The organism is Kiritimatiellales bacterium (assembly GCA_041656295.1).
Lineage (GTDB): Bacteria > Verrucomicrobiota > Kiritimatiellia > Kiritimatiellales > Tichowtungiaceae > Tichowtungia.
In genome coordinates this window covers 57672-110743 of record JBBADV010000009.1, presented here as the reverse complement: position 1 = coordinate 110743, position 53072 = coordinate 57672, and the positions used below count along the sequence as shown (strand labels likewise).

Below are 53072 nucleotides of genomic sequence, written 5' to 3'. Positions count from 1 at the left end.
AAAATTTATTCGGTTTCCGGGTGTCTCTTGATCTTGCAGTCCCGCCGGCGTTGGTCGGCGGGCAGCCGATGCCGGCCGGTACGGGCTATGGTGTAATCAGCACGGAAGATGGGCAGGCCACCGGAACAGCCAATGTTTTCGGAAACGGGCCGTATGACCTGTTTGTCGGCCTGCGTAATCTGTATCCGTTCGAACGGTTTAATCAAAACAATGTCCCGGTGTACGGCGCGCGCCGGACGATCACGTCGCCGAATGCCAATGGGTATGTTTTTGAAAATTCCACCGGTGATATTTTTGCCTTGGTCTATTCGGGCGAAATGATTTATTTGCGAAAATTTAATAAAACAACATTAAGCTTTGTTGCATTCTCGCAGTCTGCAGCTGCCGGTTTTTCCGGCGGTGGCAATGTTACTGGTTACATTGGTACAAATGGAAAAGTTCATGTCTATTATACTCGTGCAAATACGGAAACGTATGAACCGAATCCGAATTCTCATAAAGTGGACTACCGGCCGTTCACCGGCGCCGGTTTCTGGACCGGCGGTTTTGGTTATGACCAGCTTTATTACATTCGCTTTTCTTCAACTAATTTAGCGAATAGAGAAGTTCACCAGCGCGTTGGTACCGGAGCCGAAGGCTATGATTATCTTTTTAGCTGTCCGGGACAAACGATGGCGTCATACGGCACCGGGACATTGTCGAACGTTTTAATCGGCGCGAATAAACTGGGCGTATTTCGACGCTTCCAGCATAATTCTGCCGGATTGCCGAACGGTGTTTCATTCGCACTGGATAGCGCTGAAGAACCGGTTTTTCTGCGTCATCCGGTGGTGAATCCCAACCCGGCTTCAATCCGGAATCCGGTGAACGGACTTTCGGATTTGATTGTTTCCGACAGCTCGCGCTACTGGCATTATCAATTAAAACGGCTGGAAAACGGCAGTCCGGTATACGGCACGCGTTCACCGGTGCTGTGTGCTTCCGGAAATATAATTTGCGGTGCATTGCCGGTCATTTCACCCGGTGATATTGATGGCGACGGACGGATCGACTTTATCGCCGGTAACGATGCCGGCGAACTGCTGTTTATCCGTAACATCGGTTACGCCGGTGCGCCGGCGTTTGCCAATCCGGTCGCAATTTCTGTTAACGGCCGGCCGTTTCATGAGCGCGCCGGCTATTCCGGTTCGATCCAAGGACCCGGCGAAGCAAGCTGGGGGTATACCTGTCCGACACTCTTCGACTGGAACGGCGACGGTAAACTTGATATTGTGATGAACACCATCCGAGGCAATCTGATGGTGCTGCTGCAAATTGACGGCGCCGCAAATCCGCCGCAGTTTTCCGAAGCAAAACCGTTGTTTTGCGACAGTCTGGATCTGCATCTAAGCTGGCGGACTCAACCCGGGGTTACCACCTGGGGCGGAACAACCGTTCCATGCATTATCGCCAACGATGAAAACAACGAATTCCGCTGTTTTTACCGGATCGATAATCAAAACGTAATGCGCGGCGATGTTCTAAAACTGAACAACGGCACCGCGATTCGCGCGCACGATCAACGCTACAGTGGACAATGGGGACGTTCAAAACTTGTTCCGGTGGACTGGAATCGCGACGGGGTAATCGATTTAATTGTAGGTACAGGACGCGCTCAGTCTATTCCGGGCATCGGCGGAATTCCCGATGGCAGCCTCACGGGTGATGACCGGCAGTCGGCCGTATTGTTCCTGCGCAACACCGGCAGTAACAGCAGCCCAAAATTTGCATGGCCGGCGCGGATTACCTATAACGGTGAACCGATCCGGCTCGGAACACACAGCTGTTCACCGGCGGCAGTAGATCTTGACTCGGGGAATTTTGATCTGATTGTTGGCGAAGAACGCGGCGCTCTGATTTATTATGATCGCGCCGGTCTGGGATATTAGAGTGATTCCGTTTTACTTTACCGCATCCGAAATTGCGGTTATCGTCCGCGACTGCAATTTAGGGATTCGATATTTTGAAGGCGCGTCCGGTGGGCGTGCAACGATGAGTGGGCAAATTAAAATGAAAAATTTTATTCGGTTATATCCGCGATATCCGTGATTAACCGACAGCAATCGCTTCAATTTCGATAAGAACATCTTTCGGAAGCTGCGAAACTTCCACGGTGGAACGCGCCGGTGAATGATGTTTGTTGAAGTATTCGGCATAGATTTTGTTCATTGCCGGAAAGTCATTCATATCTGTAAGAAAGACAGTGGTTTTTACAACGCTGGAAAAATTTTCACCGGCAGCCATAAGAACAGCATTCAGATTCGCCAGTACCTGTTTGGTTTGTGCTTCAATGCCGTCGGGAATAGTATTGTCTGCCGGATTCACCGGAATCTGTCCGGAGCAGAAAATTAAATTTCCGGCGCGTACGGCTTGTGAGTAGGGGCCGATCGGCGCCGGCGCGGTTTCAGTGAGAAGTATCTCTTTTTTCATGCTGCTATCATCTTTATGTTGATGGTGCTTGTACCGGAGTTTTTCTCTAAAAGTGTTATACATCCAGAATTAATTCACTGTCGAGCATGGTTTTATTTTCAAAAATAAATCGACCGGTGAAAAATTGTCCGGCGAGGAGATATGGATACCAGACCGGATCGTCGGCCCACATGTTGTGCCACGGCAGGTCATTCACCGCAAACCACACAGGAACGGCTTCGTCGGTTTCAGTCGGCGTACCGGAAAATTCTTCGGCACGGAACACTTCGCCGTGAATGGAGTGTCCGCTGGTAAATTGAAACATCAGGGTTCCGGCGTGCACTGGATGATGCGGCGTGATGCAAAGTTCTTCCTGCGTTTCGCGGATCGCACATTCAAGCGGTGTTTCACCGGCCTCAATGCGTCCGCCGGGTGCATTATAATATCCGGCGCCGAAGCCGCGTTTTTTATGAATCAGCAGTATTTGTTCACGCTGAATAATAAACATCAGCGTCGCTTTTTCTTTCGGATTCCATCGGTTCCAGTCAACGTCAGAAACTTTTTTCATATTTAAACCTGTTGGGGTTCACAATTCAGTGTTCAGAGTTTTTATGGTTTTAATATAAGTCGAATTTACCGAGAATGCCGGCGAGTCCGCCGTTATTGAGTTCTTTTTTCCATTCGGGTTTAAGTCCGACTTTTTTCAAAAGCTGCCGGTCGCCGGCATAAATATACGCGGTGCATCCGGTACAGCGCTGTTTGAGGAAGTCACCGAACTCTTTCATTAACATTTCGGCGGACTCGCGATCGCCCAGCCGCACACCGTAGGGTGGATTGACAACAATGATCGAGTTCTCAATTTTTGGAATGTCCTGAAAGCGTTTTTCTTCAACGCGATAATTTCCGGCGCAGCCCGGAATATTATTCAGATTCGTTTTGGTTGCGCTTACGGCGGTGCGGTTCATATCGCTGCCGGCAATTTTTCCGGCGGGCAGGGGGCGCAGTTGTTTACCGGCGCCGGTTTTTATTTTTTTCCAGACGTCCGCTTGAAAATCCGGCAGCAGTTCAAAGCCGAATTTTCGGCGCAGATATCCCGACGGGATTCTGCAATGATGCATCGCGGCTTCACACAGCAGTGTTCCGGCGCCGCACATTGGATCAATCAGCGGGCGTTCGCCGTCCCAGCCGGAAAGCCGGATGATGGCAGCAGCCAGAGTTTCCTGCATCGGCGCTTCAACGCTTCTGGTACGATAGCCGCGCTTATGCAGCGAGCCGCCGGAAAGTTCAATGCTCAGCGTGGCACGGTTATTGCGAACAAAAAGATGAATGCCCAGATCCGGCGATTGTACATCAACCGACGGACGCTCACCGGTTTTCTGCCGGAAATAATCACAGACGGCGTCTTTTACTTTCAGCGCAGCGTATTGCGAATGGTTGAGTGCCGGTGTATTAGAGGTTGATGCGTTTACGGCGAATGTATTGCGCGGTGAGATGAATTTATTCCATTCAATTTTCAATGCGGTTTGGTACAGATACCGATCGCTGTGGCAGTCAAATGTAACCAGCGGTGCCAATACGCGAACGATGAGTCGCGAGGTATAAATGATGCGGTATAAATTTTCTGCTGACGCTTCAAAATGAATTCCTCGAAACGCCGGTTTAACGTCTTTTGCGCCGAGTTCTCTCAATTCCGCTTCAGTGATCTCTTCAAATCCGGCGGCAATCTGAGCGAAGTATTGATTTCTCTGTTGATATTGAAACATCCGTTGAGGATACCACGGAAAACACAGATTACACTGAAATTATATATCCGTTTACATCCGTGCTATCCGCGGTTAAATTGAACAACAAAATGAACAAACGATACAAAATTACGGTGGCTTACGACGGCACGAATTATTCCGGCTGGCAGGTTCAGCCTGGAAAAACCACGATTCAGGGCGAAGTCGAACGCGCGATTGGACAGCTGACCGGTAAACGTCTCCGTATTCATCATTCCGGCCGCACCGACGCCGGTGTACATGCAAAAGGACAGGTTGTACATTTTGATCTGAACAAGCCGGTGGACACCGGACGTTTTATGAACGGACTGAATGCGCAGCTTCCGCCGGATATCCGGATTATGGAAATGGAGCGCGTTTCGCCGGATTTTAATGCGCGCTACGATGCTGCCAGCAAAGAGTACCGTTATTTCATCTGGAACGGACAGGCTGTGCCGCCGAAGTTGCGGCTTTACCGTTTACACGAGCGTCGAAAATTAAATATCGGCGCCATGCGAACAGCGGCGCAGCAGCTCATAGGCAAACACGACTTTGCCGCATTCACAGCTAATCCGCGCCGTGAAATTGAAGGCACTGTGAAAACGGTTCGCGAAATTGAAATCCGGCGGACACGGGAAGGTGATTTAATGATTCGCGTAACCGGCGCAGGATTTCTGTATAAAATGGTACGCAGCATCGTGGGATTTTTATTGCGCGTTGGAATCGGTGAATTGCAACCCAACGATGCCGAACGGTTTCTCACCGCCGGAAAACGTACCAACGAAATCCCTACCGTCAAAGCGCTCGGACTCTTTTTGTGGAGAGTTGATTATTAGAGTGTAGCCATGGCTGCGACAATGTAAAAAACGTGTTGAATCAGTGGTTCTACAGCAATGTACAATTTATAAATTCATTACGGATCTTCGATTCGAATCACGGTCGCAATAAAAATTAAAATCATCGAATGCTATGTGGAGGCTGGATTTTCCGGTCAATCGTTTTTAAAGAGAGCGAGATAAAAAAAAGCCGCTTTCGAATGAAAGCGGCTTTTCTGTGATAACTGAACAACTGAATTATTTATTGTCCATTGCATTAACAACCAGACCGTCACCATACACCAGGCTTTCAATGGAAATGCCGAAGAAAGTATTATAGTATGTGAGTCCGTGGTTTCTACCACTGGCTGGTGTCCGCAGGGAGCCGCAACCCGTGAGGGAAAAAAGCAGAGCACTAACAGCAGCAATCATTACGATTTTTTTCATGGAACCTCCTATTACAGGGAGTTGGTTAATCTCTCCCCGATTTATATAAGTATCTTATAAAACATTTAATATATTCTTCAATTGAATTTTTATTTGATTTATCGCGTGTGTTTCTTGCATTTTCAGGTACTATTCGTTAGATTTATTTTTTATTTTAATTAAGAAAAACATCATGTCAAAAATTGAAATTATGCCGTCGATTCTGGCTGCGGATATAGGCAACCTTGAAGCTGCCGTGCGGATGTGTGAAACATGCGGTGCCGATCAGATTCATGTTGATGTAATGGATGGCGTTTTTGTACCGAATATCAGCATGGGGCCTGCGATAGTTGAAATGGCTGACCGTGTAACGGATCTGCCGCTGGATGTCCATTTGATGCTGCTTCGCCCGCAGAATTATGTAGATGCGTTTATTAAAGCCGGTGCAGACTCGTTGATGATTCATATCGAAGCAGAATGCGATGCTGAAACAACACTGAAAAAAATCCGCGATCTCGGATGCAAAAGTGGACTCACTCTGAGCCCGGACACACAGGTTGATGCAGTACTGCCATTTCTTGAAAAAGGATTAGTGGATGAGGTGCTGGTAATGTCGGTCCATCCCGGATTCGGCGGGCAGAGTTATATCGCAGCGGTGGAAAATAAAGTTGCGGATGTCCGCCGGCGTTTTCCTGAAATTCTGATTTCGATTGACGGCGGTATTGATCTTAACACTGTTAAGCCGGCAGCGGCACACGGTGCTAATCTGTTTGTGGCAGGGACATCGCTGTTTAAAGCGCCGGATATGAAAGCGGCCATTTTACAAATGCGCACGAATGCAGAGAACGTCTATTGTTCCGCGATCTAAAATACATTATGGCTAATCTTTCACATATTCGTAATTTTTCGATTATCGCTCACATCGACCATGGCAAATCGACACTGGCCGACCGCATCCTGCAACTCACCGGTGCAATTGAGGAGCGTAAAATGAAAGAGCAGGTGCTTGATGCAATGGATCTGGAGCGCGAGCGCGGGATCACCATTAAAGCGCATCCGGTGTCGATGCCGTATAAAGCGCAAGACGGGAAAACCTATCTGTTTAATCTAATCGACACACCCGGACATGTTGACTTTTCATATGAAGTGTCACGCAGTCTGCAGGCGTGTGAAGGTGCAATTCTTGTTGTCGATGCGGCACAGGGCGTTGAAGCGCAGACGGTGTCAAACGCATTTCTGGCCGCGGATCAGCATCTGACAATCGTGCCGGTGCTAAATAAGATCGAGCTGCCGAATGCACGGCCGAAAGAGGTTGCACAGCAGATTGAGGATCTGTTGGCGATTGATGTGAGCGAGTGCATTGCTGTCAGCGCCAAAACCGGCGAGGGGATTGAAAACGTTTTAGAGGCAATTGTTGCCCGAATTCCGGCGCCAAAGCCACCGGCGGATCATTCAACGCGCGGTCTGGTATTCGATTCAAAGTATGATGCATTTCGTGGCGTAGTCGTTTACCTGCGTCTGTTCAGCGGAAGCCTGAAGCCCGGTGAAAAAGTCCATATGATGGGAACAGGGCAGGAGTACGAAATTAAAGAAGTCGGCGTATTCACGCCCGATCCGGAAATTCGTAAAGAACTGGTCGAGGGCAGCGTTGGTTATGTGATTGCCAATATTAAGGATTCCGCGGAAATTCAAATCGGCGATACCATGACATCAGCGAAATATCCGGCAGATAAAGCACTGCCGGGTTTCAAGGAGATTCATCCGATGGTCTTCGCCGGAATTTATCCAATCGAAACCAGCGATTATGAAAAGCTCGGTAAGAGTTTGGATAAACTGCGGTTGAATGATGCGGCGTTGACCTATCAGGCGGAGTCATCTGTCGCGCTCGGATTCGGATTCCGGTGCGGTTTTCTCGGACTGCTTCACATGGAAATTGTGCAGGAACGTTTGCGGCGCGAATTTGATTTAGACATCATTGCGTCATATCCGAATGTCATCTACCGCATTCTTTTGAAAGATAGCGAGTTGCTGGAAATTGATAATCCGACACTGTTGCCGGATCCGGCGTTGATTGAAAACATGGAAGAGCCGTTCATTAAAGCAACCATTATTACGCCGACATCCTGCATGGGCGATATGATGCAGCTTGTGATGGAAAAACGCGGCGACATCACACATACCGACTCAATCGATTCACAACGCGTGATGCTGACATGTGATCTGCCGCTGAATGAAGTTTTGGTTGATTTTTATGACCGGCTGAAAAGCATCAGCCGCGGTTATGCATCGATGGACTATGAATATTCCGATTACCGGATGTCCGATCTTGTCAAAATGGACATCATGATTCACAGCGAACCGGTTGATGCATTTTCAAGTATCGTACATCGCTCAAAGGCAATTTCGCGCGGACGGCAAATGTGTGAATCGTTGAAAGATGTCATTCCGCGTCAGGCGTTTCCGGTGGCGATCCAGGCGGCGCTCGGTGGAAAAATTATCGCACGCGAAACGATTAAAGCGTACCGCAAAGATGTGACGGCTAAATGTTACGGCGGCGATATTTCACGCAAACGCAAACTGCTCGAACGGCAGAAAGAGGGCAAGAAAAAACTGAAGAGTATTGGTAAAGTCAGCATCCCGCAGGAAGCGTTTATTGCCGTACTAAAAACAAAACAGGAATGAGTCCGATGAATTTTTTTAAAGTCCGCAAAGCGCGTAAAGCATTGAAAGAAATCCTGCATTACTGCCGGCATCAGCGCAACATGCACGAAGATAGTCTCGCGCCGGAAAAAATTGCGGCACTGAAAATTCTTGAAACTACAGGGAAAAAAGCACGCAGGGAAGGGGATATCAGCAAAATGAGTGCTGCCGGCGATGCCATTGTAGTCGCATGCGGCAAAATAATACCGTCGAAAAAACATAAAAAAATCCGCGAGAACGTTGAAGTGCTTTTCGTTGCCATTGCCGCCGCGATGGGAATTCGCGCCTACTTTTTTCAACCGTTTAAAATTCCGACCGGCTCCATGCAGCCGACGCTTTACGGAATCACATTAAAAAATGAACCGACAATCAAAGCATCCAATCCTGTCGTGCGCATTGCTAACTTTGTGCTGTTCGGTGAACGCGTAAAAACAGTGACCGTCAAGGCATACGGACGGATTCAGCTTGAGCAGGATATGTACGGAAATTACCGTTATTATGGACAAACCAGCGATACATCCGGCAATAACACCTTCATTTATATCGGCGGTATAAAACACAAAATTCCTAATAGCATGATGGAAATGGTGAATGAGCAGGCGCGCATTGGAAAAGTTTTTCGCGCTGGCGATGTCATCGCGAGTAAAGTCATGAAAAGCGGCGATTATATTCTCGTCAATCGCATGAAATATAATTTTATACGGCCGAGGCGAGGGGACATTGCTGTGTTTGACACGCGTGAACTGACATATCCCCAGGTTCGCAAAGACGCCTATTACATTAAGCGCCTTGTCGGCATGCCGGGAGAAACACTCAATATTCTTCCGAAATATCTTTATGTGAACGGTGAAAAACTGAACGATCCTAAATTTGAAAAAATTTTCAATGCGCCGAATTATAACGGATATCAACTGGCGATGTCAGCGCCGCAACGGCCACCGTTATTGCGTCCAGAGGATTCGATTATGCTGAAGAGCGATGAATATTTATTTTTTGGCGACAACACTGACAACAGTTTAGACGGACGATATTTCGGCGCTGTAAACCGGCGTCAAGTCATGGGTCCGGCGTTCTTTGTTTGCTGGCCGTTAGATCGTGCCGGATTTGCTGAAACCGACCACTAGATGTTTAGTCCCACAGTGTGCTGGAGTGATGTATAACGAGCTCCGGAGGGCTGAATTATGGGACAGATAGTACACGGATGCGCCCGTACGACTGAGGCGGTGCGTCGAACGATACAACATCGTCAAGAGAGCCTGAATGTTCTGGCGCGCCGGCACGGTATTAACCCGAAAACCGTAGCGAAGTGGCGACAGCGCACAACACAGTACAGGATGCCCCGATGGGGCCCGGGCATCCTCGGTCAACGGTGCTGAGCAAGAGGAAGAAGCCGCTTGCGTCGCTTTTCGGCAACACACGCTGCTTCCTCTCGATGATTGTCTTTACAGCCTGCAGACCGCCATACCTCATTTAACACGCTCCTCTCTGCATCGTTGCTACCAACGCCATGGGATTAGCCGGCTGCCGGATACCAAAGATCCTCAGAGCAAACGGAAATTCAAAACCTGTCCGATCGGGTTTTTCCATATCGACATCGCTGAGGTCCGCACGGAAGAAGGCAGGTTATATATGTTTGCTGCCATTGACCGCACGTCAAAATTTACTGTTGTTCAGCTTCACGAAAAGGCAGCCCGGCGAATTGCCGCCGACTTTCTTCAAGAGCTCATCCGGGCCGTTCCTTATACTATCCACACCGTATTAACGGATAACGGAACCCGGTTTACCTCGCCGGGTAACCGACGTATCAAGCAGGCAATGGATTGCGGGAGTCTTTTTCGCGCACATGCCTTTGAACCGGCTTGCGCCCGAAACAATGTAGATCACCGGCTGACCCAACCCAACCATCCCTGGACAAACGGACAGGTTGAGCGGATGAACCGGACGTTGAAAGGGGCGACGGTGAAGCGTTATCACTATGGAGCCCATGATCAGCTGAAAGAACACATACAGACCTTTTTGATGGCCTATAATTTCGCCAAACGGCTCAAAGCATTATGGTCTTACGCCATACGAATATATCTGTAAAATCCGGACTTCTGCTCCGGATCGCTTTAAGTTTGATCCGTTCCACCACACTGTGGGACTAAACATCTAATAATGCTGGTTGCATATATCCTATCGTTTCTTATAACAATTGGTCAAAATTTATCTTTATCTAAATTTAACGTCGCATAATATATCTTATGTCTAATTATAGCCGGGAACCGCCACAATATACAGTGTTTTGTGGGTTTCCTGTGGATAAGTGACCGCTTGTATAGAGTTATCCACAGCACCTCAATTTATACAGAATCTAAACAGGAAAATAGGGTTTCCGGTGAGGTCGCGCATGATTTTATGACTTTTTTTACTTCATTGCCGCGCCGCCGGAAACCGGTAAATTTTTAATCGTCCGGACGAACAATTTCAGTCCGCGGCGGGATCCATATTCTGCCGGTTTCCAGCCATACATCTTTGCCGATATAGACCATGGCGTTATCCAGCCAGGCGCCTTCGGGCGGTGCCCGGTAAACGGCACGCGGATTATAAACCGCTATCGATTTGCTTTTTTAAGTCCTGCACCCGCCGCTGAGCAGCAGCAACGCCGTCAGGATTATCAGGATGTTCTTTGATTTTTGCATTGTCCGCTTTCCGTTTATCGCGCCGGTCAAGCAGCAGCCCGGCGATGCCGATCACCGTCGCAACCAGGACTCCGGCAAACCAGTCCATTATTCCGCCTTGGATTCGTCGAGTGCTTCGCGCATTTTAGCCATGAGCGGCAGCAGCAGCTGGTCGTCGATTTCGTTTTTTGTTTTGCGGACGTGTTTTTCCACGGCGGCAATGGCGAAATAAAACGCCGAGCGCACGTGTGCCGGTTTGAGCCGCGCAAAGAGTGAATCAATGACAGTCAGCAGTATTTTTTTCATACGGTTTACTCCTTGTGAATTTTGGTATTGGTGATGTGTTCGTTGACCCGTTCCTCAAGCCGGCGGTGCGTGGTCCAGAAGTCGCGCATATCCGAGCGAATGCCGGAAAGCAGATAAACGCCGATAGTGCCGAAACCGGTAAAAAGAAGGCCGAACAGTGATAAAATCGCTTCCACGCTCATTAACTGACTGCCTTTCTCACTTGCTTCGGCAGGGCTTTGAGTCGCGGCAAAAAGAGCCAGACGGCGCCGGCGGCAGCGGCAATCAGAATGATGCGCCCTGCTCCGTTCATACCGTTAAACCAGCTTTTCAGTTTTTCCCAGCGCAGAACACGCGCCATGGTATCGACACCGGCGTTAAAGTCATACCCGGACGCAACCAGTCCCAGCTGTTTACGCGCTTCGGGCGTCAGTTTTGAGTATTCGTCCCATGAGAGGCCGAATTGTGCAGCATAGGCGTCGCGCACGGTAATGACCTGCGCTTCGGTTAAATTGCCGAGCACTTTCGTGCCGTATTTCTCAAGTGCAATCTCTTCAATGGATCTCACAGCTCAACTCCAAACCGCCGGAAATATTCCACGACGGCATTGATCATCTCTTCGGCTTTGTCCGGGTCGGTTTTTGCGGTTTCGCGAATAAGTTGAATTTGACGAAATAAATAATTTTCCGGCGCGGTGCGATGCCGCGTCAACCGGTGCAGTTTATACGCCTCAAAAAATGCGTTCCGGTTTAACGCCGTTGCCAGGTGGCAGAGTTGCGCGGGTGTCAGTTTTTTCAAAGCCACTTCAACCGCATCTATCTGCTGATACAGCACTCGCATGAACTCCAGCCGCTGGACGGTTAACTCCATCACAGAAAGTTCAATGCCGGGCAGGATTTCAGTACCCCCCTGCCCGCCGGCAACCGCCGCAATCAATGCACATATAGCGGCGAGACGCTTCATTATTGCGCTTTCAGTTTGAGCAGTTCGCCTTTGATTTTGGAAAGGGCTGTCTGCGTGTGTTCCTTCAACTCCACATTTTTTAAAACCAGTTCATAGAACGAAATACACCCGTCAATGGTTTCAGACGCGGGGTCGAATCTGTGGAGCGAGAGAATGCCGCCGCGCTGGCTCGAATAAAATTCCCGTAACAGATCATTGCACGCTTTGCCTTTGCGATGAGCGACAATTAAACACGGAAGGCGCAGTGACGAATCCTCAATTGATTCAGCAAACGCAATCCGTTCATTTGCCGGCAGCATCACGGTTGCCGTTCTGTACACCGGTAAAACTTTTTCCGGAAACTCATCCGCCAGTGCCAGCACAGCCTGCTGATCGCCGGTATTTTTGGCCGCCTCTAAACGCGCGGCGAACTCATCTGAAAACCCGGCCGCTGCCACCAGCGCCGCCAACACTAATACTATCATTTTCTTCATTCTTTTTTCTCCTGTTGTTACCATTCCCCTGCTTTAGGGATTTTATCTACCCATTCAACCCGGACATCAAAAAATACCGGTTCACCGCTGACGGGATCCCGGTAAAAGTCGATGCCGTTGGAAAGCAGACACATCCATTTGATATTTGGATTGCCCTGCTTCATCCACCCGCCCTTGCCTTTAATCGAAGGATAAACTTCAATGGCGCCGGCGGAATTGTTTGACGCCTCCTGGATAGAGCCGCCAAGAATTATATTTGTGACAGTAACCGTATTCGTCACGGTTTCCATTGCCGGAATCGGCAATAGATATTCATTTTTAAAATTCGCGAATGATTGAAGCGGATACCTGATATTGTCGATTGAAATACCAAGCTCCCATGCCTGCCCTGTCAGATTTTCGTAATAATAATATTTCCCGAAATATGTCCATGATTTATAAAGCGGAATTCCGTTCGATACATACGAGGGGTGAACTATCGAATGAAATTCAATCAATGACGCATTCCCGGCGTAAAAATGTCCGGCATCCGGCAAGTCCCCGCCGGAAAGAATATCCGTGTAATTCGTAAAAACAACTGTGTCGGGACAACGTGAAGTTGAAATAATACCGTTCCAATCCGTATGCACAAGCCAGCTTGCATTCGTGGTGATATTTGTAACGGCTTCACGGTATAATAAATTGCGCTGCGTATTGCCCGGCCAGGGCTTCGAACTGTCCTGATAAAACACGGCAGCGTCTAAATCTTCCACAGGTGAGGAAATCGTGCCGGCGGATACATAAACATAAAGAACAGCGTGCCCGTTAACGTTATACAGGCCGGAACTCTGACTGACCGCCTTTAACACAAAATCACAGTATTTCAGATTTTTATAGGGATTTTCCAGCGGCACGGAATTGGTCACAAACACCGTATTGGTATGTGTGACAATCTCACTCACCGGCGTGATCGCGCCGATGACGCTGTACTCATTGGTAACGCCGCCGCTCTCTACCGGGATTTGAATTACTGTTTCCGTGTAAGTCGTATTGGTGACTGTGTAAATCGATGTATTGGTGGTAATGACATTCGTCTGCCCGATACAGGCCGGCGGCTCTATGTACGGAATGACAATGCGCGGCTGTCTTGCGCCTAATGAGGCCGGCGCACTGGACTGCGCCCCTGCCCCGGCGGCCAGTGCTGAAAAAATTAAAATGACATACCGGAATTTCATCAGGTGAATTTTAAAACATTGTTCATTGAAATTAAGCCGTCGCCGTCGGCCGCCTGAAAACAGATAGCGCCCCAGCAGTTAATGACACAGGAAGAACCGACCGGCAGCGGTGAGCCGCGCATCTGTGCGGCATTGACGTTTTCATCTCCGTACCACACGTCGTAATCGCCGATATTGGTGATAATGCGCTCTTTAATAAATTGATTCGCTTCAAGGATCAGCAGGTTGTTTTGCGGCACGGTGCGCGTCGGCGGCGTCATAATTTTCGGCGCGGAAAGGTCAACCTGCATCCAGCCCTGTACAACGGTGCGGGTATCGTCTACTGAGCCGAGCGATAAAAGATATTCGATCGTAATCGTTTCCGTACTCGATGGATTCGTAAACGAAATGACTTTAAACACCGCCGGGATATGCGTCGTTCTATCCGGTGAAAGTTGAACCGTCGGAAAACCGATACCGGCTTTGCATTGCGCGGTCGCGCCGGTGTCGGCACGCACCGCAACGTCGGTTGACGGTGAGGTGTTCGATAAAATGGCAATGTATGAACCGGTAAACGGTATGTCGACTGTCTGCAAAGGTTTGAGCGTGAGCCTGCCGCTTTTCTGATTAATGCTGATCATTTGCCACGCCCTTTCAAAAGCCACCAAATCCCGAAAACAGCAGCAGCAGCTGCTGCAATCCGGGCCGGTGTAAATACTTTGCTCACGCCGCTCCATGCCGCCGATACTCCGGCCGTCCGGGCGTAAATCTCATTAGATTGATCGGCCAGCGCGGCGTTGGGATCGCGCCCGGCGGCAAACGCCATATAATTATTAGCGTTGAGCGAAACCATGTTCATGGCCTGACTTAACAGGCCTTGTGTATTGTCGCTCATATCCGTGACGTAAAAACTTGAACCGGACTCAAGTTTGATCCCGTCAATAATATCACCGCCCGCTTTCGTGCCGCTCACCAGATCGCCGCCAATTCCGCCGTAATCGGTGAGGGTCGAACCTAAACCCAGTTCATAATTGTTGCCGGTGACAACTTTCGCGTTGTCGGTCATCATCATATTATCTTCTTTGATAATCTGATTTCCGGCACCGGCGATTGAAATAATTTCGCTGGCGGATGGAGCGTTTATACTCGATGTCGTCGTCGATTTCTGACCAATGGATGCCATTATTTTAAAATCCGTTTTAACAGTTTGCGCGTCGGCGGAAATTTCCAAATCCCCAGCCCGATCGCCGCCGCTATTCCAACCGAAAGCCAGTTGGTTTTTTTGGCCGCATTAAATGTAAGTCCGCCGGACTCATAGCGCGTCACAATCCCGCTGTTCCCGCCCGCTGCAATCGCCGTATCAGACGCCATGGAACGGTTGTCCCAGGCATAAGATTTCGAGCTGCTTTTTGAACCGAAGGCCATATACGTTACCTTTTAAAAATCGCCACAATAAAAACGGCGGCTACGGCAATCGAAATAATTAAAACCGTATTGTTCTGTTTCCGGTTGAAATTCATTTCACCGTGACCGGCAATCGCACTGGACGAAGACGTCGCGGGAGCTGAACCCGACATTCCACCCATAAAGGCAGAGACAGCAGCGGCTGGAATGGCCATACCTATCTCCTTTTTTTAGGGATAAATAAAATCAGCGCTAATAATCCAACGCCGCCAATCGCCGCCGGAATCACCCACTTAGGAAACTCACCGCCGGTCGTTGTAATATTCACCACCGGCGCCGGTGTCTCTTTCGTGTCGGTTTTCGACTGCTTATTGATCTCGTTCAGGGCGGCCTGTTCGGCGATTTGAAGCGCGGACTTGCCGGCGTCACTGTCCAGCAAGCCGCCTACAAATCCGCTCGCTCCGCTCCAAAAGTCGGACAACAAGCTCATTACGCCACCCGCAGCAGTTCAAACCAGATTTTGGCACTGCCGGCGGTCGCGCCGCCTGCGGCGGTAAATTCCGGAATCAGTTTGAGTTCAGCCATCCCGCCCGGCAGGAAGTACAGCGGACTGTCTTCTTTCGCAAAGTCATAGACTGCAAAACCGGACTGCGGTTTGCGGCAGGCTTCAACCTGCATGCGCTCAAAGAGTTTGCGCGGAATGTCGCGGAACTGCCAGTCAGAGCCGTTCACGACCAGTGATGTCCTATCAGCGGTCAGTTTGGACGGTTCCTGAATGATCATTGTTTCATAGGCATAACGCCCGTCGACACACGGCAGGTTGGTGATTTCCACCACGCCGCCGGCGGCCGGTACCGGCGCGGTCACATGCGCAATGCGGTTGTGAACGCCGATTTTGGCTTTCAGGTTGTAATCAATGTCCGCATAGACATCAATACGGGTCAGATCAGCCACCGTGCTCTTAAACGTCATGCGCAGATTCATGTCCGATAAATCGGCGGTGCCGATATTGCGGATATTCGCCGCCGCTTCACCGCCGCGCTGTGCGGCAGACGGGTCATACGTGATGATTGAACCGGTATTCGTTATGCCGCGCTGCTGTGCATAGTACTGCTCGCGGAAATACAAAAACTCCGGCGTCACGTCGTTTAAAATCTGAAAACCGCCTTCGGTATGACTGGTCGCTTCCAGCGTCAGCTTTTCCACCGCATCCAGCACAACGGCTGTATCCGATACCGGTGTATCGGCGTCATACGGCATAAAATAGAAACTGCAATAGGTTCCACGGTGACCGGTGGGAATCGCTAAATCCTTCACCGCGCCGTCGTCGGCGTGAATACTGCCGATTTTTACAGGTTTACGGATCATTATGCATCCCCTTTCGGCTTAATGACCACATTGCGCGCTTTCTGATACAGCGGCCTGAGTTCGTTCGCGGCAAAAATGCCCACAATGACAAGCCCGATCGTTTTCAGGGCTTTCTGACTGACTATCTTCTTCATCCTGTTCCTTCCTTCTCCTTGTTTCCGGCACCGGTCGCACCGTGCGCCGGAAGCCTTGAAGATTTCTAGAACAAGTATGACACGGAAAAATGCGGTTCGTCATTTATGGTGAATTTTCTATACCGAAAAACAAAAAAACCCACTGTTTACAGTGGGTTGAGAACTAATTTTCTTGAATTTCTCTACGACATTTATTTAAAAAGATTTAAAATGATTCGTTTTTCAACTTTTTCTGCATTTTCATAATCTTTGTCTACGGCCAAAATTGTCCAGCCTTTTGATATAGATATTGAACAGTTCATAATATCAGCGATTGACATCTGGATACCGCTTGTTGTGAGTTTTCTAGATATTTCTATCGCCAGATCATACTCTTTACGAGTTGGAATAATGACGTACGGTGAAAGTTTGTTTCTAATTTTCAAAAATCTTCCAACATGTCCGGCTCGTATACCATATAAAATTTCCTGATATACATGTCCACACACCGCAACAGATTCTGTTCCAAATAAAAAATCCAAATACTCAAGTGCCTTTTTTGAATAAAGGTTATGGCTTCGTCCAAAATATTCAGACAAAAAATCCGTGTCAACCAGTGCTTTACTCATTTCATATCCACCGAATGTTTTAATGATGTAAATTCCTGCCGGATTTTTTCATATTTCAGATACTGAGTAATCGCCTTTTCAACTGCACCTTTTTCTGTTTTATTGCCGGTTTGTTTTTTGGCTTGTTTTATTAAGTTTTCACTAATCTGTACTGTGGTTGTCATAATCACCTCCATTTTTTTGATACAATATAACGGATTTTCCGTCGAATCAATCTTTGAGCATGGCGAACTGAACACCCGATAATTCCGGCAACCAGCGTCGGCGACATTTCACCGGCCTTTTTTGCGTCACACATTGCCAACGCCGCCCACAGCCGCTCAAACCGCATTTGATATATTCCGCAATGTTCACGTTTCGCCATTTTAAACGCTTTTAAAATTTCCGTTTGCATCGGTATGCCACGCCCAGCCGGTGAACGGCGGATTTAAACCGCGCTTGCCGATATACTGTCCGGGCTTCAAATCGGCGACATATTTAAATTCAGGGCCGTAGCTTCGGCCGGCCCACTCCACCGCCGACGGTTCCTGCAGCAAAAAGCAAAAAACATTCTGGCAGTTCGCGCGCACCGTCGGCGCCATTTGAGTCGGGAATTGACTTTGCACCCACATTTCCACGCCGTGCGCCCGTGAAGCGTTCGGAATGAATTGCAGCCCGCCCCTGCCTTTCCAACCCCAGTCCCACGCTTCATCAATGACGCACATCGTATTGACGAAACCTTTTTCCGGCGCTTTCAGTTCTTTCACTTTTTCAATAAACCGTTCCTGATACATCGTTTTAAAATCGGCCGGAAAATCATCATACTCTGATTGTTTATTACACAGCAGATAAACTTTCATTCCCGCCGCCATCCATTGACGCGCCTGTGAAGCGGTTAAAACGCCCTTGCCGGTGCCGGTCGCGCCAATGACCAGCGTATGACCGCGAAACTTAATCATTGCCGCCCCCGCTCTCTTCACTGGAATGTTCACGGTTTTTAAAAAACGGCAGTTTTCTGCCCACATACTTCATGGCATTATTACGAATCACTTTCGCGCCGGCGTCAAAACGCGCTTTGCACGCCGGTTCACGCTGGGCGATTTCATAGGCAATCCGTCCGAGCCCCAGCGATAAAGCAACGCCCGGCGGAAGATCAATCTCTTTACCGGTACGGCGTTCGTAGTCGGTAATGAGTTCTGCCACTTGCGGATGAAAATTCCGGCGCTGATTCAGAAATTCCACGCCGAGAATTACCGAGCCGCCCAGAAAAAAGAGTTCGGCGGAATTTTCGGCACTGGCGGAAATTCCGGTTTTTCCGATTTTTCCGGAAATTTCCGGTTTTTCCGGCTGAAATTCCGCTGATTCCGGCGGCAGTTCATGGTCGGAAAGCGGAACATCAGATTTTTCCGCCGCCGGTATTTCCCGCTCTTTTCCGTTCCAGAAGTCAGTTGCACGTTCCCTTATTTTTTTAAACACGCTTTTCTTCGCTTCCGGCTTCAAAAGAAACTGCCCTTTGCTGCCGGTCACAGGTTCGCCGCTATGATCCAGTTTGTGAATAGCAGAATCAAAAACGGTTCCTTTGGAATCCACCGGCGGAATTTCCGAAATATCAGGTTTTTCCAGTACCGCCGGAATTTCCGGCGCAGACTCTTTTAAAAAATCCGCCGTCACTTTCATCCCCGTTTCCGGTGACTGGTTTAAATCAAGTATTTTATCACTCATTCTTTATCCTTTCCGGCGGCGGGAATCGAACCGCGCCGCACAATTTTTCCTTTTTGCCTACGGGGTAATTTAGACTGTCTATTTTACCCCACCCCCCTTGCCGGTTAATCCCGGGAGGAAATTTCCGGTTTAAAATGGAATATCGTCGTCCGATACCGGCGCCGGGATATCACCATCATCCGGGGCCGGCTTATTCTTTGACCGTTCGCAAAAATCAAAGTTTTCACCGCGTACAGTGATTTTTGAACGCTTCTCTCCTTTGTCATTTTCCCATTGGTCGAGTTGAAGTTTTCCCTCAACAATAACCGGAGAACCTTTTTCAAAATACTGTTCAATGCACTCCGCACGCTTGCCCCAAAAGTTGACGTCGATAAATAAAACCCTGTCTTTCACCTCGCCGGCTTTATTTTTAAACTTCTCATTCACTGCCAAGCCGATTTCACAAACGGCCGTGCCGTCCTGTGTGCGGCGGATTTCAGGGTCGCGGGTCAGATTGCCTTTCAATATAACTCTATTCATACTCTATGCTCCTTTGGTTTATGCGTTGTTCAATGAACTCCAGTTCATCAAGAATGGGATCATCCCCTTCTTGATATCCGAGTTTCGGTACGTTCCACCGCCCGGAATCCGCCGCCACGTTGCGCAGCATCACGCAAAACCATTTTTCAAAATGGTTATAATCCTTGAAGCGGTATTTTTCCGGTGCCGTAGATGATTTTTCAGGAATGAAGTAACCGCGGTTGCTCGCCGCACATTCCAACACTCCTAAAGCCTGTTTCAAAAGAGCCTCAATGTCCGCACGGTTCGGGTCGATCTGAACAAGGTTTTCAGTCCAGTTAAACTGATTTAAAAATGCGTCCTGAACCATTCGCCAGCGCGGTGACGTTTCGTTGCGTTCCGGGTGCTTATGATCAGGTTTTTCAGTCAGAAAGCGAAACCAGCGTTCATCGGACACGCCGGTTAAATACGCCAGAATTGCCGGTGAGAGCTGAACGAGCGAACAATAATCTTTTACGCCGTTTTTCCCAAGCCAGCCGCGGCGACACTGAAATTCTACGCGCATAGCACTTTCCGGCTCTGTCCCGCCCCAGCGTTTTAGAATCATGTGCTCATATTTCGCCGGCGCACCGCGCAGTGCAGAACTTTTCATTTCGCCGAGCTTGTCATAAATGCGCAAAATCAGCGGGTCGGTGCCGAAATAGAGCGATATGCCGTCCGGGTTTAAAATCGGTTTATGAATCCTCGACCGGCACGTCCAGCGGCGTTTCATATAATCCACGACGTAACGCTTAATATTCACATCTGTAAAATCGGCGCAATAGTCCACACGGCTGACTGACTCCTTATCAATCCGTGCGCCGAGCGTTTCCAGAAAATGCCCGGCGGACTTCATCGCCGCATCTGCCCCGCCCTCATACACAAGACACCGCTCGCCGGAAATTTCGACTTTTACATTCGGCCATGTGCCGGCGTAGGTATGATTATCAGAGATCAGAATAATTGAATCATCGCGTTCGATACCGAATCGGCATTTCTTCTTGGCAATCGAACCGCCCCAGCAGCGAACGCGCCCGCCAAACTCCGGCGCCTCGATTCCCTCCTGCCGGTCCATCGCCGCTGTCTGATATTTTTCCAGCAAATTACGGAGACTTCCCCACGCTTCCCCCCAATGAATCTGATACATAACCGTTAATTGATCAATTCCCGCCCAATAAGTGCTTTGGGGGTTTGGAGGGGGCATGTTATTCAGAATGCCCCCGTTTCGCGGCGCGGACGCGCCGCCGCTGGACAAACGGCCAATCATGCGGTTCCGCCCTCCGGGCGGGAGTTTCCCGCTTTGCGCGAAAGGCAAGCAATGGAGACCAGAAAAACCGCGAAAGCGAGCGGTGTCTGCTCGCGCTCTGCCTTCGAAACCTGTTTGCGCGGCGGTAAATGCCCAATTCCGCGTTCTGCCCGCCGCTTTGCGCCGTCTACGGAAATGACATATTCCGCCTTGCCCGGCTTAAACGGAATCGGCGGCACATCCGCCGGCGAAATTCCGCAAATATAAATCCACGTTTGTTTTTGCGCCCGGTGTCCAAACCAGAATTGTTCAAGCGCAACGGTGAAGCCGCCGAATCTGTCAGGACAATCGCCCGGACGCGGCAAACCGCAATGAATCCAAAGGGTTGACCGCGCCGGATGTTCCAGAACGCCGCCGCACCGCCGGACGGATTTAACGGCAAAAACTGCCAGCTCCTTTTCATCCGGACGCGGCTTTGCAACGTGACGCAGACTTCCCCATGCCCGGCAGGGCGGATGAGCGATAACCGGCAACCGGCCGGCATAGTGCCGGGCGTCTCGTTCAATATCGTAGCAATCTATGCCCGGCATTGTTTTATAAATGCTGTCACGGCGCACAAAAAGCGCGGCGCAGGAAAAAGGGACGGCGGCAGCTTGCCTTTTCGCCGGTGAACCGCTCAGGTTGCTCTCCAGCATTGCCCTATCCTGTTCACCTGTTGTTTGCCGCCGCCGTCCCCGTAAATTCATCTTGTGACTAACCGCCCTTCGACACTGATAAGTCCGCCGCCGTCAACCGAGATAACGGCGCAACTGTTCCGGTATTTAACAAATATGCCCGTGTTGATTACTCCGCCTCTGTCCGACCACACGCGACACCGCTCGCCGCAGATTAAACGGTCTTGTTTTACGCCGTGCATGTTTCCGCCTTTCTGATTTTTGATAACGGAACGCGCGCCGGACGGTGTGCATTTTCAAAAACAATCCACACGTCACCGCGCCCGCCGTAGTTTCCAAACCGGGCAGTTTCCCAGCTGCCGGAATAGCCGACAGCTTCAATCCGGTCGTCGCGTCTGAAACGTCGTCTGCTCATATTCCCGCCCCGTGGGTTAATGGTTCGGAGTAAGACCGGCCGGCTTTAAAATCGGCGACAAACTGATCGCACGCAGCCCGGTCGGTGTGCTCGAACAGCTTAATGCCGTTCAAAAAAACACAGTGAAATTCGGTGTATTCCCTGTAAACCGTGCCGTCCGCTTTCTGATCGCCGCGGCAGCGCCACTTCATGACCACACGCGGCTCAAGCAGCCAGCGCTCGCAGTTTTGAAGTACCCGGGCCGAATACATTACGCCCTCATCCTGCTTTCACACCACTGATCGTTCAGTTTGCTCTGTAAATCTAAATTGAATGCAAGCTTTTCCAGCTGCCCGTGAATACCGCAAATATTTTTAATCGGCTCAATTTTCCCCAGCCTGTCTTCTTCTTCAATCAAGAGCACTCTGAGGTAATCGTATTCTTGCTGTGTTAACGTAAGAGGGATGTTCATGCCCTGCTCCTTTCGGTTTTTGGATTAGAAAAACAATAATTTAACGAGAAAAAGCACGAATAAGACCAATGCGCCCACAATAGCGGAAATGGATATGACGGCGGCCGGAAGGCATTTAAGTATTTGAGGTTTTTTGACCAACATCAAAACTTCACGTCCGAAATAGTCGAATAGTAAAACGGCGATAATTATATCTCTTAGATTTTTCATTCAGAACATCCGATTTCGTAAAGAGCCAGAAGCAGCAAAATCAAAAACAGGAAAACCGTAACGCCGGTTAATACAAAAAACAGAACCGGCGAAATTAAAAACACAAGCATCAGCGTGTTTAAAATGAGCAGGAGCGTGATCATGCCAGGCTCCTTTCCGGGTTGGGTTTAGAGATTGATGCCCACCGCCCCGCCCCTGTATGTTCGAAGGGATGCAAAACAAACAAACAAGGGAGCAAGGCGATGGGCATTTTAAAAATTTTAATCATAGTTAATTGCGTTATATTGATTACAGGGCTTGTTCTTGGCAGCCTGGCTCTGCGTGACTGGAAAAAGTTGAAGCGCGCGAATAAAGAACTTCTAGAACGGATAGAACGTCATGCAGAGCGCAACGGAGCAGAATCAGACTGACAAGCGGAACAACGCTTGCGAAAAAAATAATCAATCCTACAAGTATATTCATGCCCTGCTCCTTTCCGGGTTGGTTAAAAAAGAAGCCGCCTTATGCTGTGGCCGATTTTGAGGGTCAGCACGGTTGCCCGTGTTTCTGAGTTCATGTTTTTCAGTCATAAGGCGGCTTAAAGTGAGAGGTTTGTATCGGTACATTGTACGTACGGGTTGATAAAAAAAACACGCGACAAGAAAACGTAAGAGTTTCCATTACGGCAAAGGGATATGAACAGGTTTTTTCATCTCACGAATCAAAACTGCGTACGCCCATTTCGAAAAACTCCCTAGTCCAGTGTGTTTTGCGTGCATGAGCATTTTAGCGTAGTCTGTTTTCGGGATTTGAACCTGTCCGTATGTCGTCTTATCGGTAGTTCTACCCATACGGAGAACAGTATTATCTTTTATTACCATATTCAACTACCTACTTTCTACGTATCTGTTACGTCTTTTTATCTTGGCTGCGAGTAATCCAAAAACTGATAAACGTGTCAAGTACGTATTCTGTACGTACAGTTTATATCTTATGTCTAATTATAGTTAGAAACCGCCACAATATACAGTGTTTTGTGGGTTTCCTGTGGATAAGTGACCGCTTGTATAGAGTTATCCACAGCACCTCAATTTATACAGAATCTAAACAGGAAATTCCGGTTTCCGGTGAGGTCGCGCATGATTTTATGACTTTTTTTACTTCATTGCCGCGCCGCCGGAAACCGGTAAATTTTTATTCAGGTCGTACCAGTTCAACGCTTGGTGGAATCCACATTTTACCCACGCGCTCCCATTGACCGCCACCGGTGTACACTTGCAAATCGTCCGCGAAAAAGCCTTCGGGCGGACTTCTATAGATGGCGGCCGGGTTATAAACCGCGGTCGGTTTGATTTTTAATATCCCGCACCCGCTGCCGAGCAGCAGCAACACGGTCAGGACTGGCAGTATGGTCCTTGGAAGTTTCACGCTCTTTTTTCCGTTTATCGCGCCGGTCAAGTAACAGGCTGACAATGCCGATAATGACGGCCACGATGATGGTGACCAGCGTTTCACGCATTTATTCCGCCTTGGATTCATCCAATGCTTCGCGCATTTTTGCCATGAGCGGCAGCAGCAGCTGGTCGTCGATTTCGTTTTTTGTTTTGCGGACGTGTTTTTCCACGGCGGCAATCGCGAAATAAAATGCTGCGCGTACGTGCGCCGGTTTGAGCCGTGCAAAGAGTGAATCAATGACAGCCAATAGTATTTTTTTCATACGGTTTACTCCTTGTGAATTTTGGTGTTGGTGATGTGTTCGTTGACCCGTTCCTCAAGCCGGCGGTGCTCGGCCCAGAAGTCGCGCATATCCGAGCGAATGCCGGAAAGCAGATAAACGCCGACAGTGCCGAAACCGGTAAAAAGAAGGCCGAGCAGTGATAAAATCGCTTCTACGCTCATTTTTTCCTAAAAATTAAATATCCGCCGATAATTGCCGCCGCAATGATTGCCCATTTTTTAAAAGGCTTCGTTCCACTTTCCGCCGGATTATCAAAATATATCGGCGCTTGTGATATAATTGTGCCGTTGAGAATTGCATCCCTTAACTCTTCTCCTGATAAGTGAAGGGACTGCGGTACTCCAATATCAATAATTTTTGATTCGTCACTCATTAACTGACGGCCTTTCGTACCTGCTTCGGCAGGGCTTTGAGTTGCGGCAAAAATAGCCAGACGGCGCCGGCGGCAGCGGCAATCAGAACGATGCGCCCTGCTCCGTTCATGCCGTTAAAATAGCTTTTCAGTTTTTCTAAGCGCAGAACACGCGCCATAGTATCTACACCGGCATTAAAGTCGTACCCGGACGCAACCAGTCCAAGCTGTTTACGCGCTTCGGGCGTCAGTTTTGTGTATTCGTCCCATGAAAGGCCGAATTGACCGGCGTATGCGTCGCGTACGGTAATGACCTGCGCTTCGGTTAAATTGCCGAGCACTTTCGTGCCGTATTTCTCCAGTGCAATCTCTTCAATGGATTTCAAAGCTCAACTCCAAACTGCCGGAAATATTCCACGACGGCATTGATCATCTGTTCGGCTTTGTCCGGGTCGGTTTTAGCGACGTTGCGGATTTCAGCGATACGGTAATAGAGATAATTTTCCCGTGATGTACGGTGCCGCGTCAGACGCGAAAGCGTATGCGCTTCAAACAGGGCTGTCCGGTTTAACGCCGTTGCCAGGTGCCGGAGTTGCGCGGGTGTCAGTTTTTTTAAAGCCACTTCAACCGCATCTATCTGCTGATAGAGCACACGCATGAACTCCAGCCGCTGGACGGTTAACTCCATCACAGAAAGTTCAATGCCGGGCAGGATTTCAGTATCCCCCTGCCCGCCGGCAACCGCCGCAATCAATGCACATATAGCGGCAAGACGTTTCATTATTGCGCTTTCAGTTTGAGCAGTTCGCCTTTGATTTTTCCTAACTCTTCTCTTGTCTCATCCGTCAACGCCGTGTTTTTTAAAACTGCATCATAAAACGCGATACACTCATCCGCTGTCGCAATATTGACGTTGAAACGTGAAATATATTTTAACGGCAGATTGATTTTTGATTGATAATATTTCAGTAAAATATCATTGCGGACTTTACCCGGACTAAGAAGATCGATCAGACAATAATACCGGTCTGTGTCCTCATGGATCCATTCTGTCGCGGATGCGACGCGCTGATTTTCCGGCAGAGTTCTAAGCGCATTTCTATAAATCATAAACTTCGGTGCGTTGGGTTCATTTAAAAGCAAAAGTACAGCATCCGCACCGCCGGACTCCGCCGCCGACGCAACCCGCACCTGCCACTCTTCTCTGTTCAGCGCGTCCTGCGAAAAACTGATAAACCCGCTCAACACAACCAGCATTCCAATAATCCTTTTCTTCATTCCTGTTCCTTTCACTGCTAATTCCATTCCCCTGCTTTGGGGATTTTGTCTACCCACTCAACCGCCACGTCAAACGGCATTGGATTTCCGCTGTCAGGGTCGCGGTAAAAATCAATTCCGTTCGATAAAAAACAGATCCATTTGATGTTGGGATTGCCCTGCTTCATCCACCCGCCCTTGCCTTTAATCGATGGATAAATTTCAATGGCGCCGGCGCAGTTCCCGGATGCGGATTGAAGGCCGTTACTGTGGACATATTCCACGCGCTGAAAACGATCCACACCCTGGCGTGAAGAGTTTAAATAAAAAACTTTTGCATCAGTATCTTCCATCGGCTGATGAATTTGATAGGCCGATGCGTAGACGTAAAGAAACGGGGTAAAATTCCCGTTCGCATTATATTCACCGTCCTGCAAGCGCTGTCCAACCGCCTTTAAAACAAAATCACAGTATTTCAGATTTTTATAGGGATTTTCCAGCGGTACGGAATTGGTCACAATCACCGTATTGGTGTGTGTGACAATCTCACTCACCGGCGTGATCCCGCCAATGACGCTGTACTCATTGGTAACGCCGCCGCTCTCTACCGGGATTTGAATCACTGTCTCCGTGTAGGTCGTATTGGTGACTGTGTAAATCGATGTATTGGTGGTAATGACATTCGTCTGCCCGATATAGGCCGGCGGCTCTATGTACGGAATGACAATGCGCGGCTGTCTTGCGCCTAATGACGCCGGCGCACTGGACTGCGCAAACGCACCGGCGGCCAGTGCTGAAAAAATTAAAATGACATACCGGAATTTCATCAGGTGAATTTTAAAACATTGTTCATGGAAATTAAGCCGTCGCCGGCGGCAGCCTGAAAACAGATTGCGCCCCAGCAGTTAATGACACAGGAAGAACCCACCGGCAGCGGTGAGCCGCGCATCTGTGCGGCATTGACGTTTTCATCGCCGTACCACACATCATAATCGCCGATATTGGTGATAATGCGCTCTTTGATAAACTGGTTGGCCTCTAAAATCAGCAGGTTGTTTTGCGGCACGGTGCGCGGCACCGGTGTGACAAGTTTCGGCGCGGAAAGGTCAACCTGCATCCAGCCCTGTACAACGGTGCGGGTATCGTCTACCGAGCCGAGCGAAAGTAAATACTCAATCGTAATCGTTTCCGCACTTGAGGGATTGGTAAACGAAATGTTTTTAAACACTGCCGGAATATGCGTCGTTCTATCCGGTGAAAGCTGTACCGTCGGAAAACCGATACCGGCTTTGCATTGCGCGGTCGCGCCGGTGTCGGCACGCACCGCAACGTCCGTTGTCGGTGAAGTGTTCGATAAAATGGCAATATATGAACCGGTAAACGGCACATCAATCGTCTGCAAGGGTTTTAGCGTGAGCCTGCCGCTTTTCTGATTAATGTTGATCATTTCTTCCCCTGCCCTTTCAAAAGCCACCAAATCCCGAAAACAGCTGCAGCAGCTGCTGCAATCCGGGCCGGGGTAAATACTTTACTTGCGCCGCTCCATGCCGCCGATACTCCGGCCGTCCGGGCGTAAATCTCATTGGATTGATCGGCCAGCGCGGCGTTGGGATCGCGCCCGGCAGCAAACGCCATATAATTATTAGCGTTGAGCGAAACCATGTTCATGGCCTGACTTAACAGGCCCTGCGTGTTATCACTCATATCGGTGACGTAATAACTGGAGCCATCACCTATCCGCATTCCGCCGACCTGCGAATTTTCCGCCAGCTGATAGAGTGTCGCCCCCATCGCAAGCTCAAGATTATCACCGCCAACCACTTTCGCGTTGTCGGTCATCATCATATTATCTTCTTTGATAATCTGATTATTAGAACCGACAATAGAAAGAATCTCGCCGGCAGTCGGCGCGTCAATACTGGCGCTGGCAGATGATTTATACATTTATTTAAAAATCCGTTTTAACAGTTTGCGCGCCGGCGGGAATTTCCAAATCCCCAGCCCTATCGCCGCCGCAATTCCAATTGAAAGCCAGTTGATTTTTTTGGCCGCATGAAATGTAAGTCCGCCGGACTCATAGCGCGTCACAATCCCGCTGTTTCCACCCGCTGCAATCGCCGTATCAGACGCCAGGGAACGGTTGTCCCAGGCATAAGATTTCGAGCTGCTTTTTGAACCGAATGCCATACGTTACCTTTTAAAAATCGCCGTGATAAAAATCGCCGCAACTGCGATGGAAATAATCAAAACATTATTATTGCTGTCTTGCTTCTGGTTGAGATTCATTTCACCGTGACCGGCAATCGCACTGGACGAAGACGTCGCGGGAGCTGAACCCGACATTCCACCCATAAAGGCAGAGACAGCAGCGGCTGGAATTGCCATACCTATCTCCTTTTTTTAGGGATAAATAAAATCAGCGCTAATAATCCAACGCCGCCAATGGCCGCCGGAATCACCCACTTAGGAAACCCGCCGCCGGTCGTTGTAATATTCACCACCGGCGCCGGTGTCTCTTTCGTGTCGGCTTTCGACTGCTTATTGAGATCATTCAGGGCGGCCTGTTCGGCAATATGAAGCGCGGACTTGCCGGCATCACTGTCCAGCAGGCCGCCTACAAATCCGCTCGCTCCGCTCCAAAAGTCAGACAGCCAGCTCATTACGCCACCCGCAGCAGTTCAAACCAGATTTTGGCACTGCCGGCGGTCGCGCCGGCCGCGGCGGTAAAATTCGGAATGAGTTTCAACTCAGCCATTCCGCCCGGCAGGAAGTACAGCGGACTGTCTTCTTTCGCAAAGTCATAGACGGCAAAACCAGACTGCGGAGTGCGGAACGCTTCAATCTGCATCCGCTCAAAAAGTTTGCGCGGTATGTCGCGGAACTGCCAGTCCGAGCCGTTCACTACCAGTGATGTCCAGTCAGCTGTCAGTTTCGTCGGTTCCTGAATGATCATTGTCTCGTAAGCATAACGCCCGTCGACACACGGCAGATTCGTGATTTCCACCACGCCGCCAGCGGCCGGTACCGGTGCGGTCACATGCGCAATGCGGTTGTGAACGCCGATATTGGCTTTCAGGTTGTAATCAATGTCCGCATAGACATCAATACGGGTCAGTCCGGCGACGGCTCCCTTAAAGTTGACGCGCAGATTCATGTCCGATAAATCGGCTGTGCCGATGTTGCGGATATTCGCCGCCGCTTCACCGCCGCGCTGTGCCGCCGACGGGTCATACGTGATGATTGAACCGGTATTCGTTATACCGCGCTGCTGTGCATAGTACTGCTCGCGGAAATACAAAAACTCCGGCGTCACGTCGTTTAAAATCTGAAAACCGCCTTCAGTGTGGCTGGTCGCTTCAAGCGTCAGCTTTTCCACCGCATCCAGCACAACGGCTGTATCCGATACCGGTGTATCAGAGTCATACGGCAAAAAATAGAAACTGCAATAAGTTCCACGGTGACCGGTTGGAATCGATAAATCCTTCACCGCGCCGTCGTCGGCGTGAATGCTGCCGATTTTTACTGGTTTACGGATCATTACGCATTTCCTTTCGGCTTAATGACCACATTGCGCGCTTTCTGATACAGCGGCCTGAGTTCGTTCGCGGCAAAAATGCCCACAATGACAAGCCCGATCGTTTTCAGGGCCTTTTGACTGACTATCTTCTTCATCCTGTTCCTTCCTTCTCCTTGTTTCCGGCACCGGTCGCACCGTGCGCCGGAAGCCTTGAAGATTTTCAAGAACAAGTATGACACGAAAAAACGCGGTTCGGATTTTATGCGCGATTTTTCCAGCCGATAAAAAAATAAACCGCTGAATCCCAGCGGCTTATAAATGAAAAAAATCGGTTTTTGTTTCGGATTTTATTCGGAAAAAATTATATACTGCCAACTTTTATTATTTTTTCTGAGAACAATAATTCCCAGTCGAATTTTGTAATCAAATTCATTCCAACAAGTGCAAGATCAGAGCCATCCACAAAAGTAATATCAATAGCATTCCGTCCAACTTCATCCCCAGAATCATTAATAAGCACAGTTTCAATTCTATGCGCCATTCCCTTCAACCGCCCACTAATTCCATTCACAAAACGCTCTTTCCCAGCGTTATATTTAATGCCCAAATCTTCTGCTACCCAGCGCGGAAGCATTGTTCCAGTCGCACCTGTATCAAGTAACCCGATTACGGGAAATCGCTCTTTCCCGTAAATCAAATCAATCTGAACATAAATTTTAGCATCCTCATGGATTTTTATTTCAGAGAATGGATCAAACAGCATAATGCTGTCCTTTCTTGAACACTGGCGAATATCCATATTCCCGCTGGTTCATTAAAAATGTTGAACATTCTTTGCGCGTATTAGCACGAAAAACAACTTTTCCGGTTGAAATTTCGACAACTGCAAAACCCTCTGCTTTCTTTGTTATCGTAACTCTTTTCATAACTCACTCCATATTTTTTAAAACTGTACCACGAATTTTACTCATAATCAAGCGCCCTGCATAATCCTCTGAACAGCCGATAATTCCAGCAACCAGCGTCGGCGACATTTCACCGGCCTTTTTTGCGTCACACATTACCAATGCCGCCCACAGCCGCTCAAACCGCATTTGATAGACTCCGCAATATTCACGTTTCGCCATTTTAAACGCTTTTAAAATTCCCGTTTGCATCGGTATGCCACGCCCAGCCGGTGAACGGCGGATTTAAGCCGCGCTTGCCGATATATTGTCCGGGCTTCAAATCGGCAACGTATCTGAATTCAGGTCCATAGCTTCGGCCGGCCCACTCCACCGCCGCCGGTTCCTGCAATAAAAAGCAAAAAACATTCTGGCAGTTGGCGCGCACCGTCGGCGCCATTTGAGTCGGGAATTGACTTTGCACCCACATTTCCACACCGTGCGCCCGTGAAGCGTTCGGAATGAATTGCAGCCCGCCCTTGCCTTTCCAATCCCAGTCCCACGCTTCATCAATGACGCACAGCATATTCACAAACCCTTTTTCCGGCGGTTTTACCCATCTCTTTGCTAAGCGCCTTGAACACACCTTCGCCGGCGTTTTTCCTTTCAATCGGCGAATCTACAAGGGTGCGGCTCAGCCGCTCCAGCAATGTCAGCAGTACTGCCCCACGTTTCCCGGTTTGCTAACGAGCTGATCGATCTTCCAATGCCCGCAGAATGTGGCTATCACGCCGGGAAAAAATTTTCTACATCGCTTTTCTGCTAGATGAACCAAAGTTCCGGCAAGCCGGTTTTATGATACAGTCCATCTATTCCATGCCGGTGTTCCCTCTTTTATTTTGATTGAATAAAGAAAGGTTCATTCCGGCATGGAACCCTGTTTTCTACACTCCGGCATTGTAATTTAAAGCCTATCTTAGACGCGATCAACAGGATTAGTTTTTTATCCCGCCATCATGTCAGAATTAAACAATAATTTTTTTAGATGCACCCGCGAAAAAAATCCAGTTTAATGCCTTCATGAATAAGATGAACAAAAGCTATTCCCGTTTTAACCATGCCGACCTGATTCTGCGCGACGAACTGGCAATCGATCGTACGCAGCTCGCCAACGAACGAACGTTGCTCGCCTATCTCCGCTCCGCCGTTGCACTGATCATTGCCGGCGCAACGATAATGAATTTTTCGAAAGAGTTCTGGTTCTGGCTTACCGGCGCCGTCTGTATTCCGTTTGGAATTATCGTCAGCATCATCGGTATTTTACGCTACCGGAATATGAACCGTTCTATTTCGAGCGTTAGCGGACACGCCGCCTCGTCTGCAGGACTTCCGGAAACAGCGGCACCGCCGGATGGTTTATAACACGCCCCTTTTCAACTTGAAACAGCTCCCCGGCAATGTGCGCCGTGAATTTCGGCGTCCGGCAATAGCGCCATTCGTCGGTATAATATCGTTCACTTAAACGATCAATCACCGCCGGCGGGAAATTCTCTTCATTCCACTGCTTCAGCGTTTCACCACTGCAATATTCTATTTTGAATTTTTCAATCAGTGCTGCGGAAATTTTTTCTATTGTAATTCTCGGCGCGACAGAATTCAGATTGATTACCGGCGAGGGGATTGAAGGAACAGCCTTTGTTTCAATGCCGGCGACTTCTGCACCAAGATAACGTCCAAGCCGGCTCAGATCGCTGTTCACTAAAAGCGTACAATGATGCAGTACGCGGTTTTTACGCATGCAAAATGCATTTCCCGAAAATTTTTTCCCGGCGATTGCCAGCGAATTTTTATTCAGTTTCTCAGCAGTAATTCCGAATTTCCGTAACGCTGCCAGAATCAGTTCATATTGTTTCTCTTCCTGATATTGCGCACGCGGAACAATGACACTGACATTCAAATTTCCGGCGTCATGAAACACTGCGCCGCCGCCGGAAATCCGGCGCGCAAACGGAACGTCCTCCTGCTCCATCAGTGATAACCTGCATTCGCGCCACGGATTCTGGTTTTTACCAATCACCACACACGGCGCATTCACATATAAAAACAAAACAGACAAATCCGCTGTATTCTCCAGCAGCCACTCTTCTGCCGCCAGATTACGAAATACATCCGTTTCAGTTGTTTGAACGATCATCATTTCATTTTCCGCAACCACAGATCACACGGATATAAACGGCTTTCCTCATCCATAAATTGACACGACTGATTTCTTTTCAAAACAAATTTACAAATCCTTCCGGCATTCCACAGCACCTTTTTACAATGCATCCAAAAGTATTTGATGCAGTTCTTCAGCGGTGAGTTTGACGGGATTGCCCTGCGTGCTGGAGGCAGTCATTGCTTTTTCGACGAGCACCGGGAAATCATTTTCAGTGATGCCGAATTTTGAAAGCGCCGGAACATTCAGATCCCGGCAGAGTGTAATCAGCCATTGAATTCCGTCAGCGGCGGTTTGTCCGCCGGTAAGTTTTCCAAATTCAGTCAACCGCGCGAGCGCGATGGATTCCGGCGCGCGTTCCTGAATGGCATTCAGGTTGGCGCGCATGGCATACGGCAGAATTGCGGCGCAGACCATGCCGTGCGGCGCAGAAAACATTCCGCCAAGCGGACTGGAAAATCCGTGTACTACGCCGAGTCCGGCGTTGGCGAGCGCAAGTCCGCCGAACAGGCTGGCAAGGGACATTTCTTCACGTGCATCGAGATCGGCGCCGTTTTCATAGGCGCGGCGCAGTGAACGGATAATGCGCGGCAACCCTTCGCGGCAAAAACCGTCGGTGACCGGATTGGCACGAATGCAAATGAAGGCCTCGATCAGCTGTGTGAGTGCGTCGAGTCCGGTGGACGCGGTGACCGCCGGCGGCATAGACAGCGTGCATTCAGGATCGACAATGGCGAGCGCCGGCAGCATCCACGGATGGCGGATGCTGACTTTCACATGATCGTCTGGCGAAAGAATTACAGCATTTTTTGTCACCTCTGATCCGGTTCCGGACGTGGTTGGAACGGCAATACACGGCGCCGGTCGCACGGTGAGCGGCTGCGCCTTGCCGATGACTTCAAGATAGTCAAACGGGCTGCCGGGATTGGTAATGAGTGCCGCAACAGATTTTGAAAGATCCAGCACACTGCCGCCGCCAAAGGCAACAACCATGTCGCATTTTGCTGAGCGCGCAAGTTCTACGGCATCCAGTACATTCTGAACGGTCGGTTCGTTCCCGACTGAAAAAAATTCAACGGCAATTCCGGCGCCGGCGAGCAGATCAAACACCGGTTTGGCGCGTTCCGTTTTTCTGCCGGTAATGACCAGTGCATGTTTACCCAATGACGCCGCTGCCGGCGCAAGCTGCGCCAGCGTTCCGCGTCCAAAAACAATTTTTCCGGAAGTGGCGAATTCGAATGACGGGACGGTTGAATTGTTCATATCCGTTAAAGTTATCGCTTATTCCGGCATTCCAGCAATCCAATATTCCACATCAAATCTTTTCAAACCCTCCGCTTTCATGTTTTATAGGTTGAACCATGAATTATGTGTTACAAATTTTATTCATTCTGGCGCTGATGTCACTCGGCTGGATCGCGCGACGGCGGAAAATTCTCACCGATACCGGAACAGGCGAACTCACAAGGCTGCTCATCTCCATCATTTATCCGGCGTTGATTTTTTACTCCATCACGCGCCTGAATCCGGTACAGCTCGCGCAAAACTGGCTGATGCCGGTCATGACTATGCTCATCGCCGGCATTGGACTGCTGCTCGGCTTGCTGGCTTTGCGGTGGATGAAAAATGTCGACCAGAAACGCGCCGGTGCATTTTTGTTCCAAAGCACAATCAACAACTATCTTTTCCTTCCGCTGCCGCTGGTGATAATGATCTGGGGCACCGAAGGCGTTGCTCTGCTGATTTTTTCTTCAGTTGGATTTGAATTAATTGTATGGACGGTTGGCGTATTTCTGTTCAATCGGCAAAGCCGTTTCAGCAATGGAATCCGCGTCATGTTCAGTCCGCCGCTCATTGCATTGATTTGTGCAATCAGCTGGATTTGTGTGCGCGATCTTACGCCACTATGCCCGCCGAATGCCGTATTACTGCGCCGTGTTGTTGAACTGGTTTATTTCGGCGCAGATGTCGTCGGGCGCGCAACAATCGGTATTTCGATGATCGTCGCCGGCAGCCGCATTGCTACGCTCAGCGCAAGATCCATCGCCGATCCGCATGTCTGGATTTCCGCTTTTCTCCGTCTGATTGTTGCGCCGGCCGTTTTCATTCTGATCTTGAAATGGATTCCTATGCAAGAACTTGCACGCAATATTTTAATTGTTGTTGCCGTGATGCCGGCAGCGGTCGCCAGTCTGATCTTCAGTGCACGGTTTAACGGCGATACAGATTTTGTGGCAGCCACCCTGCTGATCACGCATCTTGCCGCCGTCATCACGGTTCCATTGCTGCTCGCCTGGGCCTTGTAAACTATGAATGATTTCAGCCAGTCGATTCATGTATGGAATATTTTTCTGCCGGATATCTGCATTACACCGGATGAATGCCGGCCGCTGCTTTCCGGCGCGGAACTGGAGCGCGCCGGGAAATTCAGCAGTCTGCGGGAGGCAAACCGTTTTATTACCGGCCGCGGACTGCTGCGAAAAATTCTTGGCAGCTGCCTGAATGAGAATCCGGCGGCACTTGAACTAATAAAATCGCCACAGGGCAAGCCGCTGCTGATGAACGGAGAGTTAAATTTTAATGTATCGCACTCTCGCGACCGGATGCTGATTGCTGTGACCGCCGGGCGCGCAGTGGGAATTGATATTGAATTCCGGCGCGAACAAATGAACGTTCAGGAAATTGCTGAACGCTGGTTTACGCCGGCGGAGCAGAAATTTTTTGCTGAGAATTCACCGGCCGTTTTTTTTGATCTGTGGGCAAAAAAAGAAGCGTATGCCAAAGCGCGCAGCACCGGCATCTTTCGGGAATTAAAAAAGTTTTCTGTACCGACCGGCGAAGCATATTATTCACCGGCTGTCAGCGCCGATAAACGATGGTTTTTCCAACTGCTCGACATCGACCCCGCATACGCTGCAGCCGTTGTTGCTGAAGCTCCGGCGATTGAGATAAAAGTATTATGTTTGAACCAATAAAATGAATACAACAGCATATATCAGCGAAATTTTCAGCTCGGCGCAGGGCGAAGGGGTGAATATCGGCCGGCGCCAGCTGTTTGTACGCGTTTGCGACTGCCACCGGGACTGTCTCTATTGCGACACAGAAACGGCACGTACGGATTCCGTCCGCATTGAAACCGTTCCCGGCAGCGGTAAATTTTCGTTTGCACCGAATCCGCTGTCGCCGGCAAAACTGCTGGACCTTTTACAGCAATTGAATGCGCCGCAACTTGCACATGCCGATCTATTCATCACCGGCGGTGAGCCGCTGCTGCAGGTCGAATTTCTGGGGAAATTTATACCGACGGCAAAACACACACTGAAACTGCCGGTGCATCTGGAAACCAGCGGCGACCTGCCGGACGCGTTTGCAAAAATTGCACCGGCGGTGGATCATATATTGATGGATATCAAACTGCCGAGCGTTACCGGCGAACCCGGAACATGGAACGCACATGCCGCATTTCTTGCGTTAATTAATGAATATAAAATTTCAGCAACGATCAAGCTGGTTGTCAATTCCGCTACAAGTGACGACGATCTAAAAACAGCGGCGGATTTAATCCGTACTTCCCAAACACCGGCGGCAATAGTTTTACAACCGATGACAGCGGCATTGCGTATGAAAAATGTTCCGACGGCGCAGCAGATACTGATGTGGCAGTCGAACATATCGTGCGCAATCGGACGCGGGGTGCGTATTATTCCGCAAAGTCATAAAATGATGGGACTGCTTTGAGCATGGAATAATAGATAACGGATGGATGGCATGGTGAAAAAGAAAGCAGTTGTACTTTTAAGCGGCGGACTTGATTCCGCAACAACGCTGGCGATCGCGAAAGCGGAGGGCTTTGAATGTTATGCACTTTCATTTTGTTACGGTCAGCGCCACGCCATTGAATTGGAATGCGCCAAACAGACTGCTAAATCTATCACTGTGAAAGAGCACCGTATCATATCTATTGATTTAACAGCGTTCGGCGGATCGGCACTAACCGATATGAACATTGACGTGCCGCACCAAACCGGCAGCGAGGAAATTCCGGTAACGTATGTTCCGGCACGCAACACTGTTTTTCTTTCGTATGCACTGGCATGGGCGGAAGTGCTGGAGAGTTTTGATATTTTTATCGGCACAAACTCGCTCGATTACAGCGGCTATCCGGACTGCCGTCCGGAATTTATTGCGGCGTTTGAAATAACGGCAAATCTGGCGACAAAAGCCGGCATCAGCAGCAAACAGAAATTTAAAATTCACACACCGCTGCAGCAGTTAACAAAAGCAGAAATTATCCGGTGCGGGCTGAAGCTCGGCGTAGATTACAGTAAAACGTCAAGCTGTTATGATCCGGCGGCAGACGGCTCAGCCTGCGGCACTTGCGATAGCTGCCGCCTGCGTCTGAAAGGATTTTTAGAAACAGGAATTGTTGATCCAAGAAAATATATACCTGTGATATTATGAAGTGCAGAAAACCGGTGTGGAAAGTGGCATTTAAACTGGTATAAACAGATTGGTGTTTTAATTAAAAAATTTGTAATCGAAACTGCTGAAAAAATAAATGAGACGTTATGGCTAATATGGAAATTTATAAAACGTTCCGCTTTGATGCGGCACACCGGTTGACCGGCGTACCGGAAACGCACAAATGCTCCGCAATACACGGCCATGGTTATGAAGTGGATATTTTTTTGTGCGGACCAGTGAATTCAGAAACCGGGTTTGTGATGGATTTTGGTGATCTGTCTCAGGCGTGCGATCCGGTGTTTAAACAACTTGACCATTCCATGCTGAATGACATTGACGGCCTGGCAAATCCAACCAGCGAAAACATGTGCATCTGGCTGTGGAATAAACTTAAACCGCAACTGCCCCTGCTCTCAAAAATCATCATCCGCGAAACTGAAACATCGGGATGTATTTATAAGGGAGAATGAAGACTCAAATTTACACTTCCGGTTTTTTTGCCTGAAGCAGCAGCGCACCGAGCGGCGGCAGATCGAGCTGAAGCGAAAATCCCTTACCATGCCACGGCAGATGGTGCGCATCGAGCGTATGCCCTTCTGCCGGACCGGTATCGCTGCCGCCATAATTCATTGCGTCAGTATTCAGAATTATTTTCCAGCTGCCGTCCTGCGGAAGCCCGATGCGATAACCGTTGCGCGGTGTCGGCGTTAAATTTAAAATGCACACAATGCTTTCGTTTGAATCGCGGCCTTTACGCTGGAATGAGATAACAGAACTGGCGGCATCGTGGAAGTCGATCCAGTCAAACCCTTCCCACGACGATTCAATATCGTACAGCGCCGGTTCGGACAAATAGAGATGATTCAGCCTGGCGACGAGGTCTTTGAGTTTGCGGTGCGGTGCGTAGTCGAGCAGATTCCAGTCAAGGCTGGTGATAGCGTCCCATTCGCGCCACTGACCGATTTCACAGCCCATAAAGAGCAGTTTTTTTCCGGGATGTGCAAACATATAGGCGAACAGCAGGCGCATGTTAGCAAATTTCTGCCAGAAGTCGCCGGGCATTTTATCGAGCAGCGAGGCTTTCCCGTGCACCACTTCGTCGTGTGAAAACGGCAGAATAAAATTTTCGGTAAATGCATAAATCATCGAAAATGTTAGATCGCCCTGATGATATTTGCGGTACACCGGATCTTTGCTGAAATATTTCAGCGTGTCGTTCATCCAGCCCATGTTCCATTTAAAATCGAAGCCGAGTCCGCCGTCGGTGACCGGATGCGAAACTTTTGGAAACGCGGTGGATTCTTCAGCGAACGTTAAAAACCCCGGCACTTCGCGGTGAATAATGCTGTTGAAGTGTTTGAGAAATTCAATGGCTTCCAGATTTTCGCGCCCACCGTATTTGTTTGGAATCCACTGTCCTGTAGAACGTGAATAGTCGAGATAGAGCATGCTGGCAACGGCGTCAACGCGAATACCGTCAATGTGATATTCCAGCGCCCAGAACAGTGCATTTGAAAGCAGAAATCCGCTGACTTCATGCCGGCCGTAGTTAAAAATCAATGTGCCCCAGTCCATGTGTTCGCCCTGACGCGGATCGGCGTGTTCGTACAGGTGCGTGCCGTCGAAATATCCGAGTCCGTGTGCATCTTTCGGAAAGTGTGCCGGGACCCAGTCAAGAATAACGCCGATATTCTCCTGATGACAGCGATCGATAAAAAACCGGAAATCGTCCGGCGTTCCGAAACGCGACGTCGGCGCAAAATAACTGCCGGCTTGATAACCCCATGAACCGTCGAACGGATGTTCGGCTACCGGCATCAGTTCAATGTGCGTATAACCCATTTCTTTAACATATGGAATCAGCTGATCGGCGAGTTCGTGATAGGTCAGCCAGCGCCAGCCGTCGGCACGTTTCCATGAACCGAGATGCACTTCGTAAACACTAATCGGTTTTTGATGCCAATTCGTTTGCGCCCGGCGCTGTTCCCATTCGCTGTCGTTCCATTGATATCGCTCAAGGTCGTAAACGATCGACGCGGTGCGTGGACGAAGTTCGGCGTAGACTGCAAATGGATCAGCTTTTTGTGCCCAGAATCCGTTCGGTCCTTTGATTTCAAATTTATATTGATCGCCCTCTTGCACGCCGGGAATAAAAATCTCCCAGATACCGGAATTTTTGATGCGCGTCATCCGGTGAACCCATGCTTCCCAGTTATTGAATGAACCGATAACGCTGACAGATTCCGCATTCGGCGCCCACACCGAAAAATACGCACCCTGCTTTCCATCTTCTTCCAGCAGATGCGCGCCAAATTTTTCATATGCGCGATACAGCGTGCCTTGACCGTAAAGAAATAGATCAAAATCCGTTAATGCCGGTCGTTTTTCCATTATTCAATCTCTCCCGGATCAGATTTATAAATATATGCGTTGGAGTTTAAATGCTTTTCCATTGGATTTTCTGGTGATTTTAATAACGGTTTGATTTGTTCTAAAACGTCGACTAGCACAGCATTATGTTTCTGTAAGATTTTTTCAATCTCAGACAGTTTTTTCTGAATTTTAATATTTGAATCCAATTGCTTGCGCAACCCGGAACTCAACGTCTCAATTAACTTTAATTTATTCATGGCTGAATACTCATTTAAAATTCGCAGCACGCAATTATATATTCTTCCGAAACCCGGTTGCAGTTTACGGCCGGTTTGTTCTCTCCTTAGTTAATTGCAATAAATCCCGATCTAAACACGGATGCGAGCTTAGAGGTTTTTTCAGTTATTGTAACTGCGAAAGATGATAAAGAATCAAACATTGGATCCCACACACAGAAGCGGAGACAAGGATACCTCTCTATCGCTTTGCCGAACATTCACAAGCACAACAGAATGTGCCTGCTTTCAGTATGCCCGTGCGTCGCTGTTTTCAATGTAGTTAATGAATGAGCGGTTAGCAACGCGATTTCCGCCGGGCGTTGGATAGTTACCACTGAAATACCAGTCCCCGGTATGTTTCGGAATTGCCGCGTGAAGACCTGCGATACTCTGAAATATAATTTTTAACTCTGCATTTAAATCATCCGGGCGAAGAAGCTCACTGATTTTATTGATGACCTGTTCCGGTGTAAACAGATCATACAATGCTTTCACTTCGTTTTTCACCTGATTGCGCGGCTGTTTAAGGCTGGCTTTGCTGGCCATATAAATTTCCTGCAGGATATCGCCCTGTCCTGTTTCCTGTGCCAGCTCCACCGCCGCCTGAAACGCCACAAACTCTTTCAACCGCGACATGTCAATGCCGTAGCAGTCGGGATAACGGATTTCCGGTGCAGATGAAACAATGATGATGCGCTTCGGATTCAACCGGTCAAGAATGCGCACGATACTCTCACGCAGCGTTGTACCGCGCACAATTGAATCATCGATTACCACCAGCGTGTCAGTTGTTTTAACTACACCATATGCGGTGTCATACACCAGCGCAACCAGGTCACGCCGGTCGGCATCTGTCATGATAAATGTGCGCAACTTGGTGTCCTTCACCATGATTTTTTCCATACGCGGGCGATAATTAATTAATTCATCAATCCGTTCCGGTGAAAGATTTTTTTCGTGCAGGATATGATACTTTGCACGCTCAGCCACATATTCCTGAACCCCTTCCATCATGCCGTAAAAAGCAGACGCCGCTGTATTCGGAATGTACGAAAACACGGTGTTATTCAAATCATAATCAATTGCTTTCAATATCGGATCCGTCAACTGCCGGCCAAGCTGCTTGCGTTCTTCATAAATATCGCGGTCTGTTCCGCGCGAAAAATAGATTCGCTCAAATGAACATGGTTTTTCCGGCATCGGTTCGGAAATCCGTTTGTGCAGTATTTCGCCGCAGCGGCGGATCACCAGCGCGTGTCCCGGCGCGACTTCCTGTACCTCCTCCACCTGCGCACCAAAGGCGGTTTGAATTGCCGGACGCTCAGATGCAATCACCGCAAACTCATCATCTCTCCAGAAAAATGCCGGACGTATTCCGCAGGCGTCGCGCACAACAAACATATCACCATTGCCAATAATTCCCGCCATCGCGTAACCGCCGTCAAAATTTTTCACCGCACGTTTCAACACGGTAATCAGATCCAGATGATCACCGATCTTTTTGGAGATTTCAGCGCGTTCAAGACCCTCTTTACGAAATTCACGGAACAGCCGGTCGTTCTCTTCATCCAGAAAATGACCTATTTTTTCCAACACTAAAACAGTATCCGTTTCATTGCGCGGATGCTGTCCAAGCTCAACCAGCGCTTCAAACAGTTCGTCGTTATTCGTCAGATTAAAATTTCCGGCGAGCAGCAGATTCCGGCTGCGCCAGTTGCTCTGACGGAGAAACGGATGACAAAAATCTGACCCGCTCCCGCCGCTCGTTCCGTAACGCAGATGACCGAGCATAAGTTCGCCGGCAAATTTTGCATTCTGTTTAATCCACGTTAGGTCATCAGCATATTCCGGATATTTACGGCGCGACTCTTCCATGGCAGCCGTCATAAACCGGTAGATACCGGCAATCGGTTCCCGCTCTGCGGAACGCGACCGGAAAATATACGGCTGTCCTGGCTCAACATCCATTTTAACCACTGCTGCACCGGCACCGTCCTGTCCGCGGTTATGCTGCTTTTCCATCAGCAGATAAAGGCGGTTCAGGGCGAACGCGGGAGATCCGTATTTTTCGGCGTAATGCTCGAACGGCTTTAAGAGTCGAATGGCGGCAATACCGCATTCATGCTGAAGAACATCGCTCATATCCCATACACTCCTTCGGTTCCGGATAATTAATGCTTGGTATAATCTCACTCTGCCGTATGCCGGTCAAAGATTTTTACAGATAAATAAATTCAGTAAAACCGCTTGCAGACGGTGCATCGAATGTGTACAAACGCAATCCTTAATAGCTGTACGTGGTTGTGCAGCTGAAGCGAGCGCTTGACACCTGCCTGTGGAAAGCCAAAGCGGATTGTTCAATAACGAACGAATAGAAAGGCAATATCATGTCAGAAAAGACAGTGACGATTCAGGACCTGCTGAATGCAGGGCTGCACTTCGGTCATCAGACCAAACGCTGGAATCCTAAAATGAAACGCTTCATTCATGGCGTCAAAAGCGGGATTTATATTATCGACCTCCAGAAAACCCTGGTGCACCTGAAAATGGCGCAGGAGTTCCTGAACGATACCGTGATGGGTGGACGTAAAATCCTGTTCGTCGGTACGAAAAAACAGGCGCGCACGGTGTTTCAGGAAGCGGCTGAACAAGCCAATCAGCCGTACGTGGTTTACCGCTGGCTCGGCGGAATGCTCACCAACAATCAGACGGTGCGCCAGAGCGTAAAACGTATGGAAGAGCTTCAGGAGCTGTTCGCAGACGAACAAAAACTGAAAGCCTATCCAAAAAAGGAGCTTTCTACCCTGCGCCGTGAACTGAATAAACTTGAACGCAACCTCACCGGTGTAAAACATATGACATCGCTGCCGGGTGCGCTGCTCGTGGTTGACATCTGCCGTGAAAAGCTGGCGATTGCGGAAGCTCAGCGCCTTGGAATTCCAGTGGTGGCACTGGTTGACACCAACGCTGATCCGGATTTAGTTGACTATCCGATCCCGGGCAACGACGACTCCATCCGTTCGCTCACGCTGATCGCCGAAGTTCTCGGCGGTACGATTGCCGAAGCGAACGATACGTTCACCAAACAGAAAGCGGCCGAAGACAAACGCCGTAAAGAGCAGGAGGAAGCGGATCGTAAGGTCGCCGAAGCCGCCCGCGCCGAGCGCAAGGCTAAAGAAGAAGAAGAGAGGAAAAAACGCGCTAAAGTGCTCGAAAAACTGAAAAAAGAAAAAGATAAAGCCAAAGCCGAGAAAGCAAAAAAAGAGCCGCAAGTTGAAAAAGCACCGAAAGCCGAAAAAACTGAAGTGAAAAAAGAAGCGGCGGCTCCTGCTCCGGCAGAGGAAGCACCGACAGCCGAAGAAGCGCCGGTAGCCACAGAAGCAGCGGCGGCGGAAGAAACTCCGGCAGTAGAATAATTTAAAATAGAGAGGATCATATTATGTCAGTAGAAATCAGCGCAAAACTCGTCAAAGAACTGCGCGACGCAACCAATGTCAGCATGATGGAGTGCAAACGCGCCCTGCAGGAAGCCGGCGGAGATAAAGAACAGGCATTCAAACTGCTCCGCGAACGCGGCATGGCTGTCGCGGCTAAAAAAGCTGATCGCGTAGCCAAAGATGGAAAAATTAATGCAAAAGTTGCGCCGGACGGAAAGAGCGGCGTGATGATCGAAGTGAACTGCGAGACCGATTTTGTAACGCGCACCGATAACTTCCAGGCATTCGTTGGCGAGCTCACCGAAAAAGCGATGTGCTCTGCTGCCGATAATCCGGCGGAAGAGTTTAAAGCGGATATCACTGCCAAGATCGCTGAAATCGGCGAAAATATTATTCTGCGCAAAAGTGTGAAATATGTCGTCGACGGCACCGGTGCAGTTTCCAGCTATATCCACCTCGGCGGGAAAGTCGGCGTGCTGGTTGAATTTGCATTCGAAAAAGCCGAAACATTCCATGACGACAAGTTTAAAGAACTCGCTATGGATATCTGCCTGCATGTTGCCGCTGCCAATCCGCTCGCACTGAACCGTGATGGTATTCCGGCACAGATCGTCGATGATGAAAAAGCACTGTTCGCCAAACAGGTGGAAGGCAAACCGGCAAATATTGTTGAAGGCATTCTCGCCGGCAAACTCAATAAGTTCTACGCAACCCACACGCTGCTGGAACAGGCCTTTGTGAAAGACGATAAAATCAGTGTTACGCAGCTGCTCGCAGCGAAAGGCAAAGAGATCGGCGATAACATCACGGTCACACGCTACACCCGCTGGGCGCTCGGCGAAGCGTAATTCAACATTGTGTTTCACAGTCAAAGTCGTTCTGAATTTTTGGAACGGCTTTTTTATTACCGGGAATAGAAAAACTCATGCGAACAGAAAGATCGCCAGGACCGCAATTTTTTGACGGGAGTAACAGAATTTAAACCGCGGATAACACAAATATAAACGGATTATTTTTCGAAGGAATAAAAACGAATTGGGAGAGACGGCGGCTTTGCCCTCCACGGTTGCCGGGGTCAACGACCCTCCATAATTTTTTTATCCGTCTATCATCCGCGTCATCCGCGGTGACAATCTTCGCGTGTTTCGCGAACTTTTTGTTTAAAAATTTAACAGGAAGATCGCCAAGGCCGCCAAGGGCTCTAACGAATTTATGCAATACGACCAATCCGTCTGATTTTACCGGGTACACTTTTTTATTTCTGACACCCCGGACAAAAGACGGTGGTGCGCTGAGCGACGGTGATTTTTTCGAGCGGTATGCCGCAACTTTCACACGGTTCACCGGCGCGGCCGTAGGCTTTGACTTTGACCCGATAGCCGCCGGACTCGCCGTTGAGATCCGTAAAGTTGCCCTGACCGTCACCGAGCGAAGTGCCTTTATTTTTTACACCGGCGCGAATGACTTTTACAACCGCGCGGTAAAGCTGCTCACGCTCTGTTGGCGTTAATGTTCCGGATTTGCGCAACGGATGCAGCTTGGCTTCGAACAGTGCTTCGTCGGCATAAATATTGCCGACGCCGGCGATGAATTCCTGATCGAGCAATAATGCTTTGAGCGCTTTATTCTTTTTAGTGAACTGCTCAAAAAACTCTTTTTTGGTGACGGTGAGCGCATCAGGTCCAAGTTTTTCCGGAGCGCCGGCGGCAAGTTTCCACCGTCCGAATTTACGCGGATCGCGGAAGTGCAGATTGAGTCCACCGGAAAGTTTTAAAACGGCGCGGTCGTGCTGACCTTTTTTCAGCCTGCCGGTGGAGAGATAAAATCCGCCGGTCATGCGCAGGTGAACGAGCAGGTTTTCTTTACCGGTGAGCTGAAAGATTAACCATTTGCCGTGCCGGTCGAGTTTTTTAATGGTGCGGTGCAAAAGGCGTTTAGAAAATTCCGGCGGTGCAACCGGTTCACACAGGCGGTACCAGTTGATTTCAACGCCGGTGATTTTACGCCCTTCAATTCCGGCGGCGCAGAGCTGCCGCCGGATGGTTTCAACTTCAGGCAGTTCAGGCATAATGATCTTCCGGCGTTACAGGATGTTTCGGATCGCCGGCGAGAAAGAGCGGTTGCGGCGGGAATGCAAACTCAATGCCCTCCTCTTTAAAGCGCCGGAGAATAGCGAGGTTAAAAGCCTGATCAAATTTCATGAACGGAATATAATCCGCTGGTGTAAACCAGTAAACAACCAGGATATTGAGCGCAGTCGCGGTGAAGTTATTAAAGAATGCCTGCGGCGGAGAATTTGGATCGAGATGTTCATTTTTACGGTGGAGTTCTTCTTGGATGATTTCAATGGCGCGCTCCACTTTTTCTGGCGGCGTATTGTAGGTGAGTGAAATATTTGCAATGCGTTTAATGTTCGGCCGGCGGCTGATGTTACAGATGGTTTTACTGGCGAGGTCGCCGTTGGGAATGGTGACAAAATACCCGTTGAGCGTGCGCAGCCGTGTCGAGCGCATGCCGACTTCTTCTACCACGCCATCCTGATCATCCACCGTGATCCGGTCGCCGACTTGAAACGGATGGTCGGAGAAGATGACGATAGAGCCGAAAAAGTTTTTGAGTGTATCCTGTGCGGCCAATGCAACGGCGAGTCCGCCGACACCGAGTCCGGCGAGAATCGAGGTGATCGGCTTGTCGCTCAACTGCTGAATAATCTGCACCGCGCCGAGCAGCACAACAACAATGCGCAGTGTTTTGCGAACGAGCGGCGAAATCATCTCTTCAAGGGTAGAGCGCTTCCGGCGGCTGATGAGACGAATCCAGTAGTCATTCAGTTCGATGGCCTGATAGATCACATAGGTGATGGTGATAATGACGAGTACCGCCGTTAAATCTGCCGGCGCATTTTTATAAATTTTGAGTGCAACGTAAATGCCGGTCATCACCGCCGGAAATACGACGGTGCGCGAAAGCAGCTCGATGGCTGTGCGGCGCAGCGGATTTCCATCCGCCGGAAAATGTTTGTAGCGCATCCGGCACAGCTGTTTTAAAAACCGTCCTGCCGCTATTCCGGCAAATATTGCAATCAGCATAACGATGTATCTCGACAGTGTTGAGTTCATGAGGATCTTCCAGTTGCTTCTGTTGTTGTTTTCAGCCAGTGCGCCGCTTCCGGCATGAGCATGTCTTCCGAAAACCGCCAGCCCCAGTTTCCGCCGGTGATGCCCGGACGGTTCATCCGACCGCCGGCACCGAGAACATCCTGCAACGGCAGAATCGCCCACTTCGCCGGCGCACGAAGTGCGAGTCCGCTCATGCTGCGGTGAATGGCGGCGCCGGCGGTATTCAGATAGTTCTGCACATTATCTTTTTCAGAACCGGCGAGCGAATGAAACCAGCCGGCGGTGGTGTCGTTGTCGTGTGTGCCGGTGTAAATCACCTGATTTTTTTCAACGCCCTCAGGACGGTATCCGGCGCGATGCATATCGGTGTCGCCGAAGCGGAACTGCAAAACCTGCATGCCGGGAAAACCGCATGCTGTGCGCAGCGCTTCAACGTCGTCGGTGATGAGGCCAAGATTTTCGGCGATAACATGTTCATCCAGCGTGAATTTATTTCCGAAGTCCGGCAGCGCGCGCAGATTTTTTTCGAGCTGCTGAAAAAACTGCAATCCCGGCCCTTTCACCCAGCGTCCGTGCATGGCAGTAGGTTCCTCCGCCGGAATCTCCCAGTACCCTTCAAAACCGCGAAAATGGTCGATGCGGACAATGTCCGTTAACTGCAATGCGCGGTGCATGCGCCGCGTCCACCACTCAAAATTTGTTTTACGGTGAAGTGCCCAGTGATACAGTGGATTGCCCCAGCGCTGACCGGTGGACGAAAAATAGTCCGGCGGCACGCCGGCGACTACCGCCGGCGCACCGGCATCGTCTAGAAGAAAGAGTTCGCGGTGCGCCCAGACATCGGCGGAATCGCCGGCGACAAAAATCGGAATATCGCCGATGAGTGAAATATTTTTTTCGTGCAGAAATGCTGTAAATTTTTCCCACTGTTTGGCGAATAGAAACTGCAATACCTTCCAGCGCCGGATTGGTTTTGCCAGCTTTTTAGCCATATCCCGCAGCGCCGCCGGGTGCCGGTCGCGCAGCGCTTCCGGCCAGTTGTTCCACTCGCGGAATTTCTGCTTTTCGCGGATCGCCATAAACAGCGCATACTCGTCGAGCCACGCATTCTCTGTTACGCAGAATGTTGTAAATTCAGCGGTCGTTTCAAATTTATCAGCAACGCGGAAGAGGATTTTTTCACGCGCCGGAATAACTGCTTCAAAATCGATGCGATGCAAATCAAATTCCGGAAACCGGCGGAGCTGCGCTTTGGTTAATAGCCCATCGGCAATGAGTTCGTCAAAACTGATGACAAGATGATTGCCGGCGAATGCTGACAGCGACGAATAGGGTGACCAGCCGTAGCCAACCGGTCCCGTCGGCAGAATCTGCCAGAGCGTCTGACCGGTCGACGCCAGAAACTCCGCAAACGCTCGCGCCTGCGGTCCGGGTTCGCCCATGCCCCACCGCCCCGGCAGTGACGTTATGTGCAGAAGAACGCCGCTTTTTCTCTCAAAATTCATGCGCGGGAGAGTATGGGAATGACGGGAGAAATGCGATGTATTATTTTGCAGTCCTGATGCGCAGACGATCCAGCGGCAGCATATATTCTCGGTCACTCTTATGACCGACTCTGCTCTGTGCCGCAATTCTATCGCAAAATCGTCGATCGATAACTGCATTGCTGATATGAGAACTGCCTTAATTTGTACAGTGATACACGTTCTTTTACGATTGCGGTTGAATCATTCCGCAACCCTGCTATTAAAGCGGCGAAATGAATCAACCGGCACATGGACTTTCTGACGCTCAAATTCGCAAAGGATTACGGATCAATATTTTTGCGGCCGGCATCGGTATCTTCTGGTTCGCAACGATCAACGGCCTGCCGCTGATTATGATTCTTGAAGCGCTCGGCGCAACCGGCGTGATGATCGGCATGATTTCCATGCTGAATCAGGCAGCCATGCTGATTCAAATTCCGGCGGCGCTGATTGCCGACCGCCTCACATACCGCAAACCGTTCTGGATGAGCACATCGGGACTGGCTCGTCTGATCTGGATTATTCCGGCGCTGCTGCTCTTTTTACCGCTGAGCAAACTTACAATCGCCGGCGTTGCGCTGATTACCGTCGGCATCAGCGCCCTCCTCACGCAATCCAGCTCACCGTGCTGGTGGAGCTGGATGGCGGATATGATTCCCGACGAACGGCGCAACCGTTTCTGGAGTTTGCGCCAGGGCACCTGTATGACGGGAATGCTGATTACATTTGCATTGTGCGGCTGGTTTTTCGATCTGTTTCCCGCCGGCGCGCAAACCGGATTCGGCATCTTTCTTTTCGCTGCCGCAATTTTCGGCACGGTGGAAATTCTGCTCTACTATAACGTCGCCGAACCGGCGGTACGCAAAGTTCCGAAAGGCATCCCGATCCGCCACCGGATTCTTGCGCCGCTGAAAAACCGTAACTTCCGCAATTTTACACTGCTGCTCGCTGTCTGGCTCTTCGGCGTCGGACTCGTCGGCCCGTTCGCGATGGTGTATCTGCGGCAGGAGTTTGACACACCGTACACCGGACTTGCCGTCATTCAAATTTCAATCCAGCTCGGTTCCGTCATTGCCGCATTCGGTTCCGTGGCATTAATCCGGCGCTTCGGCATCCGCAACTTCGGCATTTTAACGACGGCGCTCGCACCGCTCACAAGTATTGCGTGGTTCTTCATTTCCACCGCACCCGCCGCATACGGTCTGCCGCAATATTTAATTCTGATCACACTCAACTCGCTCTTCAACGGCAGCGTGTTCGCATCGCTCGGCGTCTATCAGGTCAACATGCTCACCGCCATTGTTCCGCGCAATGGACGTACCACCGCGATGGCGATGCACTGGAGCATTGCCGGAATATTTTCCGCACTCGCGCCCATCATCGCCGGCGCAATTAAAGATGGACTCGCCGGCTGCAAAATTGCACTCACTCTTTCCGGCGATGTCAATTGTTCCTTCTATCACGTTCTGCTCATTCTGCACGCCGGACTCATCTGGTCGATCGCGTTGCCGCTCGCCCGCAGTATCGATCGCGATACCGACGTACGCCTTGGCAAGACTCTCACGCATATTTTCATTATCAACCCGCTGCGCATGACGCGCGACTTCTACGGATTTAACGGCGCAGTACTCTCTGCAATCGGCAGCAAGACCAGGAAAACTATCATCCAGTCTGCAACCAAAACACGACGCACCATCCGGAAAATTATGCGCGACAGCTCGCATCATAATCTGCCGCCGGAAGTGTAACAGTCGCAAGCCCGAAGATTTTAACGTCAAAGGTCAAAAAACGAAAACATAATTTTCAGACCTTCGACCTGTGACTGAATAAAGAAAATATTTCATCCGGTACACTGAGAGTGCCATAACCGGTGCCGATTTTTATATACGGCGTATGTTTACCGTGAAAGTCGCTGCCGCCGGTGGCAATTAAATTATATTTTTTACTCAGCTGTAAAAATGCAGCAGACTGCGATTCTTTATGCGATGCATGCCAGACTTCCAGTCCGGCGAGTCCATGCGGCAAAAGCCGTTCAATTAACCGCCGGAGCGCACCGCTGGAAATATCCATCTGTCCCGGATGCGCAATCACTGGAAATCCACCGGCGTTGCGAATTAATTCAATACACTGTTCCGGCGGAAACCGCTGCCGCTCAGCATACGCCGCCCGTCCTTTTCCGAGCAGCTGCATAAAAACTTTTTTTATGGTTTTAAAATGGCCGGCGTTAACCAGTGCGGCAGCGAAATGAGGCCGGCCGATCATCTTATCGCCGGCAAGTTTTTGCATATCACTCATTGTCAGCTCGTAACCGAGACGGTTGAGGTTGCTAAGAATCTGTTCGTTGCGTTCCGCCCGCGCGATGCAAATGAATTCGAGTGCAGTTTGCAGTTCAGCATTCTGCAACTCAAAGTCATAACCAAGAATATGCAGCGGCACCGCACCGAAATCAGCGCTTAATTCAATTCCCGTAACGGTTTTGATAGAAACGCGCTGCGCCGCAGCGGCAAAGCGCTTCTGTCCGGCAGTCGTATCATGATCCGTCAGGGCTGCCGCGTATAAACCGGCAGCGGATGCCAATTCAATCAGTTCTTCCGGCGTATTCGTGCCATCGGAAAAAATAGAATGGAGATGCAGATCAATCACTGTAAAAAATTCTTTCTATCTTCTTTCATTTCAGCTCATGCCGCTTTTCATTGGTCAACCGGCACCAATTTTGGTTTAATGAAAAATAATTTTTAACTTAACGAGGAGAGTAAAACATGGATATCAAACTGGTTGCCAATACAATTCGCGGACTTTCAATGGACGGCGTTCAGGCTGCGAACTCCGGACACCCCGGTCTGCCGCTCGGCATGGCTGATATCGCCGCTGTTCTCTGGACACAGTTTCTAAAACATAATCCGAAAAATCCGCACTGGCCGGATCGCGACCGCTTCATCCTTTCCGCCGGTCACGGCTCGATGCTCATCTACAGTCTGCTCCATCTCGCCGGTTATGATCTGCCGATGGATGAATTAAAAAAATTCCGGCAGTGGGGCAGTAAAACGCCGGGGCATCCGGAATTTGGACACACCGTCGGCATTGAAACCACTACCGGTCCGCTCGGACAGGGTTGCGGCAACGCGGTTGGAATGGCCATTGCCGAACAGATGCTCGCTAAGCGTTTTAACAGCAAAGATCATAAACTCGTCGATCATTTCACTTACGTTTTCGCCAGTGAAGGCGAATTTATGGAAGGTGTTTCGCACGAAGTATTCTCCATGGCGGGTAATCTCGGCCTCGGCAAACTGATTGTGTTCTACGATGAAAACTTTATTTCTATTGAAGGCGATACGCGCATTACGTACACCGACGATGTAAAAAAACGGATGCAGGCCTACGGCTGGCACGTTCAGCAAATCGACGGACATAACTATGAGGAAATCGCCGCTGCTACCGCAGCGGCACAGGCGCAGACAAAAAAACCGTCCGTGATCATCTGCCGCACGACCATCGCCTGCGGATCGCCGAATAAAGCCGGTACGCACGAAGCGCACGGCGCGCCGCTTGGTGAAGAAGAAATTGCATTCACTAAAGCCAATCTCGGCATATCGCCGGAAAAATTCTTTGTGCCGCCGGAAGTTTATGCCGCATTCGCTGAGGCCGCACAAAAAGGCGCTGCCACCGAAGCCGGCTGGAATTCAATTTTCGCAGCTTTTGAACAGGCGAAACCGAAAAAAGCGGCCGAGTGGCGTGCCGGTTTATCCGGCGAACTGCCGAAGAATCTGATGAAAAAAATCGGTGACTTTGACGCCGGTAAATCCATTGCTACGCGCGCTGCCTCGGGCAAAGTTCTGCAGGATTTAGCTAAAGCAATCCCGTATCTCGTCGGCGGTTCTGCTGACCTCGCACCGAGCAATAACACCTATTTGAACGGCATGGGCGATATCGGCAGAAGGTCATTTAAAGGCCGTAACTTCCACTTCGGTGTGCGTGAACTTGGAATGGGTGCAATTATGAACGGCGTCCAGCTGCATGGCGGATTCCGGATTTTCGGCGCAACGTTTCATGTTTTTGCCGATTTTGTCCGTCCGGCAATGCGGCTCGCCGCGCTGATGAATCAGCCGGTGATTTATGTCTATACGCATGACAGTTTTTATGTTGGTGAAGATGGCCCGACACATCAGCCGGTAGAAACAACCATGAGCCTGCGCATTATTCCGAATATGACGGTGATTCGCCCGTCTGACGCCACGGAGACAAAAGCTGCCTGGGTCGCCGCGCTCGAAAACAAAACCGGTCCGACCGCCCTGCTCCTTACGCGTCAGAATTTGCCGGTCTTCGACCGCAGCGAATTTGCGCCGGCAGAAAATCTGCGGAAAGGCGCATACGTTATTTGGGAAAATTCTAAAACCGATCACGACATGATTATGATCGCCAGTGGTTCCGAAGTTTCGATTGCCGTTGATGCCGGCAAAAAACTGGCCGGTGAAGGTAAAAACGTCCGTATTGTCAGCTTTCCGAGCTGGGAACTTTTCGAAGCTCAGAGTGCCGAGTATAAAAATTCAGTTCTGCCGCCGGAAAATACCAGCCGGCTTGTTATCGAAGCCGGCGTAACCAGCGGCTGGGAAAAATATTCCGCCGGCGGAAAAATTATTGGCATTAACCATTTCGGAGCATCCGGCCCCGCCGGGGTTCTTGCCAAAGAATTCGGTTTCACCGTCGATAATGTTTACAGCACCGCGAAGCAGATGCTGAATTAGCATTGCTACAAAAAACACACAAATGGTGGAGCGTTACCTCCCGGCGTGTTGAAAAAATCGGCAATTTTTTAACTGCGGATTACGCAGATATAAACGGATTTTAATTCGTTTTAATTTGCAACTGCGGCAGGGATGCCTCGATGCGACGTCCGCGGCGGGTTCATCAAACCCGCCCTGCCATGTAAAAAAATCATCAATCGGAAATCGGCAATGTCCTTAGGGCATCATGGGTGCCATAAGCGTCAGCATGCCCCAGGCGATCAGACAGGCAACGAATGCGGAGAGCGCACCGATGCCAAGCCACTGAAAGAATGTGACATTAGTTTTAAAGTTTTTTTCAAGCATACCGAGAGCAACGATATTCGCCGTACTGCCGATCAGCGTAATGTTGCCGCCGAAACATGCACCGAAAAGTAACGACCACCACAGCGGCATGACTTTGACGCTTTCGCCGAGCGCCTCAACAACCGGCGCAAAGGCGGCGACAAAGATAACATTGTCGACAAATGCCGATCCAATAGCAGTTGTGGCCATGATAACGGGAATCAGCACATTGAGATCGGTGCCAAAATTTGCCGTGAATCCGTCGGCCATGAGGCGCGTCACGCCGGTATATGCAAGTGTACCGGCGATGGCAAACAGAAGCATAAAAAAGAGCAGCGTCCACCAGTCGACTTCGTTTTCAACATAATGGCGCGCGCGATCGCGTTTAAAGAT

General features: G+C 49.7%; 75 protein-coding genes and 1 pseudogene (2 of these 76 cut by a window edge). 17 read left to right on the top strand and 59 right to left on the bottom strand.

The genetic code is table 11. From position 1 onward, the window contains the following. A protein-coding gene (locus tag WC959_07735) for a VCBS repeat-containing protein (GenBank protein ID MFA5689023.1) crosses the window boundary here: on the top strand, window positions 1-1928 show its 3' portion. 49 nt of this gene lie to the left of the window's left edge; the window shows 1928 of its 1977 coding nt (coding positions 50-1977); its start codon lies beyond the left edge, outside the window; its stop codon occupies window positions 1926-1928. A 160-nt stretch (window positions 1929-2088) separates the two neighbouring features. Here WC959_07735 and WC959_07730 read toward each other — a convergent pair whose 3' ends face one another. The 3 genes from WC959_07730 to WC959_07720 are packed head-to-tail and all read right to left on the bottom strand — an operon-like array spanning window position 2089 to window position 4211. Then, window positions 2089-2469 (bottom strand): RidA family protein, encoded by a 381-nt coding sequence (locus WC959_07730; protein ID MFA5689022.1) that lies wholly within the window; start codon window positions 2467-2469, stop codon window positions 2089-2091. A gap of 55 nt (window positions 2470-2524) precedes the next feature. Beyond that, on the bottom strand, window positions 2525-3016 hold the full coding sequence (locus WC959_07725) for an 8-oxo-dGTP diphosphatase (protein ID MFA5689021.1): 492 nt from the start codon (window positions 3014-3016) through the stop codon (window positions 2525-2527). A 49-nt stretch (window positions 3017-3065) separates the two neighbouring features. Beyond that, the gene (locus WC959_07720) at window positions 3066-4211 is read right to left on the bottom strand and encodes a THUMP domain-containing protein (protein MFA5689020.1); all 1146 of its coding nucleotides are present in this window, start codon (window positions 4209-4211) and stop codon (window positions 3066-3068) included. A gap of 89 nt (window positions 4212-4300) precedes the next feature. On the opposite strand from WC959_07720, the gene truA reads away from it, so the two are divergent. Further along, complete coding sequence (truA, locus tag WC959_07715) at window positions 4301-5044, top strand: tRNA pseudouridine(38-40) synthase TruA (protein ID MFA5689019.1); 744 nt, start codon at window positions 4301-4303, stop codon at window positions 5042-5044. Between the two features lie 237 nt (window positions 5045-5281). On the opposite strand, the gene WC959_07710 is transcribed toward truA, so the two are convergent. Beyond that, the gene (locus WC959_07710; protein ID MFA5689018.1) at window positions 5282-5470 is read right to left on the bottom strand and encodes a hypothetical protein; all 189 of its coding nucleotides are present in this window, start codon (window positions 5468-5470) and stop codon (window positions 5282-5284) included. A gap of 172 nt (window positions 5471-5642) precedes the next feature. On the opposite strand from WC959_07710, the gene rpe reads away from it, so the two are divergent. The 4 genes and pseudogenes from rpe (at window position 5643) to WC959_07690 (ending at window position 10304) form a co-directional block, all read left to right on the top strand. After that, a complete protein-coding gene (gene rpe / locus WC959_07705) occupies window positions 5643-6317 on the top strand; it encodes a ribulose-phosphate 3-epimerase (protein ID MFA5689017.1) in 675 nt (224 codons plus the stop codon). Between the two features lie 8 nt (window positions 6318-6325). Beyond that, a complete protein-coding gene (gene lepA, locus WC959_07700) occupies window positions 6326-8131 on the top strand; it encodes a translation elongation factor 4 (protein ID MFA5689016.1) in 1806 nt (601 codons plus the stop codon). 5 nt (window positions 8132-8136) lie between these two features. Then, the gene (gene lepB, locus WC959_07695; protein MFA5689015.1) at window positions 8137-9273 is read left to right on the top strand and encodes a signal peptidase I; all 1137 of its coding nucleotides are present in this window, start codon (window positions 8137-8139) and stop codon (window positions 9271-9273) included. Window positions 9274-9330: 57 nt separating this feature from the next. Next, a pseudogene (locus WC959_07690) lies at window positions 9331-10304 on the top strand (IS481 family transposase). Between the two features lie 428 nt (window positions 10305-10732). Here WC959_07690 and WC959_07685 read toward each other — a convergent pair. From WC959_07685 to WC959_07560, 26 genes are all read right to left on the bottom strand, one after another. Next, a complete protein-coding gene (locus WC959_07685) occupies window positions 10733-10918 on the bottom strand; it encodes a hypothetical protein (protein ID MFA5689014.1) in 186 nt (61 codons plus the stop codon). Beyond that, window positions 10918-11115, bottom strand: coding sequence for a hypothetical protein (locus WC959_07680; GenBank protein MFA5689013.1), 198 nt, complete (start codon window positions 11113-11115; stop codon window positions 10918-10920). The genes WC959_07685 and WC959_07680 overlap by 1 nt, the downstream gene beginning before the upstream one ends. 5 nt (window positions 11116-11120) lie before the next feature. After that, window positions 11121-11297, bottom strand: coding sequence for a hypothetical protein (locus tag WC959_07675; GenBank protein ID MFA5689012.1), 177 nt, complete (start codon window positions 11295-11297; stop codon window positions 11121-11123). Beyond that, on the bottom strand, window positions 11297-11662 hold the full coding sequence (locus WC959_07670) for a hypothetical protein (GenBank protein ID MFA5689011.1): 366 nt from the start codon (window positions 11660-11662) through the stop codon (window positions 11297-11299). Before WC959_07670 ends, WC959_07675 begins: the two co-directional genes overlap by 1 nt. Next, window positions 11659-12057, bottom strand: a complete 399-nt coding sequence (locus tag WC959_07665) for a hypothetical protein (GenBank protein MFA5689010.1) — start codon at window positions 12055-12057, stop codon at window positions 11659-11661. The genes WC959_07670 and WC959_07665 overlap by 4 nt, the downstream gene beginning before the upstream one ends. After that, window positions 12057-12530, bottom strand: coding sequence for a hypothetical protein (locus tag WC959_07660; GenBank protein MFA5689009.1), 474 nt, complete (start codon window positions 12528-12530; stop codon window positions 12057-12059). Before WC959_07660 ends, WC959_07665 begins: the two co-directional genes overlap by 1 nt. A 17-nt stretch (window positions 12531-12547) precedes the next feature. Further along, entirely contained in the window at window positions 12548-13744 is a 1197-nt protein-coding gene (locus tag WC959_07655) for a hypothetical protein (protein MFA5689008.1), read from the bottom strand. After that, window positions 13744-14364, bottom strand: coding sequence for a hypothetical protein (locus WC959_07650; GenBank protein MFA5689007.1), 621 nt, complete (start codon window positions 14362-14364; stop codon window positions 13744-13746). Before WC959_07650 ends, WC959_07655 begins: the two co-directional genes overlap by 1 nt. Beyond that, window positions 14361-14906, bottom strand: a complete 546-nt coding sequence (locus tag WC959_07645) for a hypothetical protein (protein MFA5689006.1) — start codon at window positions 14904-14906, stop codon at window positions 14361-14363. The genes WC959_07650 and WC959_07645 overlap by 4 nt, the downstream gene beginning before the upstream one ends. Continuing rightward, window positions 14906-15148 carry a hypothetical protein gene (locus tag WC959_07640; protein MFA5689005.1) on the bottom strand — a complete coding sequence of 81 codons (243 nt, stop codon included), beginning with the start codon at window positions 15146-15148 and terminating at the stop codon, window positions 14906-14908. Before WC959_07640 ends, WC959_07645 begins: the two co-directional genes overlap by 1 nt. A 5-nt stretch (window positions 15149-15153) precedes the next feature. Continuing rightward, complete coding sequence (locus WC959_07635) at window positions 15154-15342, bottom strand: hypothetical protein (GenBank protein ID MFA5689004.1); 189 nt, start codon at window positions 15340-15342, stop codon at window positions 15154-15156. Between the two features lie 2 nt (window positions 15343-15344). Then, window positions 15345-15617: a hypothetical protein gene (locus WC959_07630; protein MFA5689003.1), complete on the bottom strand. Its 273-nt coding sequence runs from the start codon at window positions 15615-15617 to the stop codon at window positions 15345-15347. Next, the gene (locus WC959_07625) at window positions 15617-16495 is read right to left on the bottom strand and encodes a hypothetical protein (GenBank protein MFA5689002.1); all 879 of its coding nucleotides are present in this window, start codon (window positions 16493-16495) and stop codon (window positions 15617-15619) included. Before WC959_07625 ends, WC959_07630 begins: the two co-directional genes overlap by 1 nt. Continuing rightward, window positions 16495-16629, bottom strand: coding sequence for a hypothetical protein (locus WC959_07620; GenBank protein MFA5689001.1), 135 nt, complete (start codon window positions 16627-16629; stop codon window positions 16495-16497). Before WC959_07620 ends, WC959_07625 begins: the two co-directional genes overlap by 1 nt. Before the next feature lie 191 nt (window positions 16630-16820). Then, on the bottom strand, window positions 16821-17237 hold the full coding sequence (locus WC959_07615) for a PIN domain-containing protein (GenBank protein MFA5689000.1): 417 nt from the start codon (window positions 17235-17237) through the stop codon (window positions 16821-16823). Then, the gene (locus WC959_07610) at window positions 17234-17401 is read right to left on the bottom strand and encodes a type II toxin-antitoxin system VapB family antitoxin (protein MFA5688999.1); all 168 of its coding nucleotides are present in this window, start codon (window positions 17399-17401) and stop codon (window positions 17234-17236) included. Before WC959_07610 ends, WC959_07615 begins: the two co-directional genes overlap by 4 nt. A gap of 2 nt (window positions 17402-17403) precedes the next feature. After that, window positions 17404-17601, bottom strand: coding sequence for a hypothetical protein (locus WC959_07605; protein ID MFA5688998.1), 198 nt, complete (start codon window positions 17599-17601; stop codon window positions 17404-17406). Between the two features lies 1 nt (window position 17602). Then, window positions 17603-18175, bottom strand: coding sequence for a type IV secretory system conjugative DNA transfer family protein (locus WC959_07600; GenBank protein MFA5688997.1), 573 nt, complete (start codon window positions 18173-18175; stop codon window positions 17603-17605). Continuing rightward, a complete protein-coding gene (locus WC959_07595) occupies window positions 18168-18938 on the bottom strand; it encodes a hypothetical protein (GenBank protein MFA5688996.1) in 771 nt (256 codons plus the stop codon). Before WC959_07595 ends, WC959_07600 begins: the two co-directional genes overlap by 8 nt. A gap of 129 nt (window positions 18939-19067) precedes the next feature. Further along, window positions 19068-19457, bottom strand: a complete 390-nt coding sequence (gene ssb, locus WC959_07590) for a single-stranded DNA-binding protein (GenBank protein ID MFA5688995.1) — start codon at window positions 19455-19457, stop codon at window positions 19068-19070. Continuing rightward, window positions 19450-20742: a hypothetical protein gene (locus WC959_07585; GenBank protein MFA5688994.1), complete on the bottom strand. Its 1293-nt coding sequence runs from the start codon at window positions 20740-20742 to the stop codon at window positions 19450-19452. The genes ssb and WC959_07585 overlap by 8 nt, the downstream gene beginning before the upstream one ends. After that, window positions 20739-21467: a hypothetical protein gene (locus WC959_07580; protein ID MFA5688993.1), complete on the bottom strand. Its 729-nt coding sequence runs from the start codon at window positions 21465-21467 to the stop codon at window positions 20739-20741. The genes WC959_07585 and WC959_07580 overlap by 4 nt, the downstream gene beginning before the upstream one ends. Before the next feature lie 157 nt (window positions 21468-21624). Then, window positions 21625-21810, bottom strand: coding sequence for a hypothetical protein (locus WC959_07575; GenBank protein ID MFA5688992.1), 186 nt, complete (start codon window positions 21808-21810; stop codon window positions 21625-21627). Then, window positions 21807-22061, bottom strand: a complete 255-nt coding sequence (locus WC959_07570; protein ID MFA5688991.1) for a hypothetical protein — start codon at window positions 22059-22061, stop codon at window positions 21807-21809. The genes WC959_07575 and WC959_07570 overlap by 4 nt, the downstream gene beginning before the upstream one ends. Next, window positions 22061-22261 carry a hypothetical protein gene (locus WC959_07565; GenBank protein MFA5688990.1) on the bottom strand — a complete coding sequence of 67 codons (201 nt, stop codon included), beginning with the start codon at window positions 22259-22261 and terminating at the stop codon, window positions 22061-22063. Before WC959_07565 ends, WC959_07570 begins: the two co-directional genes overlap by 1 nt. A gap of 206 nt (window positions 22262-22467) precedes the next feature. Next, window positions 22468-22614 carry a hypothetical protein gene (locus WC959_07560; GenBank protein ID MFA5688989.1) on the bottom strand — a complete coding sequence of 49 codons (147 nt, stop codon included), beginning with the start codon at window positions 22612-22614 and terminating at the stop codon, window positions 22468-22470. A gap of 99 nt (window positions 22615-22713) precedes the next feature. Here WC959_07560 and WC959_07555 point away from each other — a divergent pair, with 99 nt between their 5' ends. Further along, a complete protein-coding gene (locus WC959_07555; GenBank protein MFA5688988.1) occupies window positions 22714-22881 on the top strand; it encodes a Vpu in 168 nt (55 codons plus the stop codon). A gap of 899 nt (window positions 22882-23780) precedes the next feature. Here the strand turns inward: WC959_07555 and WC959_07550 are convergent. From WC959_07550 to WC959_07460, 19 genes are all read right to left on the bottom strand, one after another. Next, the gene (locus tag WC959_07550; protein ID MFA5688987.1) at window positions 23781-23969 is read right to left on the bottom strand and encodes a hypothetical protein; all 189 of its coding nucleotides are present in this window, start codon (window positions 23967-23969) and stop codon (window positions 23781-23783) included. Then, entirely contained in the window at window positions 23970-24167 is a 198-nt protein-coding gene (locus WC959_07545) for a hypothetical protein (GenBank protein MFA5688986.1), read from the bottom strand. A 5-nt stretch (window positions 24168-24172) separates the two neighbouring features. Further along, window positions 24173-24349: a hypothetical protein gene (locus tag WC959_07540; GenBank protein ID MFA5688985.1), complete on the bottom strand. Its 177-nt coding sequence runs from the start codon at window positions 24347-24349 to the stop codon at window positions 24173-24175. Beyond that, window positions 24346-24561, bottom strand: a complete 216-nt coding sequence (locus WC959_07535; GenBank protein MFA5688984.1) for a hypothetical protein — start codon at window positions 24559-24561, stop codon at window positions 24346-24348. The genes WC959_07540 and WC959_07535 overlap by 4 nt, the downstream gene beginning before the upstream one ends. Further along, window positions 24561-24926, bottom strand: a complete 366-nt coding sequence (locus tag WC959_07530; GenBank protein MFA5688983.1) for a hypothetical protein — start codon at window positions 24924-24926, stop codon at window positions 24561-24563. Before WC959_07530 ends, WC959_07535 begins: the two co-directional genes overlap by 1 nt. After that, window positions 24923-25321, bottom strand: coding sequence for a hypothetical protein (locus WC959_07525; protein MFA5688982.1), 399 nt, complete (start codon window positions 25319-25321; stop codon window positions 24923-24925). The genes WC959_07530 and WC959_07525 overlap by 4 nt, the downstream gene beginning before the upstream one ends. Continuing rightward, window positions 25321-25818 carry a hypothetical protein gene (locus WC959_07520; protein ID MFA5688981.1) on the bottom strand — a complete coding sequence of 166 codons (498 nt, stop codon included), beginning with the start codon at window positions 25816-25818 and terminating at the stop codon, window positions 25321-25323. Before WC959_07520 ends, WC959_07525 begins: the two co-directional genes overlap by 1 nt. 17 nt (window positions 25819-25835) lie before the next feature. After that, a complete protein-coding gene (locus tag WC959_07515; protein ID MFA5688980.1) occupies window positions 25836-26624 on the bottom strand; it encodes a hypothetical protein in 789 nt (262 codons plus the stop codon). After that, window positions 26624-27244, bottom strand: coding sequence for a hypothetical protein (locus WC959_07510; protein MFA5688979.1), 621 nt, complete (start codon window positions 27242-27244; stop codon window positions 26624-26626). Before WC959_07510 ends, WC959_07515 begins: the two co-directional genes overlap by 1 nt. Continuing rightward, window positions 27241-27741, bottom strand: a complete 501-nt coding sequence (locus WC959_07505) for a hypothetical protein (GenBank protein ID MFA5688978.1) — start codon at window positions 27739-27741, stop codon at window positions 27241-27243. Before WC959_07505 ends, WC959_07510 begins: the two co-directional genes overlap by 4 nt. Beyond that, window positions 27742-27984, bottom strand: a complete 243-nt coding sequence (locus tag WC959_07500) for a hypothetical protein (protein MFA5688977.1) — start codon at window positions 27982-27984, stop codon at window positions 27742-27744. Between the two features lie 3 nt (window positions 27985-27987). Further along, complete coding sequence (locus WC959_07495) at window positions 27988-28182, bottom strand: hypothetical protein (protein ID MFA5688976.1); 195 nt, start codon at window positions 28180-28182, stop codon at window positions 27988-27990. A 2-nt stretch (window positions 28183-28184) separates the two neighbouring features. Continuing rightward, complete coding sequence (locus WC959_07490) at window positions 28185-28457, bottom strand: hypothetical protein (protein ID MFA5688975.1); 273 nt, start codon at window positions 28455-28457, stop codon at window positions 28185-28187. After that, entirely contained in the window at window positions 28457-29335 is an 879-nt protein-coding gene (locus WC959_07485; protein ID MFA5688974.1) for a hypothetical protein, read from the bottom strand. Before WC959_07485 ends, WC959_07490 begins: the two co-directional genes overlap by 1 nt. Further along, the gene (locus WC959_07480) at window positions 29335-29469 is read right to left on the bottom strand and encodes a hypothetical protein (GenBank protein MFA5688973.1); all 135 of its coding nucleotides are present in this window, start codon (window positions 29467-29469) and stop codon (window positions 29335-29337) included. The genes WC959_07485 and WC959_07480 overlap by 1 nt, the downstream gene beginning before the upstream one ends. Before the next feature lie 206 nt (window positions 29470-29675). Beyond that, window positions 29676-30077, bottom strand: a complete 402-nt coding sequence (locus WC959_07475) for an aspartyl protease family protein (protein ID MFA5688972.1) — start codon at window positions 30075-30077, stop codon at window positions 29676-29678. Then, window positions 30067-30240 (bottom strand): hypothetical protein, encoded by a 174-nt coding sequence (locus tag WC959_07470; GenBank protein MFA5688971.1) that lies wholly within the window; start codon window positions 30238-30240, stop codon window positions 30067-30069. Before WC959_07470 ends, WC959_07475 begins: the two co-directional genes overlap by 11 nt. Window positions 30241-30243: 3 nt before the next feature. Next, window positions 30244-30441 carry a hypothetical protein gene (locus tag WC959_07465; GenBank protein ID MFA5688970.1) on the bottom strand — a complete coding sequence of 66 codons (198 nt, stop codon included), beginning with the start codon at window positions 30439-30441 and terminating at the stop codon, window positions 30244-30246. Window position 30442: 1 nt separating this feature from the next. After that, window positions 30443-30790, bottom strand: a complete 348-nt coding sequence (locus tag WC959_07460) for a hypothetical protein (protein ID MFA5688969.1) — start codon at window positions 30788-30790, stop codon at window positions 30443-30445. Between the two features lie 488 nt (window positions 30791-31278). On the opposite strand from WC959_07460, the gene WC959_07455 reads away from it, so the two are divergent. Beyond that, the gene (locus tag WC959_07455) at window positions 31279-31620 is read left to right on the top strand and encodes a DUF202 domain-containing protein (GenBank protein ID MFA5688968.1); all 342 of its coding nucleotides are present in this window, start codon (window positions 31279-31281) and stop codon (window positions 31618-31620) included. Here WC959_07455 and WC959_07450 read toward each other — a convergent pair. Together WC959_07450 and WC959_07445 are read right to left on the bottom strand one after the other, a co-directional pair. Continuing rightward, window positions 31556-32395, bottom strand: a complete 840-nt coding sequence (locus WC959_07450; GenBank protein ID MFA5688967.1) for a lipoate--protein ligase — start codon at window positions 32393-32395, stop codon at window positions 31556-31558. The two genes, WC959_07455 and WC959_07450, sit on opposite strands and share 65 nt — an antisense overlap. A gap of 120 nt (window positions 32396-32515) precedes the next feature. Continuing rightward, complete coding sequence (locus tag WC959_07445; GenBank protein ID MFA5688966.1) at window positions 32516-33679, bottom strand: iron-containing alcohol dehydrogenase; 1164 nt, start codon at window positions 33677-33679, stop codon at window positions 32516-32518. A 98-nt stretch (window positions 33680-33777) separates the two neighbouring features. Between WC959_07445 and WC959_07440 the strand changes: the two genes are divergently transcribed. The 5 genes from WC959_07440 to queD all read left to right on the top strand — a co-directional run bounded on the left by WC959_07440 (window position 33778) and on the right by queD (window position 37350). After that, window positions 33778-34722, top strand: coding sequence for an AEC family transporter (locus tag WC959_07440; protein MFA5688965.1), 945 nt, complete (start codon window positions 33778-33780; stop codon window positions 34720-34722). Window positions 34723-34725: 3 nt separating this feature from the next. Then, complete coding sequence (locus WC959_07435) at window positions 34726-35391, top strand: 4'-phosphopantetheinyl transferase superfamily protein (GenBank protein ID MFA5688964.1); 666 nt, start codon at window positions 34726-34728, stop codon at window positions 35389-35391. 1 nt (window position 35392) lies between these two features. Next, window positions 35393-36154: a 7-carboxy-7-deazaguanine synthase QueE gene (locus tag WC959_07430; protein MFA5688963.1), complete on the top strand. Its 762-nt coding sequence runs from the start codon at window positions 35393-35395 to the stop codon at window positions 36152-36154. 30 nt (window positions 36155-36184) lie between these two features. Beyond that, complete coding sequence (gene queC, locus WC959_07425; protein ID MFA5688962.1) at window positions 36185-36877, top strand: 7-cyano-7-deazaguanine synthase QueC; 693 nt, start codon at window positions 36185-36187, stop codon at window positions 36875-36877. Between the two features lie 107 nt (window positions 36878-36984). After that, a complete protein-coding gene (queD, locus tag WC959_07420; GenBank protein ID MFA5688961.1) occupies window positions 36985-37350 on the top strand; it encodes a 6-carboxytetrahydropterin synthase QueD in 366 nt (121 codons plus the stop codon). Window positions 37351-37360: 10 nt separating this feature from the next. Here the strand turns inward: queD and glgB are convergent, their stop codons facing one another. The 3 genes from glgB to WC959_07405 form a co-directional block, all read right to left on the bottom strand. Continuing rightward, a complete protein-coding gene (gene glgB, locus WC959_07415) occupies window positions 37361-39271 on the bottom strand; it encodes a 1,4-alpha-glucan branching protein GlgB (GenBank protein ID MFA5688960.1) in 1911 nt (636 codons plus the stop codon). Continuing rightward, window positions 39271-39510: a hypothetical protein gene (locus WC959_07410; GenBank protein MFA5688959.1), complete on the bottom strand. Its 240-nt coding sequence runs from the start codon at window positions 39508-39510 to the stop codon at window positions 39271-39273. Before WC959_07410 ends, glgB begins: the two co-directional genes overlap by 1 nt. 267 nt (window positions 39511-39777) lie before the next feature. Further along, entirely contained in the window at window positions 39778-41673 is a 1896-nt protein-coding gene (locus tag WC959_07405) for a hypothetical protein (GenBank protein ID MFA5688958.1), read from the bottom strand. Window positions 41674-41918: 245 nt separating this feature from the next. Here WC959_07405 and rpsB point away from each other — a divergent pair, with 245 nt between their 5' ends. Next, window positions 41919-42947, top strand: a complete 1029-nt coding sequence (gene rpsB, locus WC959_07400) for a 30S ribosomal protein S2 (protein ID MFA5688957.1) — start codon at window positions 41919-41921, stop codon at window positions 42945-42947. A 23-nt stretch (window positions 42948-42970) separates the two neighbouring features. Further along, window positions 42971-43816, top strand: a complete 846-nt coding sequence (gene tsf / locus WC959_07395; protein ID MFA5688956.1) for a translation elongation factor Ts — start codon at window positions 42971-42973, stop codon at window positions 43814-43816. 407 nt (window positions 43817-44223) lie between these two features. On the opposite strand, the gene mutM is transcribed toward tsf, so the two are convergent. The 3 genes from mutM to malQ are packed head-to-tail and all read right to left on the bottom strand — an operon-like array spanning window position 44224 to window position 47592. Continuing rightward, entirely contained in the window at window positions 44224-45036 is an 813-nt protein-coding gene (gene mutM / locus WC959_07390; GenBank protein ID MFA5688955.1) for a bifunctional DNA-formamidopyrimidine glycosylase/DNA-(apurinic or apyrimidinic site) lyase, read from the bottom strand. Beyond that, a complete protein-coding gene (locus WC959_07385) occupies window positions 45029-46087 on the bottom strand; it encodes a mechanosensitive ion channel family protein (protein ID MFA5688954.1) in 1059 nt (352 codons plus the stop codon). Before WC959_07385 ends, mutM begins: the two co-directional genes overlap by 8 nt. Beyond that, window positions 46084-47592, bottom strand: coding sequence for a 4-alpha-glucanotransferase (gene malQ, locus WC959_07380; protein ID MFA5688953.1), 1509 nt, complete (start codon window positions 47590-47592; stop codon window positions 46084-46086). The genes WC959_07385 and malQ overlap by 4 nt, the downstream gene beginning before the upstream one ends. Window positions 47593-47846: 254 nt before the next feature. Here malQ and WC959_07375 point away from each other — a divergent pair, with 254 nt between their 5' ends. Further along, the gene (locus WC959_07375) at window positions 47847-49361 is read left to right on the top strand and encodes an MFS transporter (protein MFA5688952.1); all 1515 of its coding nucleotides are present in this window, start codon (window positions 47847-47849) and stop codon (window positions 49359-49361) included. A 55-nt stretch (window positions 49362-49416) separates the two neighbouring features. Here the strand turns inward: WC959_07375 and WC959_07370 are convergent, their stop codons facing one another. Beyond that, a complete protein-coding gene (locus WC959_07370) occupies window positions 49417-50256 on the bottom strand; it encodes a PHP domain-containing protein (GenBank protein MFA5688951.1) in 840 nt (279 codons plus the stop codon). A 116-nt stretch (window positions 50257-50372) separates the two neighbouring features. Here WC959_07370 and tkt point away from each other — a divergent pair, with 116 nt between their 5' ends. Then, window positions 50373-52355 (top strand): transketolase, encoded by a 1983-nt coding sequence (gene tkt, locus WC959_07365; GenBank protein ID MFA5688950.1) that lies wholly within the window; start codon window positions 50373-50375, stop codon window positions 52353-52355. A gap of 216 nt (window positions 52356-52571) precedes the next feature. On the opposite strand, the gene WC959_07360 is transcribed toward tkt, so the two are convergent. Next, a protein-coding gene (locus tag WC959_07360) for an SLC13 family permease (protein ID MFA5688949.1) crosses the window boundary here: on the bottom strand, window positions 52572-53072 show its 3' portion. 915 nt of this gene lie beyond the right edge of the window; only the last 501 of its 1416 coding nucleotides appear in the window; its start codon lies off the right edge, out of view; it ends in the stop codon at window positions 52572-52574.

Bases quoted from the DNA above. Each gene is read 5' to 3' on its own strand.
- WC959_07730 (MFA5689022.1), bottom strand. From the start codon at position 2,469: ATGAAAAAAGAGATACTTCTCACTGAAACCGCGCCGGCGCCGATCGGC.
- WC959_07725 (MFA5689021.1), bottom strand. From the start codon at position 3,016: ATGAAAAAAGTTTCTGACGTTGACTGGAACCGATGGAATCCGAAAGAA.
- WC959_07720 (MFA5689020.1), bottom strand. From the start codon at position 4,211: ATGTTTCAATATCAACAGAGAAATCAATACTTCGCTCAGATTGCCGCC.
- truA (MFA5689019.1), top strand. From the start codon at position 4,301: ATGAACAAACGATACAAAATTACGGTGGCTTACGACGGCACGAATTAT.
- WC959_07710 (MFA5689018.1), bottom strand. From the start codon at position 5,470: ATGAAAAAAATCGTAATGATTGCTGCTGTTAGTGCTCTGCTTTTTTCC.
- rpe (MFA5689017.1), top strand. From the start codon at position 5,643: ATGTCAAAAATTGAAATTATGCCGTCGATTCTGGCTGCGGATATAGGC.
- lepA (MFA5689016.1), top strand. From the start codon at position 6,326: ATGGCTAATCTTTCACATATTCGTAATTTTTCGATTATCGCTCACATC.
- lepB (MFA5689015.1), top strand. From the start codon at position 8,137: ATGAATTTTTTTAAAGTCCGCAAAGCGCGTAAAGCATTGAAAGAAATC.
- WC959_07685 (MFA5689014.1), bottom strand. From the start codon at position 10,918: ATGGACTGGTTTGCCGGAGTCCTGGTTGCGACGGTGATCGGCATCGCC.
- WC959_07680 (MFA5689013.1), bottom strand. From the start codon at position 11,115: ATGAAAAAAATACTGCTGACTGTCATTGATTCACTCTTTGCGCGGCTC.
- WC959_07675 (MFA5689012.1), bottom strand. From the start codon at position 11,297: ATGAGCGTGGAAGCGATTTTATCACTGTTCGGCCTTCTTTTTACCGGT.
- WC959_07665 (MFA5689010.1), bottom strand. From the start codon at position 12,057: ATGAAGCGTCTCGCCGCTATATGTGCATTGATTGCGGCGGTTGCCGGC.
- WC959_07660 (MFA5689009.1), bottom strand. From the start codon at position 12,530: ATGAAGAAAATGATAGTATTAGTGTTGGCGGCGCTGGTGGCAGCGGCC.
- WC959_07655 (MFA5689008.1), bottom strand. From the start codon at position 13,744: ATGAAATTCCGGTATGTCATTTTAATTTTTTCAGCACTGGCCGCCGGG.
- WC959_07650 (MFA5689007.1), bottom strand. From the start codon at position 14,364: ATGATCAGCATTAATCAGAAAAGCGGCAGGCTCACGCTCAAACCTTTG.
- WC959_07645 (MFA5689006.1), bottom strand. From the start codon at position 14,906: ATGGCATCCATTGGTCAGAAATCGACGACGACATCGAGTATAAACGCT.
- WC959_07640 (MFA5689005.1), bottom strand. From the start codon at position 15,148: ATGGCCTTCGGTTCAAAAAGCAGCTCGAAATCTTATGCCTGGGACAAC.
- WC959_07635 (MFA5689004.1), bottom strand. From the start codon at position 15,342: ATGGCCATTCCAGCCGCTGCTGTCTCTGCCTTTATGGGTGGAATGTCG.
- WC959_07630 (MFA5689003.1), bottom strand. From the start codon at position 15,617: ATGAGCTTGTTGTCCGACTTTTGGAGCGGAGCGAGCGGATTTGTAGGC.
- WC959_07625 (MFA5689002.1), bottom strand. From the start codon at position 16,495: ATGATCCGTAAACCTGTAAAAATCGGCAGTATTCACGCCGACGACGGC.
- WC959_07620 (MFA5689001.1), bottom strand. From the start codon at position 16,629: ATGAAGAAGATAGTCAGTCAGAAAGCCCTGAAAACGATCGGGCTTGTC.
- WC959_07615 (MFA5689000.1), bottom strand. From the start codon at position 17,237: ATGAGTAAAGCACTGGTTGACACGGATTTTTTGTCTGAATATTTTGGA.
- WC959_07610 (MFA5688999.1), bottom strand. From the start codon at position 17,401: ATGACAACCACAGTACAGATTAGTGAAAACTTAATAAAACAAGCCAAA.
- WC959_07605 (MFA5688998.1), bottom strand. From the start codon at position 17,601: ATGGCGAAACGTGAACATTGCGGAATATATCAAATGCGGTTTGAGCGG.
- WC959_07600 (MFA5688997.1), bottom strand. From the start codon at position 18,175: ATGATTAAGTTTCGCGGTCATACGCTGGTCATTGGCGCGACCGGCACC.
- WC959_07595 (MFA5688996.1), bottom strand. From the start codon at position 18,938: ATGAGTGATAAAATACTTGATTTAAACCAGTCACCGGAAACGGGGATG.
- ssb (MFA5688995.1), bottom strand. From the start codon at position 19,457: ATGAATAGAGTTATATTGAAAGGCAATCTGACCCGCGACCCTGAAATC.
- WC959_07585 (MFA5688994.1), bottom strand. From the start codon at position 20,742: ATGATTGGCCGTTTGTCCAGCGGCGGCGCGTCCGCGCCGCGAAACGGG.
- WC959_07580 (MFA5688993.1), bottom strand. From the start codon at position 21,467: ATGAATTTACGGGGACGGCGGCGGCAAACAACAGGTGAACAGGATAGG.
- WC959_07575 (MFA5688992.1), bottom strand. From the start codon at position 21,810: ATGAGCAGACGACGTTTCAGACGCGACGACCGGATTGAAGCTGTCGGC.
- WC959_07570 (MFA5688991.1), bottom strand. From the start codon at position 22,061: ATGTATTCGGCCCGGGTACTTCAAAACTGCGAGCGCTGGCTGCTTGAG.
- WC959_07565 (MFA5688990.1), bottom strand. From the start codon at position 22,261: ATGAACATCCCTCTTACGTTAACACAGCAAGAATACGATTACCTCAGA.
- WC959_07560 (MFA5688989.1), bottom strand. From the start codon at position 22,614: ATGATCACGCTCCTGCTCATTTTAAACACGCTGATGCTTGTGTTTTTA.
- WC959_07555 (MFA5688988.1), top strand. From the start codon at position 22,714: ATGGGCATTTTAAAAATTTTAATCATAGTTAATTGCGTTATATTGATT.
- WC959_07550 (MFA5688987.1), bottom strand. From the start codon at position 23,969: ATGCGTGAAACGCTGGTCACCATCATCGTGGCCGTCATTATCGGCATT.
- WC959_07545 (MFA5688986.1), bottom strand. From the start codon at position 24,167: ATGAAAAAAATACTATTGGCTGTCATTGATTCACTCTTTGCACGGCTC.
- WC959_07540 (MFA5688985.1), bottom strand. From the start codon at position 24,349: ATGAGCGTAGAAGCGATTTTATCACTGCTCGGCCTTCTTTTTACCGGT.
- WC959_07535 (MFA5688984.1), bottom strand. From the start codon at position 24,561: ATGAGTGACGAATCAAAAATTATTGATATTGGAGTACCGCAGTCCCTT.
- WC959_07525 (MFA5688982.1), bottom strand. From the start codon at position 25,321: ATGAAACGTCTTGCCGCTATATGTGCATTGATTGCGGCGGTTGCCGGC.
- WC959_07520 (MFA5688981.1), bottom strand. From the start codon at position 25,818: ATGAAGAAAAGGATTATTGGAATGCTGGTTGTGTTGAGCGGGTTTATC.
- WC959_07515 (MFA5688980.1), bottom strand. From the start codon at position 26,624: ATGAAATTCCGGTATGTCATTTTAATTTTTTCAGCACTGGCCGCCGGT.
- WC959_07510 (MFA5688979.1), bottom strand. From the start codon at position 27,244: ATGATCAACATTAATCAGAAAAGCGGCAGGCTCACGCTAAAACCCTTG.
- WC959_07505 (MFA5688978.1), bottom strand. From the start codon at position 27,741: ATGTATAAATCATCTGCCAGCGCCAGTATTGACGCGCCGACTGCCGGC.
- WC959_07500 (MFA5688977.1), bottom strand. From the start codon at position 27,984: ATGGCATTCGGTTCAAAAAGCAGCTCGAAATCTTATGCCTGGGACAAC.
- WC959_07495 (MFA5688976.1), bottom strand. From the start codon at position 28,182: ATGGCAATTCCAGCCGCTGCTGTCTCTGCCTTTATGGGTGGAATGTCG.
- WC959_07490 (MFA5688975.1), bottom strand. From the start codon at position 28,457: ATGAGCTGGCTGTCTGACTTTTGGAGCGGAGCGAGCGGATTTGTAGGC.
- WC959_07485 (MFA5688974.1), bottom strand. From the start codon at position 29,335: ATGATCCGTAAACCAGTAAAAATCGGCAGCATTCACGCCGACGACGGC.
- WC959_07480 (MFA5688973.1), bottom strand. From the start codon at position 29,469: ATGAAGAAGATAGTCAGTCAAAAGGCCCTGAAAACGATCGGGCTTGTC.
- WC959_07475 (MFA5688972.1), bottom strand. From the start codon at position 30,077: ATGCTGTTTGATCCATTCTCTGAAATAAAAATCCATGAGGATGCTAAA.
- WC959_07470 (MFA5688971.1), bottom strand. From the start codon at position 30,240: ATGAAAAGAGTTACGATAACAAAGAAAGCAGAGGGTTTTGCAGTTGTC.
- WC959_07465 (MFA5688970.1), bottom strand. From the start codon at position 30,441: ATGGCGAAACGTGAATATTGCGGAGTCTATCAAATGCGGTTTGAGCGG.
- WC959_07455 (MFA5688968.1), top strand. From the start codon at position 31,279: ATGAATAAGATGAACAAAAGCTATTCCCGTTTTAACCATGCCGACCTG.
- WC959_07450 (MFA5688967.1), bottom strand. From the start codon at position 32,395: ATGATGATCGTTCAAACAACTGAAACGGATGTATTTCGTAATCTGGCG.
- WC959_07445 (MFA5688966.1), bottom strand. From the start codon at position 33,679: ATGAACAATTCAACCGTCCCGTCATTCGAATTCGCCACTTCCGGAAAA.
- WC959_07440 (MFA5688965.1), top strand. From the start codon at position 33,778: ATGAATTATGTGTTACAAATTTTATTCATTCTGGCGCTGATGTCACTC.
- WC959_07435 (MFA5688964.1), top strand. From the start codon at position 34,726: ATGAATGATTTCAGCCAGTCGATTCATGTATGGAATATTTTTCTGCCG.
- WC959_07430 (MFA5688963.1), top strand. From the start codon at position 35,393: ATGAATACAACAGCATATATCAGCGAAATTTTCAGCTCGGCGCAGGGC.
- queC (MFA5688962.1), top strand. From the start codon at position 36,185: ATGGTGAAAAAGAAAGCAGTTGTACTTTTAAGCGGCGGACTTGATTCC.
- queD (MFA5688961.1), top strand. From the start codon at position 36,985: ATGGCTAATATGGAAATTTATAAAACGTTCCGCTTTGATGCGGCACAC.
- glgB (MFA5688960.1), bottom strand. From the start codon at position 39,271: ATGGAAAAACGACCGGCATTAACGGATTTTGATCTATTTCTTTACGGT.
- WC959_07410 (MFA5688959.1), bottom strand. From the start codon at position 39,510: ATGAATAAATTAAAGTTAATTGAGACGTTGAGTTCCGGGTTGCGCAAG.
- WC959_07405 (MFA5688958.1), bottom strand. From the start codon at position 41,673: ATGAGCGATGTTCTTCAGCATGAATGCGGTATTGCCGCCATTCGACTC.
- rpsB (MFA5688957.1), top strand. From the start codon at position 41,919: ATGTCAGAAAAGACAGTGACGATTCAGGACCTGCTGAATGCAGGGCTG.
- tsf (MFA5688956.1), top strand. From the start codon at position 42,971: ATGTCAGTAGAAATCAGCGCAAAACTCGTCAAAGAACTGCGCGACGCA.
- mutM (MFA5688955.1), bottom strand. From the start codon at position 45,036: ATGCCTGAACTGCCTGAAGTTGAAACCATCCGGCGGCAGCTCTGCGCC.
- WC959_07385 (MFA5688954.1), bottom strand. From the start codon at position 46,087: ATGAACTCAACACTGTCGAGATACATCGTTATGCTGATTGCAATATTT.
- malQ (MFA5688953.1), bottom strand. From the start codon at position 47,592: ATGAATTTTGAGAGAAAAAGCGGCGTTCTTCTGCACATAACGTCACTG.
- WC959_07375 (MFA5688952.1), top strand. From the start codon at position 47,847: ATGAATCAACCGGCACATGGACTTTCTGACGCTCAAATTCGCAAAGGA.
- tkt (MFA5688950.1), top strand. From the start codon at position 50,373: ATGGATATCAAACTGGTTGCCAATACAATTCGCGGACTTTCAATGGAC.